Here is a 57290-nt window from a genome sequence, read left to right on the forward strand (position 1 = left end):
TGCGCACCCTTTGTATCAAAATATGAATTGCGTGAAATGCCAGCAGGACCGACAAACCTATGATGATGGCAGCTGTGCTTTTATGAATACCCAGCACCAGCCCTGCCGTAGCCATGAGCTTGATGTCCCCTCCCCCCATTCCGCCCCAGGCAAGAGCCGCCATCAAAAAGGGGAGTGCTGCAAGAATGCCCCACAGCTTTACTGGCTCAAAAGCCAGAAGCCCTGTCAGGGCAATGCACAGGCAAAGGCTGTCCGGAATGATTCGCTTCCGTATATCCCAAAAGCAGGCTGCCGCCAGCAGGGCAGCAAAAAAGCCGCCCTGCATGATGAGCGGCCAATTAATGCCCATAGTTAAACATATCCGTAATACGCTGCTTCAGGATCGGCAGGACAGTTTCACCAAACAAGGCATATAATCCGGCGAGGACAAGAGCACCGATCACGACAGCAATTAAAATCTTGATGGCGGTATCCACAAAGCCCTCTCCCTGCTGGGAACGGAGTACGGCCTGTGCCTTCAGGAGCTTCAAGGTCAGCTGGTTTTTCACTTTGCTTACGAGTTTTTTCATGGTTTTTTACCTCCAAATATAATTTTTTTTGCGATTGAATTTAAAAAAGGCGGGCTTAAAGTCCCGCCATCTGCATGCCGGAGCGCTGTTCCGGCGTTTGTTCAAAAGGGGAGGCATCCGCCGCCTTTTGCTGGTTCTGACTCTGAGTAAGGGCTTGCTGGTAGGCATCAATGACTGCCTGATTGAGCTGCTCCCGGAATTCCTTTGTAACCGGAAAGCAGATGTCCTTGTATTCGCCGTTACCCGCTTTGTAGCTTGGCATTGCAATAAACAGCCCTTTGGTGCTGTCCATTACCTTCACATTGCGGATAGCAAAGCAGTCATTGAGGTTGACGGATGCGTAGGCCCGGATACTGCCCTCCGGACGGATAGAGCTGATCTTCACATCCACCTTCATGGGCATAGGTTGTTCCGCTGCAGTCTGCAAAGCTTCCTTCGGGGCCTTGGTTGTGGCTTGAGCTTTACTCATGGGTTCTTTCCTCCTTCATATGTTTTGGATTAAAAAACAGCCTTTCGGCTGCTGGCAGAGTTACATATTCATTGCCGGTCCCTGGTGCAGCTCCTGCTCCGGAGGCTGAAAGGAAATCTCCTTAAAGCCTCGGTGGTCCACATAGTGGAAGGTGCTGCCGCCTTCATCGTACAGCTCCACTATATCCGACATGGAAAGGCTGTGCCCTTCATATCCGGGCGGGTCGTCCAGGTTGAATTTTGCAAAGAGCTCCTCCAGGTCATTGGTTTCCACCTCGCCATCGTACACAATCCGGTAGTTAGCAGGGTCAGGCTCACCGAACTGCTCTGTCAGCTCATCGTATCCGATAAACCTCATCATGATGTCCGTATTGGGCTTGAGCTGATGGATTCGACACCGTTTCAGCACCTGCAGGTTGCCTTCCGTATCCAGCTTGCCCTCCGCCAAACACGAGAAGGTTCCGTTCCGCCACTCCAGCTCCAGTCCTTTGTTCTCTGTAAGATAGGCCGATAACTCCTTATTCTGAAACATGGGGTCCACGATGGCTCTGCCTTTATCAATGTATCCTGCGGTATTGCCATAATACAGAATGAGGTTGTTCTTGATCTGAATACCATTCATGAGGCATCCTCCTTTCCCGGCAAGGTTGCCGTACTACTGAAAATAGAAAGTTACGGAATAGGTAATGTTGCTCTTGTTATACATGCAGTCGTGGTTTGTGTAATAGTACATTTCCAACTTGCTGTAGAGCCCTGGTGAAAGGGAACGGCTGAAGGTAATGCCGTTGGTGGTGGTGCCGTAGTCCAGCTGATCCCACTGTCCGGTCAGTATGTTGTAGCCTCGGACACGACCATAGTCATTTCCGGAATGGCCTGAAACAGGAGGCACCGTAAAGGTATAATTGGTGATGGTCGCTCCTTCAATACCCTGCTCCAGAATCACCGATTCCGGTCCGGTCAGCGTCATGCCGCCTCCCTTGTTTGGATCGGCAACAAAGAATACAATAGCTGCCCAAGGCGATTCTGCTCCTGTTGAGTCCACCGCTTTCACACGAACCACGTTTTTACCTAATGGGTAGGCGGTGCTGGTCTGTGCCGGTCTGCCCTCCCATACATAGGTGATTGCATCACCGTCCAGATCGCTGCTGGAGGCAGTGATGGTGATTGCTACACCCGGCGCTATGCTGTTGCCGTCCGGTGTTCGGGTAATGACGGGAGTGGTTGGCACTGAGTTTGCCACCGTAAAGGTAATGTCCGTCCAGTCGGAATACAGCCCCCAGGCATCCTTTGCCCTGACCTTCACCGTATGTGTGCCCACAGCGTAGTAACTGTCAGGGGTGCTGCCGGAGTATTCCAAGGTCACACTATCGCCGTCCGGATCGGTGGCATAGGCTGAAAGGTTGACCAGCAGCTTGCCATCCTTTGCGGTACGGGTTACCGATACACTTCCGACAGGCTTGTTCGCTGCGTTGTTGGTAACGGTAATGCCTTGAGCATAGCTGAAGGTTCTTCCTGCACTATCGGTGGTGCTGGCAGTCAGGACATAGCTGCCAGTGCTTTGAATGGATATGGTTCCTCCGCTGTTGCTTAGACTTCCAGTGTAGCTGGCAGCATTGCCGTTTTGCGTGAGCTTCCAGATGAGGGTTCTGCCTTCCAATCCGGACACAGTGGGCATGGATACGTTAAAGCCGGAGCCGATATGAATGGTAGACGGGATGCTAAAGGGAAAGACTGCGACGGGCTTAACGGTTCCTGTATTGGAGGTAAAGGTGAAGCTTCTGCCCTTTGTATCCGTTGCCACGGCCAACAGTTTCACTGAGATGGTTTTGTCCGTGTTAATCTTCAGGCTGCCTCCGCTGGTTCCGACAGTGCCTGTGGCATATTGTCCATAGGGCTTCGCTTCTCCGCCATCCACTGAAAGGAGCCAATTGATAGACACTCCGTCCAGTTCGGTACCGGATGCAGTGAGCGCAATTGGTTCATTGCTGTAGCTGAGCGCCTGCATGCCGAGGGTCAGCTGAGGAATAGGAAAAACACTGAGGCTTTTGCTTCGGGTAAAGGTACGGCCTGTAGAGTCTGTCATGGTTAGGTTCAGCTCATATTGTCCCTTTGCTACAAAGGTCAGACTTCCGCCTACCTTGGTGAGGGTGCCGGAGGTATAAGCCGAGTAATGCTCTGCACCTCCACCATCCTTGACAACAGTCCACTCCGCAGTGAGGTTTTCCAAATCTGTGCCGCTGACACTGACAGCTCCAGCTTCGCCGGTATACCATACCTGCGGTCCACTAAGAGTTATCATTGGAACCGGACAGACGGTAGTGGATGCCGAATAAGAGAATATTCTCCCCAGGGCATCGGTCATGGAGGCCGTAAGGATGTATGTTCCTGAATCCTTAAATCGGATATCTCCGCCGAAGGCGTTGAGAGTCCCATCGATGGCAGACGCAAGCTCAACAGGCTCTCCATCCTTGGTGAGATTCCATTTCACCGGCAGCACATTGTTGTTGCCGCGGGTTCGGAGCTCAATGGTGCGGTCTGTGTGGGTAGCTTCCGGAAGCTCAAAGGAAATGCTCAGGACCGGGAGGACCTCAATTTTACCGCCGTTCTCATAAAGAAATACACGCCCGGTTTCATCGGTGATTCTGGCAATCAGCTCATAGGTCCCGGCATGTTTGAAGCGGATGGTACCTCCGCTGTTATCCAGGGTTCCGTCGATATATGTCTTAAAATCTTGGAATCCAAAGCCGTTCTCACACAGCCATTCCACCTTTAAGCTGCCTAATTCCAAGATTTCTGGAATCACCTCCACTAAGGTGTCGGTATATGCGGTTTCCGGCAGCCTATAAGAGATGCCGGGAATAGGATAAACCTTGACGGGTGAGGTGTAGCTGTAGCTTCTGCCGGCGGGGTCACTGAAGGCTGCCTTCAGGACATACTCGCCTTTTTCCTTGAAGCGAATAGTGCCGCCGGAGTTGTTGAGCTGGCCTTCCACCACACTATATAAGTCAACAGCCTCGCCGTTTTTCGTCAGCAACCACTGGATTGTAGCATCTCCAAGGTTTTCAAATCGGCTCTCCACGCGAACTGCAGTATCCGTATGGGTGATTTCAGGCACATAAAAGCCGATAGAGCCTACTGGGTATATGGTGATACTTTTAGATGCGGAAAAGCTTTTTCCGGTTTCATCGGTAAGCGATCCGGTAAGCATATATACACCTTTATCCTTGAACCGTATTTTTCCGCCTTCACTACTCAGAGTGCCTTCAACTGCATCTGTAAGAGCAACAGACTCGCTATTTTGGGTGAGGCTCCAGCTTACATCCAGGCTATCCGCCTCTATTAGAGTTGTGGAGACCTCCAGCACAGTGTCGGTATGTGAGGCGGCAGGCAGCTCAAAGGCTATGTCGGCCACCGGATAGACGACAGTACTTTCGCTATGAGTGAATATTCGACCAGTTTCATCGGTTATGGATGCTGACAGTGTACATTTACCCTTGTTCCTGAACACAAAGGTGCCGCCTTCATTGGACAGCTGGCCCTCCAGCAGATCGGAAAGCTGTGCAGCTTCTTCGTCTTTCACTGCCGACCACACAATATCATGGCCATAGAGCTGCTCCAAAGGGAAGGTAAGAGTCACCGATTTATCCGTGTGGATCGTTTCCGGCAGGTCAAAGCCCAACTCAATAACCGGATAGACCGTTACCGTTCTGGACAGTGCCGTTTCTTTATCTCTGGAGTTCTTAGCTGTAGCTGTCAGAGTATACTGCCCTTTCTCCTTAAATTGAATGGTGCCGCCCTCCAACCCCAAGCTGCCGGTAAGGGCATCCTCCAGCTCTACCGCCTGCTGTGAACCGTCTACTGCGGTTTTGGTCAGCGACCAGGTGAAGCTTTTCATGTATTTCCACACAGGCATTACCTGAATTTCGGTGTCTGTGTGGACTGCTTCAGGAAGCTCAAACCGTATTTGTGCATCCGGCACACTGTGGGAGCCTCCACTCGAACCACTGCCAGTGTACGGTGTTGAGGATGGCGTTGGCTGACTCTGTTGCGGTGGAGCAGGTGTCGGTATAGCTTCTTCATCCTCCGGATTCGTTGGGATCGGTGTCGGCATATCCGGATTCTGTGAAGGAGGGATCGGCGCTGGTACTGCCGGCTCCGGTTTGCTCCTGTCGATCAAATCATCAGCTTCCCCCTTGGTTACAGGATCATTGGGATGGATTTTATTATCCTTGGTATCTCCTATGATGCCAGTTTCCTTACCAACGATGACATGTCCCTTGTCCTCATCCTTAATATCTGTCTGATCCTCATAGCCGCTGTGTCCCTGGGTATTTTTTGCTTCCTCATCCTGTCCCTTTATCCGCACCATCATTTTGATGATCTCTGCACGGGTGATGGGATCGTCGGGATGGAAGCCATCCGGATAATCGGCAGTGTCAAGGATGCCTGCGTCAATCAATGCCTCAATGTACTTCTCCGACCAGTGTCCGTCGATGTCGGAAAAGCTTGGTGAGCTTTTCTCCATATCAGCAGCTTCCAGCTTCAGTTCTTTTGCCAGCATGGCAGCAAATTCTCCACGGGTGATGATGTCATTCTTCCCTATGAAATTTTCCGGATGCAGATGGTATACGGTATAGATACCTCCGCATACCAGAAGCACCAAGAGAAAAGCAAGAAATAGGACACCTTTCTTTTTAGTTTTTAAGTTCATAAATGCTTCATTCCTCTCTTTCCTTTTATATTTGACTATGATAAAGCCGGAATCATATCTCTGACTCCGGCTTCAAGTCCCGATTGGTTTCATAGCTTCAGCTCCATGCCTTCCGGCGTTTGTCCGCCGCCATGTGCCTCCAGCATTTCCTGTGTGGGATAGATGAGCTTTCCGTCCACCATTTCAAATACGCAGAGGTCATCCCTGTCACAGATCATAATTTTATGCTGGTACTCCTTCTGCATTTCAATATAGTCCTGCATCTCCTTATCACTGCAAAGCCACACGTCGGAGGCATAGCGTCCGTCTGGCAGAAAGCAATATCCACTGTACTTCGGCTCATGGCTTTTCAAATCCAGCGCACCGCTTGGACGGATTTGCGACAGCTGCAGCCTTGCCTGCTCGGAAAGAAGCTCAGGCTTTGCAATGCCAAGGACATCTCTTCGGTTCCATCGGACCTGTTCACCGTCTGCCAGGGAAACTGTGAAAATGGAACGGCCTATAGGATTGGGACGGCTGCCGTTGCCTCCTGTGCAAAAATACAACTGCTGCTTTGCAGAGCGGCAATCCTCCGGCAATGCAGAAGACCGGAGGACGATAACCTTGCCTTCAATAGATATGTCATATCCGGTCTGCAGGCAATCCTGCTGTTCAAACAATGCCTTTTCAGTCATGACGCTGCCCCTTTCTCTGCTCAATGAGTTCCAGCAGCTTGGCGGCGATAGAAATCTGTTTTTCCTCCGGCATCTCCCGGATGGCGGCATGGACAAAGGCTTCCACTGCTCCAGGTGATTGATCACCTACCTCAATAAGATCGACCTTCTTCACACTGACAGTTCCCTGGTTGATATTCAGCCTTACAATATCTCCGTAATCCATTCCCGATGCAGTACGAAGCTCTTTTGGGATCAAGACACGGCCTTTGCCGTCCACTATTTTGTAAATGGGCTTTGCTTTCATAGATAATATCCTTCCTTTCTCATAACCTCCCGGACAGTACCGGGGTCAATGCCAAGCTCATCAAACAGTCCTCTGAGCTCATGGGGCAGGTTGTTCAGAATATCTGAGACTGTGATAATGATAGCTCCCGTTGTGCACAGCACCTCCAGATCACTGCCCACAGGAATTTCTGCTGCTTCCAGCAATTCATTGGACAATGTCAGGTCGGCTTCGTCCTCGTCATCCGGCATGCCGGGCAGCTGTAACGCAATGCCGACACCATGAGGGGTAATAATAAGCTGCGGACACAGGCTTTCCATTCCTTCCTGCTCCACAGCTAGGTTGACGCTTACCCCATCACCGGGCTTTAAACCCACAGCAGCCAGCGGCTCCCTGGGCAGGACGAGGCACCCCTGCTCGTCAACGGATATACACATTCCAATAAGTTTCATAAAAATAAATCCTCCTTCACTTTTTTTATTTTTTATTCCATGCCGTCAAAATCGGCTAGGTCAAAAATCCCCAGCTGAGTCGGCATATCTCTCAGTCGCTCACCGGTATCGTAATTGGAGATCAGGACTTCTGCATATTCACAGCCGTTGTCATAGCGCTGAGCCAGATTGTTCAAGCGGCTGACCGCTTCTATCTGATAGCCCGCATAAAGCTCACGGATAAAGGCACAGTCGTTGTAGCTGACCAGCCATTTTCCCTGACAGGCCGCCAGGGTATCCCGCAGCCTTGTATGATCCTCCTTTTTAAATTCCACCGCGTAATGCCCTTCTGTTTGATAATATGGAGGGTCACAGTAGATGAACGCATTCTCCCTGTCGTATTGCTTGATGAGTTCTTCAAAGTCCTTGTTCTCTATAACGGTGTTCTTGAGCCTCTGGCTGCCTTTCCAGAGCAGATGAAAGGTTTTTCTGATATCGAAGGGCTGGCAGCCATAGCTGGTGCAGCCGCTTCCGTAGCTTAAACGAATGAGCCGATAAAAGGCAGCAGCTCGTTTCACATCATTCATCTGCGCATTTTCCGTAAGGATGGACCTGATTTCTTCAAGCTGAGGTTCTGTGAGATACCTCTCTGCGATCTCCAGTTCTTCATACAGGTATGCGCTTGTGAATTCTTCCTTCTCCAGATATCTTTTCAGTACGTTAAATTCGTCCCGCCCATTCAGCGGGAGGAATTTCAGCTCATTTAAAAGAGCAAGGGGCCTGTCACGGACACAACGGAACAAATTGGCAAGGTCGGAATTAAAATCATTGTAGACCTCCATCGCGGTGTCGGGAGTACGCCCGAACAGCACCCAGCCTCCGCCGCCGAATACTTCAATGTATCGTCCGAATTCTTTTGGCATCCTTTTATATATCAGCTCCCGCAACGCTTTTTTGCCGCCCACCCAGCTGATGATGCTGTTCATACCATCACCCGCCTTTCTTTTGGCGGTGGATTCTATTTATGTCGGTTTTCATGCAGGAGCCGTCAGTGCTCCAACAGATGAAGCCGGCACCCGGATAGGGGCAGCCCACACAGCGGGTGAGGTGATCCTCCGGTAGTGGCACTGCAAACTTTTTTGGGGGGCCGGTGACTCCCATATGTGTTTTTTCTTTCGTTATTTCATCACGATTCATAGCTTAAGCTCCTTTCAGGCAACAAAAAAAGGCGCTGCCTTTTTGTTGCCTGGCAGCGCCTTCATGTTACTTCACTTTATTTTATTATTCTGCTACAGCATCTGCTGTCCGAGCTGAGGCTCGGAGTATTCCAGAGTCATCTCCCGATCGTTGCGCCGGATGATACCATAGGGTGTAGTGCAGGCACTTGCTGTCTGCATCAGTTCTGAGTCACAGCGAGAGAAGTGAATATACTTCAGGATAGGTTCATCCTTCGGAATGTTATAGCGTTTCAAGAATTCCTGCCTTGCATATTCCTCTGGAGTAGATAGTTCCGGATAAAAGTCAAAGCAGTCAAGGTTTTGCGTCAAGTCCAATGTCTGTTCGATATCGGTGTAATCCATCAGCTCAATCGCAGCTTTGAGCTTCGCTTCCTGACCTTGGCATCGGAGTTCATTAATTTTTTTAGCCAGCAGCTTTATCATTTTGATATCTTCATAAGTTGAAAACACACCACTTAATTTAGGGATAGAGCTTTTGTTGGTATATACAACGCAGCCATCAAAGCTTTTTATGTTCTGTTCCTCTAGCACCTCTGCCAGTTCCTTCTGTGTAGCTGGCAGTTTAAGCATAGTACACTCGTCAATATCTGATGGATAGAATGTACCGTCACATACCATGAGTTCAAAAACATAGTCCTCTGAAAAATATTGTTCCGGCAGATGAACGCCGTCATAGACTTGCTCCCATCTCCCTGAGCCATTCACCACATAAAAACCGTTGCAATAGATTCCTCCTTCAGTTTCCCGCTGCTCACATCCAATCTTTTCGTAGTCCAGCAGCTCCAGCAGTTCTTTTTGATATTCTTGCGGTACATGATTGACTGCGTCGATGAAGTCATTCTCTACATAAAATTTCCCTAGCTCCCTATCATTCTTTGTGGGAACCACATGGACGTTGGCTAAGTTGTAGGTCTGGTTGATGAGGTCCCGCATTCCCAGGCTTCCTTCGCCCATTGCAGCACATCCAGTGAAGGCCATACGCTCTTGTTCGGTTAATTCACTGATACGGTATGCCAAAAAATTCAGTTCGTCAAGAGCAGGTTCTTCGGGTATGTAGTCAAGCTCCACGCCCTCCATGTTCATGCACTCAACAATTTTGTAAGGCTGGCCCTCCGTAATCCTGGCGCGGTGCAGTGCATCCTGTATCTCTCCCTTGTTTGCCGGAAGAGTTAGGTATGCACCAGTATACCCCGGCGCATCGTATAGGTCTGTCCGCATCAGCGTTACGGTCATCACTTTTTCTTTTTCTGACATTTGATCATCTCCTTTTCTGAAATAAAAAAGCGCCTTTTCAGTTTGAATTAAAACGAAAAGGCGCTGGTTGGTATAATTTAGTTTACTGAGACTGGTTCGTTTCAAAACCAGATTGAATAAAGATCGGAAAGAAGTATGAAACCATAACTTAATATTGATTTATGGTCAGAGTTTCACACACTCAACGGTTTTGATGTTGGCAAATTTTAAGTTTTCATTGCTTGTACCCCCTTTCATTTATTATAATTACAATCAAGAACTGGTAAATTTTATCTTGTCGTAAAGGAGAATAAAATGTGGTCAGAACAAAAAATTCAAAGTAAAAAAGATTATTTTGCAAAACAAAGAAAAGAACCTACGGGTTATTTTACAGAGTATGTCGTGCGAACCTATTATTCCATTTACGAAGGCTGTTCTCTACATAAAAGCCATTCTTGTCCTGCAAGAGAAGTGAGTAATTATAAAATAAAGGATACTGTTTACGCAGGCTTCTATAATAATCAGCCGGATCATGATTATAATAGTGTCATCAATGATTGTAAAAACCATTTAATAAATATGGGATACATACATTTAGAGCAAAAAGATGGGAACGAATTTGTTTTTATAGATAAGCCTTTGGATTTTCTTGTCCCCGGTGAACATGAGTCCTATTTAAGGAGATATGGTATTCTGGACCGGGAATTTTCAGAATTTAAAAGTCGTTCAGATATACAAATCAATCCTATACAAAATCAAAACGAGCTGACGGCATTGCTTAATCATATGATAGATCCAGAGCATCATCTTGATCCTTTCGATGGAATGCATATATCTGACACTGATTCCTCTAAGGGTTTTTCCTGTGAATTATGTGACGGGCATTATGTAATACGAAGTGGCATACACGGTACTTTCTTTGGCTGCAGCAATTATCCCAAATGCAAAAGTACCAAAACCATCGAAGACAAAACATATTCCTGGTTAGAGACTCACGGAATTCATATTTATGAGGTTGAACAGCCATGTTGGAAATGCGGAAAATCTATAAAACTCAGGAGCTACTTCACCCACATTGATCTTATTTCAGATCAGCCTGAACTGGCTAAAAAATTAGACTTGGCCATCATAAGACTTGGCATGATTGAGACATTGGATAAATATCTTTCTTCTAAATACGAAGAAATTTATATGAGATTCAGTAAACAGTTTAATGGTGAGTATATGGCAAATAATTGCCCTCATTGCCGTAGCTTGCAGGGAAGCACAATGTCCCTTGAATCTATGTATCATTTTTTGGCAGATGCCGTTAGAAAACAGCAAGCACTTACAAGCCACATTTCAGAAACCATTGCAGTAAATGAGACTTTTTTATCCAAGAAAGAATGGAAGGATATTGTTACCGAAGTTTTAAAATTTCAAAAATAAAGAACTAAGCTGCAAAAGAACCACACTCTTTTGTATAATAAGTCTTTTGCAGCTTCTTCATTCTGTTTTATCAAGTGTCCATTCTCTTTGTAATAACGTATTAAGGGCAGTCCACAATTACCATCGATATGATTTCCTTGGGAAGCGTAGACTGGAAATTCCGGCCTCTTGACACATAGAAGAGAGAAGTTTGAGAAGTTCTTCTCTCGTTAAGTCAAACCATTTCTCAATCTCCCGGTCATAAAAGCAATACATAACTTCACCCTTACCGTATGTTGAGTACAAGTTTTCAGCTTTTGCAATTTTTAATCGTTTCCTTAGAGCGACCAGTATATCTGTAATCGTGTCCAGCTTTTCTCTCCATGCCTCATTGACGATGGCTGACTTGCCCTCTGATTGCTTTATTATCATACCATCTCGTGTGCGAAGAACGCCGGTATTCATTGCGATAATTGTATCTTCTATTGCCTGATCGAAATCTTCCATTCGGCCTTCCTGATTAATTGGGTCTTGAAAAGCAGGTCTATCAAAGCATTGCACAAAAAAACGAAGTAGTTCTTTGTCTTTATTATCTGTGCTGACTGGGGAGGCGAATTGTAGCTCTGCTATAGCAAGCCGTTCAGCATTTTCTTTCCATATGCGAAGGAGTTCAATATTATATCTGACAACATCGTCGTCAATTAATTTAGAGCAAGACTGACATAGCCATATTCCATTCTCTGATGACTTGCGTTCATCCGATAACATTTGCGAATCGTATCGGGGACCTCCGGCTGCTGCAGCACAAATATGAGCTGCAACCCCGATATTTGTTATTTCTTGAGGATTGTCATTTGCTCCACGGGTTGGCTTTCTACAATCAGGATTACTGCACCGCCATCCAACTCGATTCCCAAGTAGATCTTTTATTTTCTGTGGGAAATCATCTCTATTGTTAGCCATACGTTCAACCTCCTTTTAGTTGGTGGCTCCAATCTATTCTGTATATCGTACAACATCTTGAACATCACGTATATCAAGCCAGTTCAGAAGCCTCAGCAGGTAATGCCCATCTGGTGTGGTTTCTCCATTTTCCCATTTTTGATATGTGCGGACAGTAGCCCCAATTGCGTCCGCTACATCTTGTTGAGTATATTTGAGACGTTTTCTGCTACTCTTTAGAATTTCATAATCAAACTCCATAGTTTGCGGTCCTGCATAAATTTGATACCAGCAATCCTCATCATCCTTGTTGTTATAACAGTTAAGTGCATGAATTGTAGTGTATGGAGTGAGTTCCACGAGTAACCGTCCGCGACTGGATTTATCTTGGGAGCAAGTAACATTCTTTGCGTTTTTAACTCTCAGACCAATCCACTTCATAATAGGCTGACCATTATGATCGCATGGAAAAGTACCTTCAAACTCAATATGTGATCCTGTCCGCCAACTTACTTCGCCTATCCCTATCTCACCTATTTCATAAATGATAGGTGGAAGCCCTTCCTTCTCTAGTGCTTCATTATAGCTTGTTATAAAGCAGTTTGGTAGATAATCATTGCTTCCTAATTCGTCGCACAATTGTAGATAATGTTTCCATTGAAAAAACATCTCCGCATCACTTACATGATGTGTCTGGCTCACTATGTAGCAGAATATATCTGTCAATAAAAGTTTCTTCTCATAAAGCATGTATTCCAGTGATTGATATAGCTTCTCTAAAGCATTTTCATCTTTATCCTCTCGAATAATCCCTGAAATAAGACAATGTAAATCGCCCACATGATTATTCGAATAGTCATTTACATAGAAATAGAAAGGTATTCTACGAATAAAGCTTGCAACAGACAAGGGTTTATACCCATATTTATCATCTAGCCAATTTGAATAAGAAGTAGAACCATCACGTCCAATTCTTTTATCGCAGTATGAAAAAATTTCGCTTCCTACGATAGAGTGCATATTGAGATATTTAATTAGATTACCTTTATCAAAATATTTTTCATGGACATACTGCTCAATAATATCTATGTCTGAACTTATTAGCATATAAAGCACCTCCTTCATGCATCTATCATAATACGAATTTTTTGGGTAATCAAGACGTCGATTTATTCGTAAAATTAAGCCACAAAATAAGATGTGATAGTCGATTCCTTCTGTATACCCAAAATATTAAGGAAATCTTTACATATCAATTCGTATTATTTCAGTCAGCACTGCCTTTCGATATAAAAAGGGCATAAAAAAAGGGCACATCTTCGTGTTAGAAAATGCACCCGCCATTTTTTGCTGTCCTGATGCTTTTGGATTTTCCTCTATGAAATTTATGTTTTTGGAGTGTCATCTATGAAAATCTAAAATGTCATCTATGAAATACCCCAAAAAAACGGGTCAAAATATGCACTTTTTTACCCCAATTTTTGCTCATTTTACGCTTTAAAACTACTATATGTTGTGGTTAAACCGTCTTATTTATCCTTTTGACCACAATACGTCATCATTATTATACATTCCACGTGCCTTGAGGAGATAAAAAAGATGCCCGTTAATCCTGGTACCCCCTTGGCGTCAGGGTATATTTCCGAAAAAATCGCCTGTGAACGCAGATTTTTCAGTCTCCACTATCCGTCTGTTGCAAATTTAGTGCTGCATGTTTCCATTGTTTTCATAGTAATTCGGCACCTACTTTTTGCTTAACAATTCGAGTAAAATTGTAAGCAATAAAACCCTCAAAATCGAGTTGATCTTGAAGGCTTTATTCAATACAATTTCATTAAGCTATAGAACACAAAAGTGTTTCGTTGTAATTCGTTGCATAGTTTTCTAATCATCAATTACCCTAACCTTGGGATAATCAATTTTAAGGCTTCTAACTTTTATAATATCTGCATGAGGCACATTATAGTCTCTTTTAAGCATAATAATTGGATTGTAAAAATCCTTATTGCGCTTACCCGCTTTTAAATAGTGCGCCATAGCATTTATACTATATTTAACCAGCAAATCACTTTTCTGCCTCTTACCGATGAAAGTGTCTGTACTTTCAATGTCAGCCATATCTAGTGGGACTTTGAATGACACGAAATAATTTCTGCATTTCTCAGCATAATCGTCTGCTATACTAAACTCTCCATAAGCATTTGCAATGCTCTTCAATATTTCTGGCGATCCTAACCAACCCCTACAATGGTCTAGAATAAAGTCTGCAACGAAAAGGTATCCATTAACATTGAAATCATTAAGACTCTTTGGACCCCCGAATCTCACAAATAAATTTGACTGTTTCAATTTACTCCAATCAATAACATCACCATTTCGTTTAGCAATAATCTGATTATCTACAAATATAAACTCAAACTTCTTTTCTTTTAAATACCTTGATAATGCTGTATTGGTAGTCAATGCTTTAGGTAGTGTCATAATATCTTCGGACATCAAAAGTTCTTGATTTTCTCTCGGTGCAACGTGATTTACAATTATTTCATCAATACACCGTAATTCGTTACACTTACAAAACTTCTTTATTAATTCTAAATCAAGATAACCAATGGTGTATTCGTTATAATTTTCATTAATGATCTCTATTGCATATTGCTGGAAGTAATTCAAAACATCCTTTTCATCAGTTGAGAAGATATTTGCAAGTGACTGTGTTAACTCCAGGAAGTTTACCGTATTTAATAACATGAATTTACCTCCATTCTTCAATCGGAATATACTCAATGATCTGTTCAGGAAGAATGTCCACCACAGGTTTCATATATGCATATATATCAGAATAGAGATTTGAAAAACTACAATCAATAGCATATGAGAACATCCATTTTTTTAACTGCATCCATTCCATTTGCGAATCATCCAAATAATCATTAGCATCATGGTAAAAAGTATAATGTTCAAATTGGCTTAGCTTGGCCTTGTATTTAATAACATAACCTTTTCTGCTTTCACTCCATTTATCACCCAGATAGTCGAAAGGCGAATTAAGTGACGATAAAGTAAGCAAAAATTCAGGTCGTTTATCAATCCCTGTTCCATATTTGAAAATGTCTCTACTAAAGAAAAATCCATTAACCTGGTGATCAAAATATATTTTTCGAGCTATGTTTTTCAGCTTTTCTTCTTGAAAAGTCAATGCTTCTTTTCTATTTTTATAGCTCTCATAATCAATGTTATATACTTTATCTTCGCTAATCATTCTCTTGTTTTGAATATCAAATTTAAAGCCCAGGCTATCTAAAAACAGATTAAGTTCACTTGGCTCCGCCAATACTTTCTGCAAATTTCTTATTCCATGTCGTTTTATTTCAGCGCACTGATTTGAATTTGAAGTTACATGACAAACAGCAAACTCAATATTATTTATATCTATTGCTTTGATTGTATCTAGATGTCTATCTATAAAGCAGTCCAAATCCTTATGGCATTTAAGAATGTAGTCATCTATTATATCTTCACCTGTAATACCCAGAATTTCTTGTAACCATTCATAGGTCAAATCAGGAGTAGTAATATCAAACATCATAAATACTCCTTTCTTACAATCTGATAGTTTGATAATTCCTTTCCTTTTACTCTGCAACATGGAATCATTCCATAGTTAACTTCTATAAATAAAAGCGTCTCTTTATCATTTAATAATTTTATTGTACCGACTCGATTTTAAAAAGTTTACTATCTTGTGAAAGTTCTACTGCTATATGAGAATTACTCATAATACCCTCAGGAAGTTTGTCTTTTAATATAGATACAACCAACTGTATATTTTTATCTCGAACAAATTTAGCAACATTAATCAACTGATTGTCATGCATTAATTCTTTTTTATCATTTAGTAAAAAATGCATACAAGGAATATTCTCTTGATCAGCAAAAAGAATATACGCCAAATCAAAGCATAAGATTTCTCCTTGCTTCTTACCAGAACTCATATTTGCATTAAAAGAACTAAATTTATATATCTGCTGCTTGTTTTTATTTATTACCTTATCATGTTTTATTGCATATTTTTCACCATACAATTCTTGCGATATAGCTGAAAAAAATTTATTAAACTTTTTCTCCTGTACTTTTATTATCTCTTCGAAATCATTTGAAAATAAAAATTCATCAATACCTTTAATATCATCATTTAAATCATTGATATTGTTATCAACTTCATCCAACTGGGAAATAATGCTCTCATATTCACCTTTAGTACGATATTTTTCATTTAGGTCTACAATTATTTTTTCAAGTTCTTCAAAAGAATCACCTTTAGCTACCTTTTCCGAGAGTTCTTTTTCTTGTTTTAATAAGTCTGCTATTGTTTTTTCTTCTGCATTTATTTTAGTAATCAGAAAAGGTAAATCTGCAGCAATAAACTTTGACTTTTCTATCAACATATTATTATGATATCTCACCAAATCTGAGAAAGTTTTTTGTATGGAAGAAACATTCATTGTGGCTTCTGTATATAGAATTTCCAACTGTCTCAAATCAATTGAAGAAATACTATCATCCAATTCTTTCTTTGCCTCTTCAATAAGTTCTTTACGAATCTTCATTTTACTTATTGTAGAACTAGACCTATTAATTTTATATTTTATAGAATTTAGTGATTCTAAATCTTGTTCAAAATTTTCATTTAAATTAAAACTAGATTTTTTTATATCTAAAGCTGCGATTTCATCCTCAAGCATAGACAAGGCAATTTCATAAGCTGTCTTAGTTTGCTTCTTTTCAAGACGCTCTTTAAACGCTTCTTCTTGTTTAATTTTTGTAAGTAATGCTTGCCTTTTTGCGCCATCATCAAATGTACAACCTAATAGAAACAGATGTAGCGTTTCATATTCAACATCAGATGTATATCTGTCTAATGTTCTTAGTGTGTTATTTATATTTTCATCCTTATATCTAATATTATGAGAGATTATTTGCCTAAAAGTCGGTTTCTCGGCTTTCTGATTTGGAATCAGCTGCTTTAATAATTCTTCCTCAAAGTCCTTTTCTAACACATCTTTTCCATTTATACTTCTAACAGCCTTTTTCTTTGATAAAAAATTTCTTTTAATAACTACTTCTTTTGAATTAAGATTATTTAAGTCTTCTACCAAAGTTAAAGTAATTACAATTTCCTCATCTATCAAATAGTCTTTTACTAAATTATAGACTTCTTTTTTGTTTTCTGTGTCCGTATATATAATTGACGGCTTACCCCCTAAACAAAAGTCAACTAATTTTAAAACAGTTGTTTTTCCTACATTATTTCCTGTTAAATGGACTTCTGTTGTAGGAGTATTATCTATAATTAAGTTTAAGCCCGCTTTAAATTCAATCTCTCTAATTATTTCCTTGGGGCTAGCTATTGTTAAATATTTTATGAACACAGCTCAACACACCCCTTCTCATTTATTTTTGCAACATCAATAAGATATAGCCAATCCAAACTTAACATAAAAGTGGTAAAAGACATATCATTTATGCTTTTTACTCTCTGATATAAATCAAAGACTGGTTGCTCAGCCTTTAAATTCAATTCCTGAAGAACTAAAGAACCGTTATAATAAATACTAAGCTCCGGATGTATATTATCTGGTAATAACATGATTATAGCCCTCCGGATTCTTAAAAATTTTACACCTTACAAATGCATCTACAACTAAAATGTGCACACACATTTCTAATTCTTCATAGGGTATTTCTATGTAGTTTTTGCTATTTGTAATAATGTCTATTACGCTATTAACTATAGCAAAAAACAAATCACAGGACTCTTTACCTGCTACTAAAAATTTTGTATACTGACTTTTTATTACACGAAATACAGATAAGCTCTTATTTACTCCTTGCTTATCGAATTCCATGTATTTTTCATTTAATTTGCTATAATAGATTTTATATTCATCAATAGTATCTTGAACGGACATCAAGTTATTGAACTCAATTTTTTTATTGATTTCAAAGGAATTAATCTCCGGGGCCTCTATTGCATCAGTTAAATCTTCGTTTGCCAATATATTCAATATCGTTGCTAAGTTACTGTCAACTTTCACGACATCAATATCATTGCCTAGCTCTTTCTTTATGAACTCATAAAAATGTTTTTGTTTATCTATAGACATAGTTAATATTATGTTTAGTATAGAGGTAGTATCTATAATATCATCTTCTGGTACAAAAATGGCATTATGAGGATTAGCAAATGTTGATTCTCGCATTTTATCAGCATTCTTTGATATAGATATAAATTTAAAACGAAACCCTTTGTACTGTTCAAATATTTTTTTCTCTAAGGAAGCTTCAATCTTTTGCTTAGTGCACGTTGAGGACACTTGTGCTATAATCTCGTTATCGGTATCAACTAAATCTATACCCTCAACATTTTGCTTAATAATATTAAGGTTTCTTAATTGATATTCTAAAAGCATATTCAACATATCTGCAAAAAAAGTTTCGGAATAAATATTTAAATCTAATAAATTAATTTTACCTCTACTCTCAATGCGCCAAGCTAACCAATTAATTTTTCCTTCAATGTAGTTAAAATAATGGCTTCGATTCATGAATATGCCCCCCTTCTAATTATCGTTTAAACTCTTTTCATCGACAAATAATAAGTAAGTATCTATTTCCAAAGCATCAGCAATTTTTTGAACGTTATCTAATGCAATGCTTCTTTTCTCACGTTCTATCGCACTAATATAGGTTCTGTGCAAACCTGTTTTTTCCGCAAACGATTCTTGCGATAGCCCTTTTAAGGTCCTATATTTTTTTACGTTAGCAGCAAAAACTCTAATTATATCCATATTGCACATCACCTCAACGTAAATTTTACCAAAACCGCATACAATAAGTCAACATACAATAAGTCACAATCGTGTTTTTTAGTTGCAAGACTAAAGCCCTCAATGTACTGAGATCTTTAGTCTTAACAACTACTTGAGACAGAAACTACCTAGCAATTATTCCTATCTATTTCATATACACAGATTTCTTTGTATTACGATAGAATGGCAGGTGAGAGCCTACCGTTCTATCGTAATATCAATATCTTATTGAGCTACTCCATTTTCAATTCAGGCTGATCCGGATAACACACATTCAGCATGTCTGCTATTTTGTTCGGCACATTGTCAAAATCCACATGATGGTCACGCTCAATAGAAACGGTGTACCAGTAGTCATAAGGGATGTACACGGTCGACAGGTATTTGGATTCGGAAGGTTTCATTTTTTCTCCGCCCTGATCGATTACGCCCATTGGAGTCAAGAAGAATGTTCCCCAATGTTCTCCGGAGGACTCTAAGTCAAGTGTTACGATGCCAAGTCCGATATGGCTTGTATTGCGTCCCTGTATAACAGCAGGAAGGTCAACAAATTCATAATCGCTGTCTAGATAGTCTGTACCATAGACTTCGACAAATATGTCATGCATCTGCTTCAGTATTTCTTTGGCATAGTCATTCTCCGCTGAATTGCAGGACTGATCCAGTTTCTTGAAGTCCACCGTTGGAAGCATGGTGTTCAGGCGTTCAATATAAGCCTCCTGCAGATTCTTATTCTCCATATTCAAATTCACCCCTCATTCCATTTTCATGCCGAATTGTTCGGCTTCGTTTTCCGACTGCCCCTGCTGGTCTGACTCAGTGAAATTGACATATTCTCCGATGATGTTCAGTGCTTCCTCATAGCTGCCGGAAGCACTGGCTCTCTCAAACATCTCGTTAGCCTGCTTTCCCATGCCAGCTGCTTTCAATGTACGGGAGGCAATGCCCATCAGGTTGAATACATTTCCGTTGGCGCCGATCAGCGGCGCATCTGGTTTCTGTTTTTGTGCCTGTTCCGGCTCCGGTTGTGAGACAGCGGTAAAGCTATCCTCACCGGGAACGAGAGCAAGGGAACGGCCGTTATCCCATTTCATTTGCAGCTGGCCGATGTCATCCACAAAATCCACGGTTCCCATCAGTCCAGAAGGCATATCCGATTCTCCCGACATAGCTATTAACTGAATACGGGTTCCTTCGGGATACCTTTCTTTGAGACGCTCCACTTTTTTCTGGTCATATAACATCTTTCATTCCTCCTTTTTTAGAATAAAAAACGGCAGGAGCAGCTTTTTAAACCGCCCCTGCCAATGTGTTACTCATAAATCGTAATATAAAACCTGCTGTTTTATCATAATCCCGCACCTCTAGGAAGGGTATTATTGCAGCCTCATACCCTGCTGCATATCATTTCCTTCAAGGATGGACAGAGCCTGATCCCGGTTGTTGTAGCGGTAAACACTATCTGACAGATATTCCATATCGCCGACCGCTGTCTGGTTAACCGATTCCACTATCTCCTGTAATTCACTTATGTCCATGTCATCCTTTTGCCTCAATATTATGATTTCGTCAACGGAGGACGGTAAAACCAGAAAATCACCACCCATTCTTTCACTGACCCACTTTAAGACATCCGGACAACACAGGTAGGAAGCTCCATAGTATCCCTGGTTATTGGTCAGGACAAACATGTCACTTGCCCTCCATGCGGCTTCCGTTTCATGATAGGGGATTCCCATCATCTTTGATATATTATATTCAATCGGATGGAATTCCGGAGTGAATAAGCGGTCCATATTCCGCAATGCCTGTTCATGAAGAGTTTCCTCACTGATCCCCCATTCATCCAGCAGTTTGTTGTTAACCAATATCGAACCCGAATGATGATTGCTGCTGTGGATCAGGCACCGGTGCAAAACCGCCAAATCCTCTATCCTTTGATGCGGTACCGAATCCAGCATCTTTTGGTTTTTTTCAGCATTGACTACGCAAAGAAACAGTTTGTCTTTCATATTGTCATAAGAAAAATTCATATCCTTCTGGAACTTAACATTGTCCAGAGTAAGAAGATAATTTTTGCAGATTAAACGGAAACTATCCTCCATTGCCATACCACTTTGATGAAGTTCATAATAATCATCCAAGTAAATAAGCGGACAAATGTTTCTATCGGGACTTTTCAGTGACATTCCATGAAGGAGCATATCATTGTTTTTTCTCTGCTCTTGTATGATCAGCTCAGCATCTTGAAATTCTTCCGGTAAATACTCTTTTATATGGAGCCTTACCTGTTCTATGTAATCGTCCAATAACATCTTTCATTCCTCCTTTTTTGAATAAAAAACGGCAGGAACAGCTTTTTAAACCGATCCTGCCGTTGTATTAATTAGTCATAATAGGAAACCCGCTGTTTCATCACGATTCCGGATTTGAATTGGATTTCGATCAGTTCCTCGTTGATTACCCTGATGTTCTGCAGAAGCCTTCGGACTAAGTCGTTGTCAAATTCTCGTATCTCGCAGGTGGTTTTCTTCAGGCAGACATCCATGTCGGTGACCCTTTGTTGAAAGCTTTCCGCCTGTTTCCGTTCCCGCACCAGATCCAGCTTCTTCTGCTTTAAATTCTTGATCTGCTCTGCGATCCTCTGGTACTGTTCGTCAAAATCTTCTGTGAGGGAACCCTTCTTTGCGTTTTCCTCGATCAGGGCCAGCATCTCACCCTGAAGCTTTTCGATCTGCCCGTCATATTCGGTCGGTACATTTTTGGTGGAGTAGCTGCCGATGACCTGGATGACGTTTTCACGGAAGGCGCCGACAAACTCGCCGCGGTTTTCCACGACACTGTTTATGGCAGTCATAACTGCTTCCTGCAGGACTTCCTCTTTTAAGGTCGGGGAGTTTCTGCAGTTCTTGGTGCCGTTCTTCAGGCGATTCTCACACCGCCACACGGCGCTTTTCTGACCGTATTTCGACCAGATCTGTCTGCGGTAAGGCTGTCCGCATTCCTTGCATACCATGATGTCTGTCAGGGCATATTTGGAGCTGTATTTGCTTTTCTCCTTTTTTGCTTTTCTGGCGACTGCGGATTTGCTCAGGCTTGCCCGCCTGGTTTTTTCCTCCTGTACCCGGTAGTAAAGCTCTTTCGGGACAATGGCTTCATGGTCATCCTGGATATAATATTGGGGGACGATGCCGTTATTCTTAACGCGCTTTTTGGAGAGGAAATCAACCGTATAAGTTTTCTGCTGAAGGACATCTCCCATGTATTTCTCGTTGCTCAGCATTTTATCAATGACGCCGGGGCACCACTGGGTTAATCCGGTGACGGTGGTGATCCCTTCATCATCTAAAATCTTGCCGATTTGGACGATGCTGCTCCCTTCGAGGTAAAGCCGGAAAATCCGTCTGACCAGTTCTGCTTCCTCCGGTACGATGACCAGCTCACCGTTCTTGTCCTTGGTGTAGCCTAAAAACTTATTATGGTTGACCGAGACGATTCCGTTTTCAAAGCGTCTGACCAGACCCCACCGGGTGTTCTCACTTAAGTTCCGGCTTTCTTCCTGTGCCTGGCTGCTTAAAATGGTGATTAAAAGCTCGCCGGTGCCCTCCAGTGTATTCACACCCTCTTTTTCGAAGAAGACGGCGATATTCTTTTCCTTGAGTTTGCGGATATTCTGTAGGCTGTCTACCGTGTTTCTGGCGAAGCGGCTGACCGACTTGGTGATAACCATATCGATTTTCCCAGCCATGCAGTCTTCGATCATGGCGTTGAAGTCATCACGCTTTTTGGTGTTGGTTGCGCTTTTTCCATCGTCGGCATAAATACCGGCAAGCTTCCAGTTGGGGTTGCTCTTGATTTTTTCAGTGTAGTAGGAAACCTGGGCTTCATAACTGGTTTCCTGCTGTTCCAGTGTCGTGCTGACACGGCAGTATGCCGCTACCCGCAGGGTTTTAAACTGAGGCTTTATGCTCCGGTCATATTCCGGCTGGGATGGTATAACCGATATGTTTTTCTTTTTCGCTGTTGCTGTCTGCATTACATTCTTCTCCTTTCCAAACGCTTTCCGCCTTTTCCCCAAAATATTTCTGCTGTGCTTCAGGGCTTAACTGCTCCACGCTACCCACTCTCATATAAATCACAACTTTTAAAGGTTTTTCCTTTTTATTTTTGGCTTCCTGTTTATCCTTTTTCATGATTTCACCCTTTCCTATGTAGTTTTTTGAAGGAGTCAGTATTCGGCCTCGATGGTTAAACCGTTGATAAATTCAAACACCAGCGGCTGATCGGTATGGACGATGATTTGCCTGACCACCGTGGAAAACAGTTCCTCGTCAAAATCCCAGAGAGGTGGTCTGCCTGAAAATGCCTGTTTCATCTTTCCGGTGTTATAGTCGGTGTCATCAATCCGCGCCGTTTGATAAAAGGCTTTTGCCCGCTCATAAAGAAGAGCCGGAAGCTCTTTGGACGAATACCGCCCTTCTGCTTCCAGCTCTTTAATCTGCTGATCCAATTTATGAAATTCTCGGTTATATGGTACAGGCTCTTTCTTTGGCTTTCGGTCAAGGATTTGTATTCTGGTGAGAATCCGGTTGGCGACGTCAAGGAAGGCTTTTTCAATCTGTTTATCTGTGAGGAAGCCACAGCGGCAGTACACTCTGTTCCTGTAGATATATCTCTTGCATTTCCAGAGACTGCGTTCCGTAGCTTTGCCGCAGTGTTCGATGTATATGCGATAAACCTCGCCGCATTCTCCGCACCGGAGTTTTCCAGTGAAGGTGTATTGATGTTTCATGCAGTTAGGGTGAATGCCCCGCCCCAGCTGTTCACAGCGCTCTTTCCGGCGTTTCTGCACCTGCTCAAACAATCCGGCATCAATCATCTGCGGGTAGAATTCATCCCCCAGGTATTTGATATTCTCCAATATCTTGCCGATGGAGCCGTGATTCCATGAGGCTTTGTTGTTGGCGTTCAAAAACCCCATTTTGGTTAACTGCTTTGCTATCGCATGGGTGGCGGTTCCGGACAGATAATCTGCAAATACTTTTTTTACGACAGCCGCCTTGGGCTCGTCAAACTGTATTTTTCCTTCCACCAGCTTATAGCCGATGGGCATATGCCTCTGCATCATCTTCTGCCGCCTCCTTTCTGTAGGGCTCGGACAACTCCAGCCGGTTGATGAGCCGGAAGGTAATTTGTCCGTTTTCCTGTACGATGACCTTGTCTGTGGTCTGTAAAAATAAATCCTCACGATATGCTTCCATCACATCAGGATTGTTTCTGATCAGCTCCAGCAGAAGTTCCGTTCCGGCGATTTCCCGGTCAAAACCGTTATTGTCCAGAAGCTGGCTCCTTTTCTTTTTCGTCGCGGCAAGTTCCAGTATCAGTGCATTTTGCCGCTCTATAAAAACAACAGGGTCAATATACCCTTTCGACACCAGTCTGCTGAGTATATGACCTTGCTCTGTCAGTTCCATAATCCTGTTACTGCATTCACCGATTTCCTGTTCCTGCTGTTCATCTATCCGGAGTTTTTTGAGTGTATCCAGCAGGGGAATCAGCATTTCCGTATAGTTGCTTATGAGTTTGTTCCACATCACGGTGAAAGCCCACTTAATATCATCCTCCCGGACAGCCTTCTGGCTGCATCTGGTGCTGTCCTCGATATGCCTGTGACAGCTCCACTGGATTTTCTCATAGGGCTTGCCGATATAGATTTTCTGCCTTCTAAACGTACTGCCGCATTCCCCGCAGAGGATTTTACTGCTGAACGCATACCGGCTTTGGTACTTTTCCAAATCGTCCATCCCCATCTGCTTTCTGCGGTATTCAAAAATTTCCATGACCGCCTCCGCCTGTTCCCTTGTGATGAGGGGTTCGTGGTTGTCCTCAATCAGATACTGAGGAAGCTGGCCTTTGTTGGGTTTTCGCTTAAAGGGAATCACCTCCGTGGTCAATGTTTTCTGATGGAGCAGATCTCCGGTATAAACAGGATTCTGGAGAATTTCCTTGACTACCCCGTCCTGCCATTTTTCAGCCGAACGGATGGTGGGGATTCCTGCTTCCGATAAATCTTTGGCAATCACATAGGTGCCTTTGCCATTTAAGTATTCTCGGAAGATGTGGCGGACCACCGCAGCTTCTTCCTCCTGCAGGATCAGCTCCCCGTTCTCATCCTTGGTATAGCCGTATGCGGGAGTGCCAAGGATGAAGGTGCCGTCCTGAAAGCGTTTCACGGCGGCCCATTTGTTGTTGGTTGAGATACTTTCGGATTCACCCTGCGCCAGAGAGCTTAAGATAGTCAGCATCTGTTCTCTTTTCTCCGACAGGCTGTTGATGTGTTCCTTTTCAAAAAAGACCGCGATGCCAAGCTCCTTCAATCTCCGGATTGCTTGGATGCTGTCCACGGTGTTCCTGGCGAATCTGGTCACGGATTTCGTGATGACCATATCGATCTTACCATCTTCGCAGTCCTTCATCATCCTTAAAAAGTCATCTCTTTTTTGCAGCTTCGTTCCGCTTCTTGCTTCATCGGCATAAATTCCGGCGAACTGCCAATCCTCCTGATCTTCGATCAGGGTTTTGTAATACTTAAGCTGTGCAGAAAAGGAATTCTGCTGTTCGCGGGAGTCGGTGCTTACCCTGCAATAGGCGCAAACCCGCTTTTTCGGCTGTAATTGCTGGGTAATCTGTTGCTTTACAGGATCAATTTTTGTTATCTTTTTTGCCATGTTTTTCTCTCCTTCCTTTTTATTTGACCTCTGTTAGCAACACACATTACCACAACATTTCAGATATAGCTAGTGTTATTACGCATATACTTTTGAAAGTTCGGGCGTGAAAGTTTGACGGTTCAAATCATCTATTTTTTGGTATTCAGAAGGGGTGATAATGCCGTTTCGGAGCATGATATCCAGCAGTTTTACCGCCACCTTGTAATTCACTTCGTTGGCTTCTTCGGTTCTTGACATACTGAGACACCTCCCATCCTAATTGAAAAAAACAGCCAGGTTTTGATGCTCCGTCTGAATTTCTCCCTCCAGCGGGGAATAGAGCCGGATACCCAACTGCTCCAGACCCTGGAGAAACTCCTGCGTTTCCTGCGTGTCCCGCCCCAGGCGGTCAAACCTTTTCACCAGAAGCACATCCATTTTCCCATCCCCAGCGGCTTGTATGACCTCCCCCAGACCGGCGCGGTTATATTCCAGGCCGCTTCCGAGATCTTCGGAACAGCCGGCCACTTCAAAGCCCATCTGCTCCGCATAGTCATAAAGTTCTTTCTTCTGATTTTTTATGCTGCCATGGGTATCTTCCGGAGCATCGATCCGGCAGTAAATCCAGGCACGTTTCTGTTCCTTCATACATAATCCTCCGTTTCTGTTTTTCGGAAAGGAACAGGCAGCGGGAGTCTTGCATCCTGCCGCCTGTTCAGGCCGATCTTCCTATTCGTTTGATTTTACTGATCATAGCAGGCGCTACAGCATCCGCATCTCGGCTTCCGTGGCCTGCCGGTCTTCCTCGTCTAAAAAGGCTCGATACTCCGCTTCATCCGCGATCAGGATGCTGTCCGGCTCTTTCTCGCCCAGCTGCATGGGAACCAGGTCTTTCAGGATTTCCTGCAGCAGCTTCTGATCTGGGCATTGGTTGATGAATTCCCCGAACGTATTCAGGATCAGCCGGTCTGCCAAATCCGTTAAAATCATTTTGTCCGTATTTTCCTTGTGCAGCATGATGAAGCTGGCGATGTTGGACGGAGAATTCTCAAAGTAATATTCCTTCCGGCTCCCATCATAGCCATATACATATCCGGTTACCACGTCTTTACTTAACAGTTCAGCCACTTTTTCCATTACAATTCCTCCTTGTAAATTTATATTTGATCTTACAAGGATGCGGCAGGGCATGGTGGTCCTGCCGCATAGTTTCTAAGATCAAACGATCTGCTTGTTCTTCATTTAAATAACAGTTATCATGCTTCTATTCGACACAAACTTCCCGAAGCTAGGGCGGCAGCATAAACGGTTTGCCAGTTAAGCAAACACCATAGGAATTTCACCTCTCCGTGGTTCTCACCGAGCCGCCCCCATTGCGATGTCTGTGGCTGGGCGGAAGTAGCATTATCACTGTCCATTTCATTGCGAAACAGTCTACTACAGACTGTTTTATGACCGGGTGTTCTCGCTCGTCACCTTCGATGCCATCGGTTCGACGGATGTCTGTCACCCATCCGCAGGCAGTCTCGGCGCACCCGTCAATGTCGCTGCCGCTCATCACGGCTGGACAGCTCATGTATTTATGTTGCCGGATATATAATTTTCAAAGAACAGAAGAGAGAATAGAAAAACCCCCTCACTTACTTCCACGTTGAGTGAGGGGGTTGGACCAAATTATTTTTACTTTTCTAAAAGTTTTTTCAGCCGTACCAGTATCCGGTCCTTTCTGTTATGAATAGTCATGCGGGGAATCCCTGTTTCTGCTGACAATTGATGCTCACTCTTACCCTTAAAAAACAGCTCGGTGATCAGCTCCTGTTCTTCTGGAGTAAGCAGTTTAAGACAGGTCAGCATTTTTTCAATCATTACTGCCTTTACCGCGGCATCCTCCACGCTTTCGCTCTCGGCGGCAAACTGCCGGTTTTCCTCCAGCAGACGTTCATAGGAGTCCTCCCGGCTTGGGACGTATGTAACGGTCCGCTTGGTGCCGTCAATCTGGCATTGCTCTACCTTCAGGTCGTACTGCTGGTACTCCATCTTCCGGTCGCTTTTTTCCAGTACCTCTATCATTTCATCGTTCAAATCGGGGTATTTTCCCCGATAGTTTGTCCTCTTTCTGAATTTAGCCATAAGGCTTGTCCTCCATTTCATGATTTTTGAAATCTGAAAATGAAGAACAAGCGGAGGTGATCGGCAGCGTGCCTGATTCGACGGCTTTTTACAATAAAAGGAAAGTAATCGCTCGATATACTTCCCTAACGGTCGGAGTAGCAGTTTTCTTGTCGAAAAGAAAAAGCCAGCACTTTGCCTATGGCAAAATACTGGCTTAAAATTATATTGAGTAGGTGGTGGAGGGGCATATGTACGAAGTGCTCCGTCTTTATTTCGACCTCCAAAAAGGATAGAAGCAGGGAATAGTCATAAGGGTACCTCTTTCACCAGGAGCGTGGCAAAACCTTTGCATCTGATACCCCAAAATCATCCGTCAAAAGCCACAAATATGCAAAAGCCTGCCCTCGGAAAAAGGGCAGGCTATACGTGACTTCCGGCAGCCAGGCTATCATAACGCTTTTTGAAGCGTCTTAGACCCTACGGCTTTGCGTCCCCACCTTTAGGTGGGTTTGCCCTTGGCTTTGATATTCTATTTTTATTAATACTCACGATCCTTACTTATAGATTGATGCGGCTACGGCTAACTTCTCCTTCTTGCGCCGTTTTCATCCACTTCATTTGATATTAGTAGAAATAATATCAGTCATTTGCTCGCCATCCAATAATGACGAAATTGCCTTTAGTATGTTCATCCACCTTGATTTAAGGCCATTTCCGCTTTAGCAAGCTCCCTGCCAAGATAGGCGGCATGGTCAAGACGGGAAAGTAATCCACGCTTTATAACTGTATTTGCAATATCTTCGGCGCTTTCTCCTCTAATTACTTCGTTGATAAGCGAATCAACTTTGCAAAACCAAGTATTGCGCCCCCTTAAAGCCAATTTGCCTGAACGATTATCTATGCGTATCAACCACTTATCGCCACAATCCCGATAATTATTCCAAGCAATGTAAAGACCGTTGTTAATCGTGACTTAAGAATTGCGGCACCTTTCGGAAGTATTTCTTCAAAAATCATATACAGGATAATTCCCGCCACAGCCGAAGTAGTCAATGCCATTGCAACGTCTGACATATTCCCGACAAAGTAGCCGATTGCCGCGCCAAGAATGGTCGGCACGCCTGTTAGTGTTGACAGCAAAACCGCGTTACGCTTTTTTGCTCCACCCGCCAATAACAGAGCGGCAGTAGCCACACCCTCAGGGATATTATGCAGAGCAAGGGTAAGAGCCATTGTCGCCGCAAACCCGATATGGTGTTCCGCTCCCGCGCCGATTGCAAGTCCAGCGGGTAAATTATGAATACCAACAGCTACAAGCATAATATAGCCGGAGCGCAAAATCTCGTTTTTCACTTTCGCCTGTGGAATTTCAGCGTCTTTGCCGCTCGCCATTTTATCGGAAACCGTGTCGAATATCAGAATTACGGCAATCCCGATTCCAATTCCCAAAATTGTTAGAGGAACACTTGCAATCTCCAACACTTCGGGAACAAGGTCGAAAAACACAAGGCTCAACATAACCCCTGCGGCAAGTGACAGTAGATAATTGATGATTTTCGGAGAACGGTTTCCTGCCCAAACCGCTATCAGACTTCCGAGCAATGTTCCCAAAATTGTGGCAAGCAGACTGAATAAAACAGCTTGCATTATATACCCCCTCCGTTCATAGCTTTTTCGTATTAAGCGCGCGGAAAGAGTTCAGTACCGCGAGAACAGTCACGCCAACGTCTGCGAAAACCGCCATCCACATATCAGTAATACCGAGCGCGCTGAGGACGAGAACAACTGCCTTTATACCGAGTGCAAGCCAAGTGTTTTGCGTGGCAATGCCGAGCGTCTTTTTTGATATTCTGATAGCCGACGCAATCTTTGACGGTTCATCGGTCATAATCACAATATCGGCGGCTTCAATCGCTGCGTCCGAGCCTAAACCACCCATAGCTATCCCTATATCCGAACGAGCGAGAACAGGCGCGTCATTGATACCGTCGCCGACAAAAGCGAGTTTGCCTTTCGCGGATTTCGCGGCAAGCAGTTCTTCCAATTTGTCCACCTTATCACCGGGCAAAAGTTCCGTGTAAATCTTGTCTACACCGAGTTCGCGTCCGACCTTTTGACCGACCGCATTACTATCGCCAGTGAGCATGACCGTCTGCTTAATTCCCATCGCTTTAAGGCGGCGGATTGCTTCTGCGGAATCCTCTTTTACTTCGTCTGCAATAACGATATATCCGGCGTATTTGCTGTCAACGGCAACGTGGACAACCGTGCCGATTATTTCATCTTTACAGTAATCTACGCCGATTTTTTTCATCAGCCTTGTGTTCCCTGCAAAGACCTTTTTGCCAAACACCGTTACGCTGATACCGTGACCCGCAATGTCCTCCGTGTCGGTCACTTTGCTCTTGTCAATCTCCTTGCCATATGCGGTTTTTAGGGAGAGCGAAATCGGGTGATTGGAATAGCTTTCAGCGTATGCGGTCAACTCTAATAGTTCGTCTGCAGACACTTCAATAGGGTGGATTTCCTGTACCTTAAACACGCCTTTGGTAAGAGTTCCTGTCTTATCGAACACAACCATTTCAGTCTTTGCCAAAGCCTCAAGATAGTTGCTCCCCTTTACCAAAATACCGCTTCTTGAAGCCCCGCCAATACCACCAAAGAAACTAAGCGGGATAGACACAACGAGCGCACAAGGGCAGGACACCACAAGGAAAGTCAAGGCGCGAAGCGTCCACACGCTCCATTCACCTGTAATGAGCGAGGGAATAACGGCAAGCAAAACGGCGGCTCCCACGACAACAGGAGTATAAATCCGAGCAAACTTCGTAATGAAGTTTTCAGAATTGGATTTTTTACTGCTTGCGTTTTCAACAAGGTCAAGAATTTTTGAAACGGTTGATTCGCCAAATTCCTTTTGCACTTCAATGGTTAGAACGCCGCTGACATTGATACAACCGCTTAACGCTTCGCCGCCTACGGAAACTTCGCGGGGAACGGATTCACCCGTCAAGGCTTTGGTGTCTACCATTGAGTTGCCCTCAATGATTATGCCGTCAAGCGGTATTTTCTCGCCCGGCTGTACGACGATAATATCGCCAATATTCACATCATAGGGATCAACCCTTTCTAAGCTGCCGTCACCGCGTTTTACATTAGCGTAATCGGGGCGAATATCCATAAGTCCGGCGATAGACTTCCTCGATTTAGAAACGGCGTAGCTTTGGAATAACTCGCCGACTTGATAAAACAGCATAACTGCAACGCCCTCCGGGTACTCCCCCGCGATGAGCGCGCCGACTGTGGCGATAGTCATTAAGAAGTTTTCGTCAAAGACTTCTCCGTGCGTAATATTCTTGACCGCCTTAAAAATAATTTCGTAGCCGACGACAACGTAAGCGGCAAGAAACAGAACTATCGAAAGCCACTCCGGGTCTTTCGGAACAAGCAGACCTGCCACGAAAATGACAGCCGCTATGATGATTTTGGTTAGACGCTTATTCACTTGAAATCCCTCCTCTATATTGGTTGAGAACTCACTCAACTGTTAGTGTAAAAAAATTCTATAGTCAGCGGCATTAAGCGATTGTATAGGGCGTTAATTGAGAGTATCGCCCTATACAATCTCGCCGTTCGCGATTGCCCACATCACGCCCGTTTCATTACGACTTCCGGTTCGTACTTGTGAACGATTTTTTCAGCTTCGGCAACGATATAATCAATGTCTGCGCCCTCGGCGGTTTCAAAGACGAGTTTCGTTGTCATATGGTTGACACTTGCGGTTGTCACACCGGAAAGCGCGCCGATGTCCTTTTCCATTTTCGCGGCGCAGTTGGCGCAGTCAAGTCCTTCGAGTCTGAATTGCTTTTTCATAGTGATTTCCTCCTTAAAATTATTATTCTGTGATATGGCTCAAACTTTGTTTTAGAATGATGTTCACGTGATCATCTACAAGAGAATAGTAGACCACTTTGCCGTCTTTTCGGAACTTTACCAAGTTGGCCGCTTTCAAAGTTCGCAATTGATGTGAGATTGCGGATTTTGTCATATTTAGCAAATATGCCAAATCGCACACGCACATTTCGCTGACACCCAAAGCCCAAAGCATCTTAACTCTTGTAGGGTCTCCGATTGCTTTTAGAAAATCAGAAGCGGCAATCATAGTTGTATCTGAAAGCATTTGTGACTTCACATTTGCAACGATTTCTTCGTGGATAACATCGCAATCGCACACGTCTCCTTTAACGGACATAGAAAACACCTCCTTGCATTTGATTGAGTGACTGTTCAACCATACCTGCATTATAGTTGAACAGTCACTCATTTGTCAAGGGGCTTTTGAAAATTTTTTATAGCATCTGCCCTTATCGTCTGCCACGTTCAGCGAATGCGTGCAATTAACACGACAATGGTGTATGTACATTGCATATTCGGCTTTTGGGACAAGTTGGAGTTTTTCCATTAAACAGGATAGTTTTGGGTTATTTCAACATTGTTAAAGAAAGGCTGTAAAACGATGAATATGTGAAAATTTCCACTACCGCTGAACGAGCAAAAGCAGGGCGGGTGCATCTTTTCACGATTTCCGTTCGGCTGGTACATTAATGCTCGTTAGGTATAAGATGGCAAGGACAAATTCTCTCTCAAAATCGCTTTGAAAAATCTCCTTGAACGAAAAAAAAAGCTGGTCTTTCAGGGTGCATCGGGCTTCTATTAAGCCCAATGTACAAATATAGCAGAGAAGAAGGACTCGAACTCTTAAAACCGTAGGTAATCAAAAAAGTCCATAACCGCGGCATTTTTGCCGTAGTTATGGGCTTTATATATTTGTCCTTAAATCACGTTGGCTACAGTATGATGGAGTGATGAATTAATCACCCACCATTTTGCCGCAATGCCTGCGCGCTTTAAATCTTCTTCAAGACGCAGTGCTTCATATACGGGTGTGGCTTCGACAAGAATTACTATAATGACTTCTGTTTCATTAGTATTGTGCAGTCGTGGTAACAATTTTTTTGCAGATTCTGGAATATCGTCTTGTGAGCGTTTGATCTCCTGATTATAGCTTTGTGTGGACTCAAGGAGCAAAAGCGTATGGCCCGTCGGTACGGTGTCAATGACAACTGTTTGATCTTCTGCTTTTTCCACAATCTTCTCAGCAAAGGCTCTGAACACTGCGCTTTCCTGCGTACAGGGAGAACGCAAATCTTCCTCCACATAGGCAATGTCCTCGTCGGAGATGGTTTTTCTTGCCTTAGAAAGCACTTCTTCTTGGTACTTCTTCAGCTCTACGTGTCCATCTATATGACTCATGCTGATGCCGCTGACCTCACTGATGACAAACTTTAGATGCGCTGCGGGATCGGTCGTAGCAAGGTGAACTTTTTCCCCTTTTGCGGATAATCCCAAAGCAATGGCCGCCGCAATGGTTGTTTTCCCAACGCCGCCCTTGCCCATCGTGAAAATAACCTTTGTGCCGGTTCTGTAAATGTCATCAACGACATCTCCAAGCTGCACAACGGTTTGCACATTTATCTTTTCATCACGAAGGATGTAGTTATCTGTTGTGAGCAATCTCCCGCTCTCGGATGTTTCCGGCAGAGACGAATCATCAGAAAAAATAAACGGGCACCCAGCTCTATTTTCTGATCGACATCTTTGTTTTCTCTCCGCTTCCATGACAGGAATCAAACACAGCCAATCCCATCATAAAAACTTCATGCAGTCTATGTTTTTTCTCTGTTGTTAAATATTCTTAGAGTGAGAAGTTCCCCTTGATGGTCCAACATGAACCCTCCCTTGGTCCATGAATAGAACAGACCTCCCCTTGGCGGGAAGGTCATATTTTTTCGGGCTCAGTCGGGATTTCTCTGCGCCAGATAAAACAGATTGCTGCTCTTACCGCCGTTTTCCCTCCACCTTTGCTCCTTACGGATACGACCGCTCTTTTCCAGGTCGGCAAGGGCACGTTTGACAGTACTTCGGGACAGTTTCAGTTCTCTTGCGATGGTACCCAATCGCCGGGTAACATTTACCGTCCTTATCACAGCGGTCATATAGGTACATATATACTGCCACAGCTCGGTGCGGCAGCTTCGAGAAATACAGGGATGTATAATAGCCCACAGCTTCACCTCCTTATCCTGCCATTTTCAGCGGTACGCTGTATGCCGGAGTGCCAAGGATGAAAGTGCCGTCCTGAAATCGTTTCATGGCAGCCCATTTGTTGTTGGTGGAGATGCTTTCGGATTCTCCCTGAACCAGGGAGCTTAAGATGGTTAGCATCTGTTCGCTTTTCTTAAAATGTAAGAATGCTTAAACTAATAACTCTTTGAGCTTATCACCTTTGATTTCATCAGGACTCCAGCCGATGACAGCAAATTTACCATCTGTGTGATCATCCACCTTATTAATCCACTCAATTTCACTGCTTGCTTTTGCAGCCAGCATACGATTGGTTGTACCAGTATGATAGAGTGAAGAATTGATTACCCACCATTTTGCCGCAATACCCGCACGCTTTAGATCTTCTTCAAGGCGCATTGCTTCATATACCGGGGTAGCTTCCGCAAGGGTCACAATAATAACTTCTGTTTCGTCTATATTGTGTAGTCGCGGCAACAGCTTTTTTGCAGATTCTGGAATATCACCTTGTGATCGTTTGATTTCCTGATTATAGCTTTGTGTAGACTCAAGAAGCAAAAGCGTATGACCGGTCGGTGCGGTATCAATGACAACTACTTGATCTTCTGCCTTATCCACAATCTCCGCGAAAGCCCTGAACACTGCGATTTCCTGCGTACAGGGAGAACGCAAATCTTCCTCCACATAAGCAATATCCTCATCCGACATGGTTTCCCTTGCTTTAGAAAGCACTTCCTCTTGGTACTTCTTCAGCTCTGCCTGTTCATCAATACGACTCGTGGTGATGCCATTGCTTTCATCTATGACAAATTTTAGATGGGCTGCCGGGTCTGTAGTGGTAAGATGAACCTTTCTGCCCCTTGCGGACAATCCCATCGCAATCGCTGCCGCAACGGTAGTTTTTCCAACGCCGCCTTTTCCCATAGCGAAGATAACTTTTTTATTTGATTTGTACAGATCGTCAATTACATTTTTAAGCTCTGGGATTGTTTTAGCGTTTACCTTCTCGTCCCGGACAATGTATTGATCCTTGGTTAGTAATGCTCTTACATTGTCAAGTCCGGTGATATTATAGGCTCTAAGGGGGACTGTATAAATAGTCAGCTTTTTTAACCCTTCCGGCATATCTGCAAGTGCTTTTTGCTGCTTGTGATACAGACTTCCGGATATTTTGTCATCATAAGAAGTCAACACACCGTTCATGACAATTGCCTGATTGTTTACGCCGATGTCCGCAAGTTCTTTTGAAGCTCTTTTTGCCTCCTTTAGGGGAGCTGCTTCGGGTCGAGAAACAAGAATGAGTGTAGTCCGTTTGTCATCTGACAGAGTTTCAACAGCTTTTTTGTAAATTTCTTTTTTACTTTCCAAACCTGACAACTGTCCAAGACAGGATGCTCCATGTGTACTCTCGCTGATGAAATTACTCCATGCTGAAGGCAACTGCAGCATTCTAAGAGTATGACCGGTTGGTGCAGTATCGAATATAATATGGTCATACTCTTTCTGCACTTTTTCATCCGTAATAAAGTTTGAAAATTCATTGAATGCCGCAATCTCAACCGTGCAGGAACCGGAAAGCTGTTCTTCCATATTGTTTAGAACTGCATCAGGCAACTTGCCGCGATAGGGAGCAATCACACTTTCACGGTATTCCGCTGCCGCCTGTGTTGGGTCAAGGTTAGCTACCACAAGGTTTGGCACTTCTTTAATAGGAACCCCCTTATTGTTCAAATCAAGACCAAAAACATCCTGCAAATTGGATGCAGGATCGGTACTGATGAGCAGTACCTTTTTGCCACTGTCAGCAAGATTTACTGCGGTGGCGCAAGCGGTTGAAGTCTTTCCTACACCGCCTTTTCCCGTGTAAAACAAATATTTAGTAAGCGCAATTACTTGCGGATTAAAATTCTCCATATGGATACCTCCAGTTTTATTCAGGCATAAGGGACATATCTATAAGCAAATCGCACTCAATCCAATAAATGAGATATGTCCCTCGAAGTGGTTAATTTCGTTAGAAACCTAATTAGCAGCAATTACCGCCAGAACATCCACAACCATCTGATTTTTTTAGTTTTGCCTTTAAAGTTTTAGGATTTTCCCCCAAAGTGCTTGCCGGAATGCCAAGCAGACTTGAGAACTCATCGTTAGTAGGATATCTGCCAGTTATCACAATTTCTCCGTCCACAACGATGGCGGGTAATTCATCTACACCGTTTACATTGATAAATTCATTCACCGCTTTATTATTTATAAACTCTTGGGGTGAATTTGAGAGATTAAACCGTTCAACTACAACTCCCTTTTTCTCTAGTGTATTTAGTACAGTTGAAATCCTGAGGAGTTCGGAATCAACGCCAACTCCACAAAGTCCTGTAGAACAGCACATGGCTGGCTCATAGATAAACATTTTCTTCATAGAACACATCTCCTTATAAGTTGTTATTTGTTATCAGCCGTTGGCTGGGGGAACCAGTGCTTAGTCTTGTTTATGAACTTGACGAGCAGAAGCATGACAGGAACCTCGGTAAGCACTCCAACAGTGCAAGCAAGCACTACCGGGGATGTTGGGCCAAACAGTGCGATTGCCACTGCCACCGATAATTCAAAAAAATCAGAGGCGGCAATAAGAGCTGCCGGTGCCGCTATATTATGAGGCTGTTTCGTCCATTTACACATCATATACGTAAAAGTAGCTGAGATAACATTCTGGAGGATAAGCGGCACTGCTATCAATAGTACGAATAGCGGCTGCTCCAAAATAATATCGCCTTGGAAAGTAAAGATAATTATCAGAGTCAAGAGCAAGCCCAAAGTTGTTATGCCGTCAAATTTGGGGACAAATTTTTTGTTGAAAAATTCCTCGCCTTTTTTCTTTATCATGAAAGCCCGTGTAAGAAAACCACCAACCAATGGGACAACTACGAATAATATGATTGAAAATATAAGAGTATCCCATGGAATCTGAACATTGTTAACACCTAGCAGGAATTGAACTAATGGCACAAAAAGTATCAAAATAAGCAGGTCGTTCACCGAAACCTGTACTAAAGTATGTGCAGGATCTCCTTTTGTCAGATTGCTCCATACAAATACCATTGCAGTACATGGAGCCGTACCTAACAGAACTGCACCTGTAACAAAGTCTTGTGCTAAGTCGGCAGGGATTAGCGCTTTAAAGACCACCAGAAAGAATAGTGATGCAAGCCCAAACATGAGAAAAGGTTTGATTACCCAACTACTGCCGCTGGATATCACTATACCCAATGGATGCTTTCCTACGTTCTTTATAGATTGAAAATTAATCTTCATCATCATTGGATAAATCATGATCCATATGAGAACTGCGATTGGAATATTTTGCCCCGCAAACTGCATTTTATCTAAAATCGTAGGGATTACTGGCAAAAACTTCCCGATTAAAATTCCCGCTGCCATACAGAGAAGAACCCATATAGAAAGGTATTTCTCAAAAAATCCGATGCCCTGTGTTTTTTCTTTTTCCATTTTACTCACTCCTTTAATGAGGATTTTTATTGCAATTGCACAACCCCTGTACTTTACATTTCTGATATTCTTCAAAGTCCGAAAAATAGGACGGAAGCTCCTTTAGCCTGTGTTTCAGATATTCCCAAAGCTCTTTGTTTTCTTGAATGAAGTCATTGCTTATTCTGTAGTACGTCCATTGTGCATTTTTGTAGCTCTCCAAAATTCCACACTTCTTTAATGCCGTCAAATGGCGTGAGGCATTCGATTGTGTCATTCTCAGGCAAGCTTCAATCTCACAGACACACAGTTCACCTTCCGGCATTAGCGATAATATCCGCAGTCTGCTTTCCTCAGACAGAGCCTTAAAAATATCTACCATACCCATTCATCCTCTCATCTCCTTTATTCTTTCATGAGCATACACTCATATGATATTCCTTTAAATCGCCATTGGTTACAATGTCTTTCACATAAATTTCATTTTTTATTATGTGTCTTACTGTACTGCTTCTGTCCTCCGGAAAGGTTATATACTTTCTTTAGCCCTCTACCCAAAAGGATATTTTGCGCCGCATTTCCGGTCACACCCTTATTACAGTAGGTGACTGCAACTGCGTCTTTATCAAGCGATTCAACAACAGCTCGAAGTTTGGCATGGGGAATGCTCTTGGCCGTTTCAATATGATTTTTATCATACTGTGCTACAGCTCTCGCATCGATCAGCGTATACTTTTCACCAGAATCGATCAGAGCATCCAGCTCCTGCGCCGTCATCAACGGTCTGCCTTTATGAATGGCATTGTCTAGTATCATGCCGGTATACATCACCGGATCTTTCGTTGTTGAAAATGGCGGGGCATAGGCTAAATCCAGATGGAAAAGATCTTCAACCATTGCTTTGAAGGTAATTGCCGTCACAAATACATCGATTCTTTTATCGACGCCCTCAAATCCAATGATTTGCGCACCAAGAAGCCGGCCAGTTACATTATCGGCTATCCCCTTGATGACCATTTCCTTGCCACCCATGTATTCCGGTTTGTTTGGTTTGATGTTGTGGCATACCTCAACACCATATCCCAATTCGTGCGCCTCACGTTCGGAAAGACCGGTTTGTGCTACTGTCATATCAAAAATTTTGAAAATGCCCGTACCGAGAATGCCTCTGAATTCCAGATTGCCGCCTGTCATACTATCACCAGCAATCCTACCGGTTTTGTTTGCCGTAGAACCCAAAGGTCGATAGACCGGCTTACCCGTCACTACATGAAATTGTTCAATACAGTCACCACAGGCATAAATATCTTTTTGGCTGGTTTCCATTCTGCGGTTAACCTTAATCGCACCTGTAACACCCAGTTCAATTCCTGCAGACTTTGCAAGTTCGCTGTTCGGACGGACTCCTGTAGAGAGCAGTACCACGTCCGCGGCAACTTCCGTACTATCCGATAGAATAACAGCCTTTTCTGTAATCTCTTCGATAGAAGAACCTGTCACCACGGATACACCCTTGCTTTTCAGGTGTTCTTCAACATAAACAGCCATATCACTGTCCAGCCCCGGAGTCACCTGAGACAGTTTTTCAATCATAGTCACATTGATCCCAAGCTTCTGCAGGTTTTCACACACCTCAAGACCAATAAAACCTGTACCGACAATCACAGCAGATTGAGGGCGGTGGCTGTCTATAAAATTTTTAATTTGATTCATGTCATTGATATTGCGTAAGGTAAATACATGCTCAAAGTCAGTTCCTTTGATCGGTGGAATAACGGCTCTAGCGCCAGTGGCAAGTACCAACCGATCATAATAATCGGTGAACACCTCATCAGTTGAAAGGTTCCTGACAGATACTTTTTTCTCATCGGGAAGGATTGACACAACCTCATGCAACGTGTGAATATCTACATTATATTTGCTTTTGAAAAATGCTGGATCACGAGGAGTCAGCTCACCTGCACTTTCTACTTCTCCGCCAATGTAATAAGGCATACCACAACCGGAGTAAGATATAAAATTATCTTTTTCATAAATAACAATTTCTGAATCCTCACTGTTTCTTCTGGCTTTTGCGGCAGCGGATGTTCCGGCAGCTACCGCACCAATAATAACAATACGCATAATAGTTCCTCCTGTTTTATTCGCAGTCACATTCTCCATCTATGTCAAGGAGTACAGCTGCCTCCATTATTTCCTCCAGTAAACGGTGTGCATTTTCAAATCCTTTTTTACTAAGGGAATAGTTCATCCACTTTCCATCACGTCGGCAGTTAACCACACCTGACTCACATAACAATTTCATATGATGGGATAATGTTGATTGTGAGATATTCAATTCCTCTAAAAGATTACATGCACATTTCTCACCACTTTTCAGCAATTCAATAATCATCAAACGGTTAGGATCACAGAGTGCCTTAAAAGCTCGTGCGCTTTTCTCAAAGTTGTTTTCCAATTTTCTCACCTCATATCTACATTTATCGATATGTTTTATTATAAACTTCATATCGACGTATGTCAATATGTTTTTTTCAAAAAAAGACCGCTTCGAAAAGCGGCCTGGGATGTCCTGCTTTGGCTAATACCAAAGTCAATAACGTTTATATGTTCAGCAGTCTAAAGTTTACCGATAGCAGCAGGGCTTCCTTCTGCTCCAGCATTCATTCCGGCAATATTCTTCATATGCCGAATTGTTATTACCTGGGATTAAAGCAATAATAAAAAGTAAAAGTATACCTATTATGAAAATTAACATGTTCATACACCTCCGGTTTTTGCTTTATCAATTAGCCAACGAGTTTACTTCTTCGTTCAACTAATACTACATCATGCCACTTTCCGTTATCCATTTTGCCGAGTCTTTCTCTATAGCCAATTTCCCTGAAACCACACTTCTTATGTAGATTCAAGCTGGAGCTATTCTCTTTTATAATTCCTGATTGCAATGTCCAATACCCGTTTTCTTCTGAGAGTTCAATCAATTTTTCCAGAAGTATAGAGCCAACTTTTTGACCTTGATATTGCTCACCGATATAGATACTTACTTCTGCAACCCCGGCGTAAACACACCGGCTGGAAACGGGAGATAAAGCAGCCCAGCCCAAAATGATATCACCAGCCCTTGCTACTAAGCGGCAGGATTCGCAATGTCCTTTATTCCACTCTTCCCAGCTTGGTGCCTCACTTTGAAATGTAGCGATTTTGGTATTTATTCCTTCTGTATAAATCTTTGCAACTTGTGCCCAGTCGGATTCTTTCATCACTTCAACTTTATAATCCATAATTTTTCTCCCTATTTGTATGCCTTAACATGTGCGCCTGCAAAAGCTCCATCCAATGCGGTTTCATCCATTTTAGAGTAAATGTCACCTAGGTTTTTGGATTCTGCAATATCTTTAATTACATCCTTAGTGTAGATGTTTACAGGGGTGATCTCAATCTCTTTAAATCCAACCTTTTTCAGGATTCTTTTGTAATCCTCTACGGTTAATGCACCGGAAATACAGCCCACCCACATCTGAATACTCTCTCTTATTTCATCTGATACCTCTTTTAATTGAACGATATCCGCTATAGCAAGCCTTCCGCCCTTTTTCAATACCCGGTAAGCCTCTCCCAATGCATCTTCCTTGTTTTCGCTCAAATTAATTACGCAATTCGAAGTAACTACATCAACCGTTTCATCCTGCAAGGGAATATCCTCAATATACCCTTTGATGAATTCCACATTTTTCGCACCGCTTTTTTTCTTATTCTGATTTGCTAATTCCAGCATTTCATCCGTCATATCCAGCCCATAGACTTTTCCAGTTTCCCCTACATATTTTGAGGAAATCAGGACATCAATACCTCCACCGCTGCCTAAGTCAAGGACAGTTTCTCCTGGTTGTGAATTTGCAAGCACGAGGGGATTGGCGCACCCTAAAGAAGCATTAATCGCCTCAATGGGTATCCCCGCTGTGAAATCTTCAGAATAAAGAATGGACTCTTTTGCAGTATCGCCGCAGCAAGATGTTCCGCATCCGCAGGATGCCTTTGCATTTTCGCTTACCTTTTTCGCAATGGCACCATAATACGTTTTGATTTCATCCTGAATACTCTTTTCCATAAAAGATTACCTCCCTGTATTAGTTTTTCTAATAATTTGAATCTCTTAGCAACATTTGTTGCTTTCGACCGCATTTGTGAGAAGTTGTAAGCTCTCCATCACTTGGCTTCTTTTGTTTTCCGGAATTGAGTTGAAGATGCTCTTATAATACCCATTCATACTTTCTTCGATATTCTTGAATACGTTTCTGCCATTTTCAGTTAACTGAATAATTACATACCGTCTGTTTTCCGAATCTAAGTCCCGGAGAACCAAATCTGATTCCACCAGATTATTGATTGTCCGGCTCATTGTACTTTTATCCAATCCCAACAATCCAGCGAGATCAACTAATGAAATCTTTCCTTTTCGTCCAATTTCAACGACGGCATGGCACTGCGTAATTGTAACTCCACAACAAGAGGCATCGCTTTTTTCTAAAATGCCTAAATCTCTGACAAGTATCCGAATCAACTCTCGCAAGGTTTCACTTCCTTGGTTAATCATATCATCACCTCGGAATCATAATAACATACAACAGTTGCATTTTGCAACAGTTATTTTTTATTTTAGCAGACTATGAAAGAGAGGGTCTACCAACTCTTTCGTCATTTATTTTTCATATTTTTTTATTAACATCCCTAAACTTTTCTCAAAGGCTCTTTCAACACTTTTATGGTATCAGCAATAATCCGGATTTTATGCTCATTATAGTCCCTGATTATCTTCCAGCACATGGGAGGACTGTCGTTAATACTGTAAGCAGTACCTTCTTGACCACACTGGCTTTTTGATTGCAGTTTATGATGATACCATTACCTACTTGGAGCCAGCGGCACAGCTCATTGCATATGCCAGGAAAAAAGGGGAATCATCACGATCCATCCGGATACTGCGACAATTCCCCCATTACGATAAAAGTGGAACTCTGACGATCTATCCCCTATTATTCTTTTTCTGATGTTATTTTTTACTTAGAGTGAGAAGTTCCCCTTGATGGTCCACCATGACCCCTCCCTTGGACCATGAATAGAACAGACCTTCCCCTTGGCGGCAAGGTCATATTTTTTCTGGCTCAGTCGGAATTTCTCTGCGCCAGATAAAACATGTTGCTACTCTTACCGCCATTTTCCCTCCACCTTTGCTCCTTACGGATACGGCCGCTCTTTTCCAGGTCGGCAAGGGCACGTTTGACGGTACTTCGGGACAGTTTCATTTCTCTGGCGATGGTACCAATCGCCGGGTAGCATTTACCGTCCTTATCACAGCGGTCACGCAGATACATATATACCGCCACAGCCCGGTGCGGCAGCTCCGAGGAATACAGGGATGTATAATAGCCCATAGCTTCACCTCCTTATAGACTCCTGCTTTTGTTCAAACGGATCGAGATTGATCGCAGGCGCGGGCGTATGAAGCATCCCGCCTGATGGAGCCACCTCCCCCACAGCTTCCTCCGGAACATCCTCACAGGCGGCATTGCGGCGAATTATTTCTTCTTCCACTTTGCGCCGGTCGGCATATTGTACCTGCCGAGCAGACTGTTCGGCAATCTCATAGGGCTTGCCGAAGGTAATGCCCCAATCCAAAAACAGCTTTAAACGAGTACGCATGGGATAGGCTCCGGTCTTGGTGACGATAAAGTGGCCTTTGGGCATGGACTTGAGCTCATCCGCTGTCATTAGCGGGCGCTCGATCATCTGCAGACTCTGGCTGGGATCGTTTTTTCCCCGGCTGACAGAGCCGCTCATGATAGTCTTATTCCCCATGGCTTTCGACAAAATCTGCGCCGACTCACTGTTAGGTGCAAACCCGCCAAACACCGTGTCCTGGCAATTGTCGACTATAATGGCGGAACCCTCCCGACCATAGTTTTTTTCCAACTGAGCGAAGGATTGTATAATCGCCACTATGGACACCCGCCGCGAACGAGAGGCGCTGAACATCATCTCTGCAGACTCAATTTTTGGTATGGTTCCTATCTCATCTAAAAACATCATGACCCGGTTGGGGAGTTTCCCGCCGTGCTCGTCCGCCACTGACAGGATCTCTCTATAGAGCTGCTGGACGATCAGCGATATGATGAAATACTTCGTGTTATCTTCCTCCGGCATGACCAGGAAGATGGCGCTTTTTTTCGTGCAGAACTTCTCTGCGTCGATGGCCGTATCAAAACACATGATCTGTTCCAGTTCGGAATCCAGAAAAGCGTTGAGCCGGGACAGCGCCGTGGACAGAACACTCTGCATGGCCTGCTCTGCGGAATTGAGGGCCGCTCCTGCGAACCATTTGGTTTTATGATCATCCGGCAGGTGCGCCAAGAGCAGTTGGAACAGCGTCCGGCCCTTGACCCCGCTGGGCGCCAGCAGATCCTGAATGAGCTTGAATACCGATACGATATGGCGCTTCTGTGGCTCACAATATTCCGCAATGAGCAGGATGACGGACGTCAGGAGACCTTCTGCTGCATCGTAGAAGAAAGCATTCTGTCCTGCAGCCGCGGAATCAAAGCCGCCGGAGGTGATGATGGTCTTTGCGGTGATCTTGGCATATTTCTCTGCTCTGGCCTTGTAGGAGAGGTTCTGCGGATTGGCAAGATATAAGTCCATGTACCGGTTGACGAGATGAAGCAGGTTGTTTCCGTCCGAGCGGGTGGGGTTTCTCAGGTCGATGACGGCCACATCGTAGCCGTAGTGGTCTTTTGCGATGCCGGCGTAATTGCGGTAGAGGTCCCCCTTGGTGTCGGTCGTGACAAAGCTCATGCCGCAGGCGCAGGCGTATTCCAGATTGGGATAGAGAAAGTTGGCGGTCTTGCCGACGCCTGCGGCGCCAATCATCAGACAATGGATATCATCATCGTCTATCAGCGCGTAGCCGTGGGGAGCTGTTTTGTCAAACAGCGAGGCTCCCCGCCAGCCGACGATCAGTCCCTGGGCTTTTGGAAGGTTTTCTCCCTTGCGCCATTTCTCCGGCTCATAGCGTATTTCGGTATAAGTCTTTTGGATTTCTTTTTTTGTCGCCCATCGCGCCGTACCATGTTGACCGTCGCCCACGGTTTTGGACTTTATGCCGTTCAGCGTGTAGTAGTGCGCCAGAAGCGATAAAAAGCCGATGACGCCGAACATAGTCAGCGCCACCGCAATCAATGTGATTATTTGGGATGTTTGCAAAGAGATTCCTCCTTTACATGGTCATAGTAAAATTTTCGGCTTGCTCCTGTACCGGGCGCTGAGAGGGTGCTTCCAGTGCAAGGAACATCTGAGCCTTCACACAATCCAACGCAAGCTTCAAATAGGAATTCAGAAGTGCTTTTTGCTCGTCCAGCGTACGGATTCCGCTTGCCTGAGATTGCTGGGTTACCGCCTTTATATCTGTCCGGATATCCTCCGCTCTTGTGCGCATAAAACCCCGATCCTGATGTGGTTTGTATTCCGATTGGAGCCAGGTGACCACCTGTTCCATAAGAACCGGCCTCTCCATCTGCCTACAAAGTTTCTGTATGGAAAGCAGAACGCCAGCCGCTGTGAGCTGCAGCTGCAAGCTGATGTGCTCTGTGTTCTGAGCGGTCAGCTTTCCAGCTGCAAGCAGGGGCTTGAGCTTTTCGAATTGTTCCGTCAGCATGGCAGAGGCATCCTTTTGGGCCGAATTGAACTCACAGATATCTAGTAGCTGGGAACACATTTGTGGCAGCAGCTCCAGCTTCGGATGCTCCCCCGCAGGAATGGGTGTAATCCCATGCTTTGCCTTGAGATCCTCGTTCCAATCCTTAAATTCCGATTGTAAAACTTCGATTTCCATATAGGCAGGATCGTAGTATCCATGCTCACACAGAATGTCTTTTAATCTTCCGGTCGCTTCAATACCGGCCTCGTCATGGTCCAGGCACAAAACCGGGGTTTTGAGATGGGGATTCAGCTCCAGCTGACGGAGCATTGCGTGTTCCGACACACCGTCCAGCGTGACATAGCTGTGGTCTTTCCAGTCCTTCAAATGCAGGGTAATAAAAGACAGCATATCCACTGGTGCCTCAAACACATAGAGGGTGTCGCTTTTTCCGATCCAGTGGAAGCTGTATTTCGGGTCGCTGCCCTCCACGTTGCCCTTATAGGGTTCTCCCTTGGTGTAGGTACCACGCTTGTGGGCATGCCGTGGAACCCCGTTTTCATCCAGCCCTGTGAATACCGCATTGTGATATTCCTTATCCTCGTAGATCAGTTTTTCGTGCGCAAAGTGCGACAGCACCTCATGGCTGATAAACCGTTGCTTGATCAGATAGGCAAACACCCGGCGCATGTCCGGATTAGCCTCTGGCAGCGCAAAGGCTTTGCGGGGAGGCGGAGCGCTCTTGACAGTCTGATTCCACTCCACACCGGACTCGCCGCCGAGGAGAAACTGTACCGCCTCGGGGAAGCTGAGGTCATAGAACTGCTGCACAAAATCAATGGCGTGACCGCCTTCCTTTCTGGAATGCCGGAACCATTGGCTTCCGCGCACAGTCACACTGTCATACCGTTTCCACCGCCACTCCCGCCCGGCGCGGGTAAGCTGCTCACCCTGCCGCTGGAGGAAGTCCACCAGATCCACCGAGTTGGCCCGTTGTTTTTGCTCATCGGTAAAATGAATATACGCCATATAAAATCACCTCCTTTGTCAGCGCTTGCGTTTCCCGCAGCGCCGAAAAAAGGCCACCCGCTGATGAACGGATGGCCTGTACGACAGATGATTGAGTTTTGCGGAAAGCGGTTCTTTTTTCTGTAGCTGTTTTGTATATTGTTTCTGCATGGAAACCCTCCCTTTCGTTAATAGGTTTGCTTGAGTTCGTGATCGTCCGGGGCGTGACCCTGGGCAATCTTTTTCTGTCTGAGTTTGCGGCGCAGTTTGCTGTCCACCTGCATACCGGGACCTCCGGGGAGCTTTCGCTGTTCTTCATGAAAAATCCGGCTTAAGTGATGCAGAAGTCTTGTCGCCGCAAGAAAAAGAGACGGATCACGGAAGGAGTCCAGATGGTCGAGAAAAAACTGTGCATAGATGTTTCCCTGTTCTGCTGACAGGGTAAGCCACCGGATAGCTGCTTCCCGGTCATGGGGTACATCTCTGCCCATAAGGTACAATTTACCGGTGGCATATTGTGCGTACTGATTGCCTTGCTCCGCGGATGCGGTCAGCCATCGGATCGCAGATGCCACATCTTTGGGAACATCCTCTCCCGACAGATACAGCTTGCCAAGCCTATACTGCGCATACTGGTTGCCTTGCTCTGCGGATGCAGTCAGCCATTTCACAGCGGATGCCACATCCTTGGGGACATCCTCTCCCGACAGGTAGAGCTTGCTGAGCTGATACTGAGCGAATGAATTGTTCTGCACTGCTGCCTTCGTGAACAGTTCCACCGCCTTTGGAATGTTTTTCGGAATAACCTCACCGGAAAGATACAATTTTGCTAATGCATACTGTGCAAACTGATTTCTTAGGTCTGAGGAAAGCGTCAGCCATTTCATGGCGGACTCCACGTCTTTGGGGACAGCCTCATCCAGCAGGTAAATCTTGCCGAGAGCATATGCCGCATAGGAATTGTCCTGCTCCGCCGAGAGGGTGAACAAAGAAATAGCTTTCTGTATGTCTTTCTCAACATGGCTCCCGTCCCGGTAGAGCTTCCCGAGGGCGTATTGCGCCAGGTCATTGCCGTTTTCTGCGGCTTTCGTCAGCCATAGAATGGCTTGCTCTATATTCTCATGGCCGCTTTCCGTATCCAGATAGATTTTACCGAGCATGTACTGTGCATGAACGTTGCCGAGGCGGGCAGCCTTTTCAAAATACCCGATGGCTGCTTCCACATCTTTTTCCGTCCCTGTCCCGGTGTAGAGCATGTGTCCCAGGCGGTACTGGAGTTTATCATCGTGACTCTGTTCCTCCAGACTTTGAAAACCGTAAAAGGCTTCCTCGAAGTGCAGCTCCGCATCTTCTGCATTCTTTACGGTACCTACACCGTCCCGGTACATTTTCGCCAGCTCATAATCGGCATACGGCACACGCTGTCTGGCAGACCTGCGGTACAAATCGAAGGCGGTTTCAAAGCTCTGTTCCACGCCCTGTCCCCGGTAATACAATCCGGCAAGGGAGTATTGGGCATATTTGTGGTTTTGCGAGGCCGCCAGTTCAAACCAGCCGGCCGCTTCCTCGTAGTCCTGCGGTGTGCCAAGCCCCGCCGCGTACATTTTACCTATGCGATATTCCACATAGCGGTGCTTTTTCTCCGCTTCGATATCCTGAAATACGTTAAGAGCCTTGTGATACCAGCCGAATGCAGTATCGGCATCCATCTCCACACCGAGTCCATCTGCATACATCCTGCCGAGGTCATGCATGGCGAGGGCGTTGTTTGCTTCCGCTTCCTCCAAAAATAAGCGGAGGGCCTGCTCAAAGTCCGGCTCCGTGTCATCGCTACCATAGAGAAACGTGCGGGCCTCCTTGTAGCGGTCACTCCATTCGATATGGGGCTTGCCGGAAGCATTCTCATTGGATTCCGGGCGGGATGAATGCTCCGAAACAGAAGGCGGCATATCCTCGCCATCTTCCAACGGTTCCTCAATGGCCGGCGGTTGACTTTCCTCCGGCATCACGGAATCGGATTCTTCGTTTGCGGATTCCGCTTCTTCCTTTAATAATTGGTCTGCACTCTCATCGTCCTCAAAAGTAAAATGATGACTGCCGATGTTCATGGCTTCCGCGATCACCATATTTTTGAGGTTCTTAAACTCTTTCTGCTGTGAGAGAGGCAGCGGATCGGGGAGCTTATCCTTGTAGGTTCGAAGCACTTCATTGCGAAGCTCCTGCCACTTGGCGTAGGCTTCCGCTACCCGTGTATCCTTTGCCAACTCATCCACGATCTGATTGACGATGGCTTTTAAGGGTGCTTTAAGATAGCCGTACTGCTTTCTCCCAGCGGTGTGCTTCAGGCGCTCTGCAAGTTGTGACAGCAGATCCTCCACAGCAGTATTCTCACAGGCTCCCGACTGCATTTGCACCAGGATATCCTGCAGCGCATCCCGGCTCTGTTCGGTAAGCGCATTCCTTTGAACGGTCTGGTCGGAATAAATCTGAATGAGATCCTGCTGAAAGATTTCCCTTGCCAGGCCGCTCCGCATATTATCAATGGCAGACTTGCTGACATACCCTTTACGGGGATCGGCCGAATAAACAATCATATGGCAATGGGGATGATGCCCTTCGTTGTGAAAGGCCGCATACCAGCGCAGGTTTTCCGGAGCAATCTTCATTTGCTCGGCAAACACATTCCGCTGCTTGCGCAACAGTGCCATCCACGCAGCGGCGTTATCATAACCCAGCCGTGCGGCGTCCTCCCGCTGCAGAGAAATAATTGGCGTCCACACGTTTCCGGTGTGACTGCCGACTTCCTCTGCGACCTTTGACAGCACCAGCGGAGCATCCTCATCGGAAAACAGTCCGTGCGCTCCCAGCTTCTCCGCGCGGGGACGGGTGGCAATGTAATTGACATAAACCTCCTGATGGGCCAGCTGATCCAGGTTCTGATCCAATGCGGCGGTGATGAATTCCGAAGCGTTTTCCACGGTCGGCTGTTTCAGGTAATCTTCGTACTCAAATAAATCAGCCGTGTCGGGAAACTGCGAGAGAACGTTTGCCATGAGCTCCTTCTGCTTTTTTGAAGCGGGCAGTTTCCGGTTGCCCGGAGGGATTTTTTCCACGCCCTCCCGTGTCGCAATGTAGGTCACCAGATTTTCCAGATGCTCCGCGGCGTTTTTGATATACCTGCACTTGAAGATTATCCGCGGCATGGTTACTCACCCTTCTGGAATTTCGCCACATCCTCGAAGGTGACCGATCCAACGGATTTTTTCACATCCCCGATGCACTTGCCGCGTAAGCGCCGCAGGGTGTCCTCATCGAAATCCGCATTGGAGGCGAGGATGTTCATCATCATGGACATCTCCACAGTCAACTTGAAAATGAGACGCGCCATACGGTTTTCCAGGCTGTCCACCATGCCGGTCATGGCCGAGGTGATCGCAGCGGGGAGAAAACGCACACCTTCCTCCGCTGAGATATAGCCGCAGTAAAACTTGATTGCTTTTTCAATGAATTCACTCTGGCTCTGGCAATTGTCACGCTTGTACCAGTCCATCACAAGCTTTCGTGTTTCGGGGTACATCCATAAGGGAAATTTCTTTTTATTCTCGTTTTCTGTAGCCATCGAATTACCTTCCTTTCTGTTAAAAAGGGCTGCAACCCCTACTGCAGCTCTCCTTAAGTTCTTGATTTACGGTGCTTTCCAAGCGTTTCTCTGCACTTTGACCCCGAAGCCGACCCCAGGTGGTATAATCTGACCCCGGTGCAAAACGTTCCCCGCCCCGCATTGCGGGGCGGGGTGAGCCGGAGTGGGGGCGCTCTGCGACCCCGCTCCTTTAACCCGCATCGTTTTCGACCCCATGGTTCAGCCCTCTTTCGGTAGGGTTTTAGGTTTCTGCGAAGGGCGCTTTTTCTCTTTTCCCAAGCTCCTTCACAAAGCCCTTACACGGCGCATTGCCCGTCTTCAGGTGTTACGGTGCCACTCCTGCCGTCAAAAGCCGACACAGGGGCACACGGGCGGCAACAGCTGGCTGTCATTGCGGCAACTAAAATAAGCCCGGATATCTCCGGGTTGACAGTGTCATGTGGCCGGTTATGCCAGTCTTTTCGCGGCGGGCCGGTTGGAGTCGGCACCTTATTCCTCCAGTCCCAGGTATTCTGCCATAAACTGCTCACTTTGCAGGATTATTTGTTAGTACCCACAGCGCGAACAACAGAGATAAAAATACAATCGTATGCCGACTTTCTTAGCAACCTTTTTCTTTGCTTCACAGGTGCATTTCAGGAGCCTGAACAGGGTAGTCCTGAGAGGGCTCGCCTGTAAGCAGATACCAGTTCCCATCGATCTCATTGTAATTGCAGTTTTCGACAATCTGGTCCTTCAATTCCTCCCAGGGGATTGGAATTTCCGTACCCCGCACACCCGCATGAGCGGATAATTCGGTCAATGGTAGATTGGGTGAGATAGTAACATAACCGCCGGGTGACATTATCTGGATCATGTCGTGAGGATGTTCCTGCACAAACTGTTCCAGCGTAATCGGTTCTTTCATGAAGCATCGCCTCCTTTCTGGCTGTCGATATATTCTCGTACTTCGGCTGGAACATGTTTTTCATACAAAGCTTTGAGGGAAGCCTCCAGTCCGGCCTCTAGCGCTGTTTCATCGGGCATGCATTGCCGGAGAGCGCACAACTTCCCGGTATCATACTGAATTTGAATGGTTGACATTTTCAAGATAGGTTCACTCCTTTCTGCTTTTCTCAGAGGAAAGTGAGCCATGTTGGTGCATTTTCCGACCCTCCGTCATAGCGACGGCAGGAAAGTGAGCCAACATGGTTACAATTCCTCCAGCGCATGGATCAGGCTGCCGGGAAGATCGGACAACTGAACACCGGTATCCGTTTTCCCCGGCAGCGTGGTTGGCGATGGCAACTTGGCACTTTGCAGTTCATCCCGGACTGCCTGCCGGACGATCTGTTCCAGGTTCTCCGTCTGATGTGCCGTCAGGATACTGTTGACCACATACTCGGTGCGCTGCCGGCTGGCCTGCTGCGCAAACAGCGCTTCCGCTTCCCGATGCCTTGGGCTGTCCATATCGAAGGAAAGATAATATCGTTTTCGCTCGGCCATAGGCTCACCCCATCAGGAGCTTGTAGCCATCTGCGTTGGCGAACCGGTTCAGCACCGCCACCGTATTCAGGCCGCTCCCGTGCAACATGGGTTCAAGCAGTTCAGCGCCGCCGCCCGCGAACACCGTGGGGAGCCTCAGATCCAGTCCGCGCTCCCGCAGGGCGTTGAACAGTTCCTTGCAGTAAACTGCCACAGCCTGCTCCACCACAGTTTCAATCAATTTGCTGTCGGCATGTTGGATCTCCCCGCGGATGGCATCGGTGATGAGTTCATCCGACAGGAGGATGTCACTGCGCTGGAGCGTATCCTGAATCCGGCTGTACAGGGTGATGGTACCCATGCGCAGGCTGGCACAGCTCGACCTGTCCAGACGGAAGTCATGGAGCGTGAGGATATCCACCGTATAGCCGCCGATGTCCACCAGAGTGATGCTCCGGTAATCCTTCAGCTGCGGGTAATAGCGGCACAGCGCCGCATGCCCCTGGGCGAACACCTTGCACTCTTCAATATGGCAGCGGTAGAATGTTCCCTCGAACCGAAACGAGATATTGTCACGCAGGAAATACCTACGGAATGCTTCCTTCTGCATACCGTAACTGTCAATGGGCAGTCCCACGCCAAGGACGATTTCCGCGTTGGTGGTTCCTGCTTTTTTCATGGCATCCGCGATAGCCGGCAGTGTCAAAAGAAAAGCGTCCGGCTCCCTGGTCTTATCCTGTTGGAAGCGCATACGGCGTTCCCCGATGGCATAATATCTGCCCTCAAAAAAGAGCTGCATCTCCGGCGTGATGAATTCCTTGTCGCTTGCCGCATAGCCGGAGGCATAAAGCATCCCCTCCGAGGATTTGGTGTTGTAATTTCCGTTATCTATACCAAGTCGAATCATTTTCAGCACCTCCTTTTTCTTTTCTGCGATTTACATGCTCATAGTCATGCCCGGAGTTTCTTCTTCGCCGGGGCCTTCTGCTTCGGTCTGCGCTTCCGGAGAAGGAGGTATTTCAGGCGCAGCCTGCTCCCGCTGACGGCGGGTCTGACGCGCTGGACGTTCTCTGGAGGCAGGAGTCTGTTCAGCCTCCGATGCCTGCTCCTGTGCAGGAGTCTGTTCCATGCGGCTCTCCACGTACTCTCTTACTTGAGTGGGAACTACCTTCTCATAGGTCTTGTCGAGGTAATCCTTCAACTCCTGCTCAATGGTCTGTTCCTTTTTCTCCATGAAAAAACGGAGGGCATCCAGCCGCTCCGAAGGGAAAAGGACTTTTAATTCAGTCGTACTCATATTTTTTCCTCCTTATAATTTCAGGGTCATACCGGGTTCATCCGGCTCCGGTCTAACCCAGGTTTCATAATCTTCATTGGGGCAATCCCCAGCCAACATCAGAGAAAAATCAGCGAGACGCTGGGGATCTACTCCTGCGCATTCCGCCTGAATACCATAAATACCATGAAACACACGCACCACCTGTGTATTCAAAACATCGCCCCATTCCTGTTTTCCGGCATCGGTTAGGGTGTCGGAAGCCAGGTATACGATGGTGGCCGGCTCCATGTCCACCTCATGATGAACAAGGTGGAAATCCTCAATAGGTACCCTGATTAAATCTTTTAAGCGAAACACATCGTCGGGAATTCCGGAGGAGAGCTTTTCTTTCTCGTCGAGATTCGGACAGTAATCGAGATAGAAGGTCATGTCATAGCCATCCTCCATCGGTTCCACTTCCGCCATCTCCGGTCTTGCTTCCATGATGGAAAGCAGCATAGCACCGATACCGTTGTCAAAGTTAAGGGTGGCATCGTACTGCTCTTTGATCTCATCAAAATAAACAGCCCATGTGCCATTGGAGGTATTCTGTGTACCATCCCTGATGATCTGGTCTGCGAGCTTACCCAACCGAACCGTGATAAAATCTCTTGCCCCCGGCAGGAGGCTGGCATACCTGGCATAGTCATATCCTTCACTCTGAATAAGAACACCCTCGGAATTATTTTTTTCCAACACCAGTAAACAATGATTCAGGCCGTTTCCATCCATCAGCATGAAGTCCGCACTCTCTGCAATAAAGCCGGTATCCCGGAGCAGATTGTTTTTGAACTGCCGGTATTCTTCTTCCGACAATTCCACAATTTTTTCAATCACACAGTCCCTTACGGGGAATTCATTGGTCTTTCTTTCAAAGACTGCCTGTAAATTCAGCATATTGTTCTCCTTCCTTTTCCTGCCTATGGCAGATAGTTTCTTGGATTTTTTGCTGTACCGTTTACTCTCACCTCAAAGTGCAGGTGGTTTCCGGTGCTCTTTCCGGTGGAACCCACCCTTGCGATGACATCTCCGGCCTTTACGGTCTGCCCCTCGCTGACCAGAATCTCTGAACAATGACCATATAGCGTGACCAGCCCGCCGCCGTTATCGATGGTCAGGTGATAACCATATCCTGTAGTTCCATAGCTCACGGTTTCCACTGTGCCGTCTTTAGCTGCCCGGATTGCCGTGCCCTTAGCAGCGCCAAGGTCAATACCGTCATGTCCGGCCCATTCTCCTGTGACGGGGTCAGTTCTGCCGCCGAATTCCGAAGTTACCATGGACCGCCAACCGCTCCCAAGCGGAGAGACAAATCCACTTGCGGATGCTGTTTTAGACGCTTCGGCATATGGCCTTGCGTACAGAACCTGTTTATCCGCATCGAACAGGCTACGGTATACTTACTTGCCACGGGAGGATGATGCGTCCACCACCATACCGTCCCCGGCGTAAATCCCCACATGCGTAATATTGAGATATCGTCCGTTTACCTTGTGGCTCCAGAACACGAGATCCCCCGGAGCCAGGTCTGATTTGGAGATGGTCAGGCCGTTATCCACGCAATATTTGCCCTGCGCAGCGGCGGTGCCGGGGAGCTTGACTCCCAGCTGGCGGTACACCGATTGCACCAGATAGCTGCAATCGGTGTAATCGCCAGAACCTCGAAGCTCCTGGGAATACGGATCTCCCAGACGGTCCAGGGCAATCTGAACAGCCTCAGAGCCTGTTTCGCCCACCGGCAGGTCGTAGAACAGATCCGCCAGCTGCTCCGGTGTCCAATCCGACCACTGGTCAAAACTATCGCCTTCTCCCGGCGCTCCTGTTCCATACAGCGCCCTATAGTAGATTTCTGAGGCGTTGGCCTTATTCTCATAGGTAATCTCCCGGCCAAGGGTACTTTCAAGATTTGCATAGATTTCAGGCAGGGAGTCAATCGGAACAGCCACGGTATACGTTTCTTCGGTTTCATTACCGTCTGCATCCGTCACGGTGCGGGTGCGTTTCTCATAGCGGACGAAGCAATCGGCAATCCCCCGGTAATCCATGCCACGCAGAGATTCGACGCCGAAATACAGAGAATAAAAAACGGCCTTGACCTGTGTGGGGTCAAGGCTTCCGTCCTCAATCATGGGCGTGATGTCCGCGATGGCAGCGTCCAATTCCGTAAAGCCGGACCGCATATCCTCAATGTACTGGCGGTAATCTTCTGGTACCTGCCCGGAGATCACGCCGCCGTGAAAGGAAAGCTGAACAGCCATGTTGTTGTGGTCAGTAGTGCCGGAGAGAAGGCTGGTAATCATCACAATGATGAGGATAAAAGGTGTTAAAATGGCAGCGATGATAACGCCGAGGGCCTTCCAGGTTCGCTTGTCGGTGGCGGCGGCAACAGCGGCTTTGACCGCCAGAGCGATGGTTGCGGGATCTGCCATGCATCATCACCACCATTTCTGGCCGAACAGATTGCCCTGCTCCGGTTCCTGCTCCTGCTGTTCCTGTGCCAGCTGGACGGATCTCTCCACGGCCTGTTCCAGAATTTCGGTATCAAAGCCTGCGGTTTTATAACCCTCCATAATGACATTTAGGTAGTAATCCGAGGGGGAACCGTAGGGATGGCCCTCATTCATGATATAGACCATGGCGGGAACCGTCCTGCCTTTCAGCTCCACATCGAGGATCTCCTTGCGGTAAAGATGGGGATATCCTTCATAGCGGTCGAGAGCCTGCAGATCCCTTTCCTTTAACGTCCACAGAAGAACAGGGACGGTGGAACCCTTAAGCGGCTCCACCGTTGCGACAGAGTTTCTCCGGCTGCCGCAGAACAGCAGCCCGTAATCCTTTATTTCGCTGGCGCCGACCACCTTGGCGGTAGGGCAGCGGAACGCCATCTGCGGCAGGTTTAGGTTGCTGCCGTAGGCAATGTACAGCATTTCTGATTTCATTTTTCATTCCTCCTTGTCCAGAATGGTTCATGAGTATTTACATGCTCATAGAAAGACCGGGGCTTTCTTCTTCAGCCCCGGTCTGTTCCTGTTCGTTTTCAATTGTTTGCTCCTGCTGTTGCGATGCTGCTTGTGCCGCTTCGGCCAGCTCTTTTTCTTTTTTCTGTCTTAATCGTTCCTTTTGCTGGAGTGCCTGCGCTGGGTCCTTCCACGCAATACAGCCGTCCAGATGCTCCAGCAGGTGAAGCCGGGCGGTTTTGTATTCATCACCGATGAGCCCCAGCCGCAGGAGCCATGTGCGGAAGGTGTATTTTTCATTCGAACTCTTTGTCTTTTGACGGCTGGCACATCGTTGGTTGAGGGCCTGTGCGGAGATCGCAAGGCAGAGCTGAATGTATGCCTTGATCTTGCCGGCGTGAGTAGTGCTGTTAAACAGCCTGAATTCAATGGTACCTTTCTGGAAAACCGAGTGAAGGTTTAAACAGTGGTACCGGCTGTCGTGGTAGTGCTCAGAGCGACCGTCGCGGCCGTTGTACCAGATGCGGCTTACCTCGTCCAGCGTGTGGGGCTTTTTCCGGTTGATCTCGTCGAGAAAACTCTGCTCCACCTTCCTGCAATACTGCCGCTCTCTTGCTACCTCCACCTGCATGGCCTTGTAAATCAGATCCTCCTTGGAAGCCATGATGTTGGTGATGTTTCTAAGTGTACCCGCGTTATACGGAGAAGCGTCAATATGGATGTGGATGCCGCACTTATTATTTACAATTGCGCCTGCCGCACGGAGCTTTCTTACCAGCTCCTGAATGGTTTCTATGTCCTCATACCGGCAAATGGGGGTGACCATCTCTGTTTTATACTCATCCGAGGCCTCGGTTATCGTTCTTCCAACCTTCCGCTGGGCAGTGATACTGCTGTCGTAGGTAAATTTCCACTTGCGGTTCTGTTCATCCAGCGCGGAATATGTTGCGTAAAAAGTACCGTCATAATGGGAAACTGTTCCGAAATGGGATGCAGCTATTTCAGCGGCCTCTTTCCTCGTTATACCGGTCATTTCAACTTCAACCCCGAAGCGCTGCTCTTTCATGTCCATGCTTGTTTCACCCCCTCGCTACAACATCTGCATTCCGCCCATGCTGTTTTTGATCTCCAGTGCCTCCTGAATGGAAGCTTCGCAAGCCTCACTCATCCAGTTGTAGATTTCATCCCGCCGCCAGGAATCCAGAAGGTGATTGCCTGTTTTCTCATCCAGCATACTGATTTCAGACCACGCTTTGTCAGCGAGGGCTTTAGCCGGAGGCAGATGTCCTTCTGCGCAGCCCTCGGTCAAGCCGTCAATAAATCGGTCCATGACAGCAGCCAGCTCATCAATTTCCTTTTGGGAGTAAAAGGGTTCCCAGGCTTCAGGCCGGTCATAAGGTTGGCCAGTAATACACTTTGCCAGTTCCTCTAACAGCTCCGCCTTGTCCACACCACCCAGCTCATCGTTCAGATAGGAACGCATAAAGCTGTAAATATCAGCTTCCCGGTTGTCAGCCGGCGTAATGCTGCCGAGGGCATCTTCGAGGATATACTGCTTATTTTCCTTGAATTCTTCCAGCCTGCCCATTACCTGCCACCTGCCTTTCCAAACAGCGCCGCTTTATATTCCGGGGCCTGAACCATGAGGTTGTATCGTTCGTTGCCGCATTTATAGAGGCAGGTGCCCCGCTGCGGATACCGGATCAGATTGTATTCCGATTCCTCCAACTGCAGGGTATCCATATAGAACCGCTTGTCGATATTGCCGGCATTGAACAGAAATGCGTGCGCCGGAATAGAGAACAGCGGCTTGGTGTACTCCCGGATGCCCTCCAGATTGAAATCCTCCAAATTCTGACTTGAAAGAATTACTGCCGAGTCCTTTTTCCTTACACGCTTCATAAAATTACGGACATATTCGACGGCGGTCAGGTTGGAAAGGAACAGATAG

60 protein-coding genes, 3 pseudogenes and 1 riboswitch (2 of these 64 only partly in view) are annotated in these 57290 nt (G+C 45.6%); of the genes and pseudogenes, 1 reads left to right on the top strand and 62 read right to left on the bottom strand.

Annotated elements, in window-relative coordinates; genetic code table 11:
- The 10 genes from CLO1100_RS16660 to CLO1100_RS16710 all read right to left on the bottom strand — a co-directional run.
- Nucleotides 1-349, bottom strand: the 5' portion of a protein-coding gene (locus CLO1100_RS16660; RefSeq protein ID WP_014314941.1) for an A24 family peptidase. The gene continues 77 nt to the left of window position 1, outside the view; only the first 349 of its 426 coding nucleotides appear in the window; the start codon lies at nucleotides 347-349; its stop codon lies off the left edge, out of view.
- Nucleotides 339-569 carry a DUF6133 family protein gene (locus tag CLO1100_RS16665; RefSeq protein WP_014314942.1) on the bottom strand — a complete coding sequence of 77 codons (231 nt, stop codon included), beginning with the start codon at nucleotides 567-569 and terminating at the stop codon, nucleotides 339-341. Before CLO1100_RS16665 ends, CLO1100_RS16660 begins: the two co-directional genes overlap by 11 nt.
- 55 nt (nucleotides 570-624) lie before the next feature.
- Nucleotides 625-1038 carry a SpoVG family protein gene (locus CLO1100_RS16670; RefSeq protein ID WP_014314943.1) on the bottom strand — a complete coding sequence of 138 codons (414 nt, stop codon included), beginning with the start codon at nucleotides 1036-1038 and terminating at the stop codon, nucleotides 625-627.
- A 60-nt stretch (nucleotides 1039-1098) separates the two neighbouring features.
- The gene (locus CLO1100_RS16675; RefSeq protein ID WP_014314944.1) at nucleotides 1099-1659 is read right to left on the bottom strand and encodes a YodL domain-containing protein; all 561 of its coding nucleotides are present in this window, start codon (nucleotides 1657-1659) and stop codon (nucleotides 1099-1101) included.
- Nucleotides 1660-1692: 33 nt separating this feature from the next.
- Nucleotides 1693-5748 carry an S-layer homology domain-containing protein gene (locus tag CLO1100_RS16680; protein ID WP_014314945.1) on the bottom strand — a complete coding sequence of 1352 codons (4056 nt, stop codon included), beginning with the start codon at nucleotides 5746-5748 and terminating at the stop codon, nucleotides 1693-1695.
- Between the two features lie 89 nt (nucleotides 5749-5837).
- Complete coding sequence (locus tag CLO1100_RS16685) at nucleotides 5838-6422, bottom strand: hypothetical protein (protein WP_014314946.1); 585 nt, start codon at nucleotides 6420-6422, stop codon at nucleotides 5838-5840.
- Nucleotides 6415-6708, bottom strand: a complete 294-nt coding sequence (locus CLO1100_RS16690) for an AbrB family transcriptional regulator (protein WP_014314947.1) — start codon at nucleotides 6706-6708, stop codon at nucleotides 6415-6417. Before CLO1100_RS16690 ends, CLO1100_RS16685 begins: the two co-directional genes overlap by 8 nt.
- Entirely contained in the window at nucleotides 6705-7064 is a 360-nt protein-coding gene (locus tag CLO1100_RS16695; protein ID WP_242836606.1) for a hypothetical protein, read from the bottom strand. The genes CLO1100_RS16690 and CLO1100_RS16695 overlap by 4 nt, the downstream gene beginning before the upstream one ends.
- Nucleotides 7065-7171: 107 nt before the next feature.
- On the bottom strand, nucleotides 7172-8104 hold the full coding sequence (locus CLO1100_RS16700; protein WP_014314949.1) for a DNA adenine methylase: 933 nt from the start codon (nucleotides 8102-8104) through the stop codon (nucleotides 7172-7174).
- A gap of 303 nt (nucleotides 8105-8407) precedes the next feature.
- The gene (locus tag CLO1100_RS16710; RefSeq protein WP_014314951.1) at nucleotides 8408-9610 is read right to left on the bottom strand and encodes an antirestriction protein ArdA; all 1203 of its coding nucleotides are present in this window, start codon (nucleotides 9608-9610) and stop codon (nucleotides 8408-8410) included.
- 294 nt (nucleotides 9611-9904) lie between these two features.
- Between CLO1100_RS16710 and CLO1100_RS16715 the strand changes: the two genes are divergently transcribed.
- Nucleotides 9905-11017 carry a topoisomerase DNA-binding C4 zinc finger domain-containing protein gene (locus CLO1100_RS16715; protein WP_014314952.1) on the top strand — a complete coding sequence of 371 codons (1113 nt, stop codon included), beginning with the start codon at nucleotides 9905-9907 and terminating at the stop codon, nucleotides 11015-11017.
- 117 nt (nucleotides 11018-11134) lie between these two features.
- Here the strand turns inward: CLO1100_RS16715 and CLO1100_RS16720 are convergent, their stop codons facing one another.
- From CLO1100_RS16720 to CLO1100_RS16975, 52 genes and pseudogenes are all read right to left on the bottom strand, one after another.
- Entirely contained in the window at nucleotides 11135-11959 is an 825-nt protein-coding gene (locus tag CLO1100_RS16720) for a hypothetical protein (protein ID WP_014314953.1), read from the bottom strand.
- Nucleotides 11960-11992: 33 nt separating this feature from the next.
- Nucleotides 11993-13045 carry a helix-turn-helix transcriptional regulator gene (locus tag CLO1100_RS16725; protein WP_014314954.1) on the bottom strand — a complete coding sequence of 351 codons (1053 nt, stop codon included), beginning with the start codon at nucleotides 13043-13045 and terminating at the stop codon, nucleotides 11993-11995.
- Between the two features lie 777 nt (nucleotides 13046-13822).
- Nucleotides 13823-14686, bottom strand: a complete 864-nt coding sequence (locus CLO1100_RS16730; RefSeq protein ID WP_014314955.1) for a hypothetical protein — start codon at nucleotides 14684-14686, stop codon at nucleotides 13823-13825.
- A 4-nt stretch (nucleotides 14687-14690) separates the two neighbouring features.
- Nucleotides 14691-15524, bottom strand: a complete 834-nt coding sequence (locus CLO1100_RS16735; RefSeq protein WP_014314956.1) for a hypothetical protein — start codon at nucleotides 15522-15524, stop codon at nucleotides 14691-14693.
- A 118-nt stretch (nucleotides 15525-15642) separates the two neighbouring features.
- Nucleotides 15643-17367, bottom strand: a complete 1725-nt coding sequence (locus CLO1100_RS16740; protein ID WP_014314957.1) for a DUF2326 domain-containing protein — start codon at nucleotides 17365-17367, stop codon at nucleotides 15643-15645.
- On the bottom strand, nucleotides 17358-17585 hold the full coding sequence (locus CLO1100_RS16745) for an ABC-three component system middle component 6 (protein WP_014314958.1): 228 nt from the start codon (nucleotides 17583-17585) through the stop codon (nucleotides 17358-17360). The genes CLO1100_RS16740 and CLO1100_RS16745 overlap by 10 nt, the downstream gene beginning before the upstream one ends.
- Nucleotides 17569-18543 (bottom strand): ABC-three component system protein, encoded by a 975-nt coding sequence (locus CLO1100_RS16750; protein ID WP_014314959.1) that lies wholly within the window; start codon nucleotides 18541-18543, stop codon nucleotides 17569-17571. The genes CLO1100_RS16745 and CLO1100_RS16750 overlap by 17 nt, the downstream gene beginning before the upstream one ends.
- A 15-nt stretch (nucleotides 18544-18558) precedes the next feature.
- Nucleotides 18559-18786: a helix-turn-helix transcriptional regulator gene (locus tag CLO1100_RS16755; protein WP_014314960.1), complete on the bottom strand. Its 228-nt coding sequence runs from the start codon at nucleotides 18784-18786 to the stop codon at nucleotides 18559-18561.
- Nucleotides 18787-19040: 254 nt separating this feature from the next.
- Nucleotides 19041-19547, bottom strand: coding sequence for a hypothetical protein (locus tag CLO1100_RS16760; protein ID WP_041700499.1), 507 nt, complete (start codon nucleotides 19545-19547; stop codon nucleotides 19041-19043).
- Nucleotides 19548-19562: 15 nt separating this feature from the next.
- Nucleotides 19563-20051, bottom strand: a complete 489-nt coding sequence (locus tag CLO1100_RS16765) for a DUF4314 domain-containing protein (RefSeq protein ID WP_014314962.1) — start codon at nucleotides 20049-20051, stop codon at nucleotides 19563-19565.
- Between the two features lie 132 nt (nucleotides 20052-20183).
- Nucleotides 20184-21122: a DUF5688 family protein gene (locus tag CLO1100_RS16770; protein WP_014314963.1), complete on the bottom strand. Its 939-nt coding sequence runs from the start codon at nucleotides 21120-21122 to the stop codon at nucleotides 20184-20186.
- 71 nt (nucleotides 21123-21193) lie between these two features.
- Nucleotides 21194-22843 carry a recombinase family protein gene (locus CLO1100_RS16775; RefSeq protein ID WP_014314964.1) on the bottom strand — a complete coding sequence of 550 codons (1650 nt, stop codon included), beginning with the start codon at nucleotides 22841-22843 and terminating at the stop codon, nucleotides 21194-21196.
- Nucleotides 22782-23000, bottom strand: coding sequence for a hypothetical protein (locus tag CLO1100_RS16780; protein WP_014314965.1), 219 nt, complete (start codon nucleotides 22998-23000; stop codon nucleotides 22782-22784). Before CLO1100_RS16780 ends, CLO1100_RS16775 begins: the two co-directional genes overlap by 62 nt.
- A 35-nt stretch (nucleotides 23001-23035) precedes the next feature.
- On the bottom strand, nucleotides 23036-23935 hold the full coding sequence (locus tag CLO1100_RS16785; protein ID WP_014314966.1) for a recombinase family protein: 900 nt from the start codon (nucleotides 23933-23935) through the stop codon (nucleotides 23036-23038).
- Nucleotides 23904-25535 (bottom strand): recombinase family protein, encoded by a 1632-nt coding sequence (locus tag CLO1100_RS16790; protein WP_014314967.1) that lies wholly within the window; start codon nucleotides 25533-25535, stop codon nucleotides 23904-23906. Before CLO1100_RS16790 ends, CLO1100_RS16785 begins: the two co-directional genes overlap by 32 nt.
- Nucleotides 25536-25613: 78 nt before the next feature.
- Nucleotides 25614-25775 (bottom strand): SHOCT domain-containing protein, encoded by a 162-nt coding sequence (locus CLO1100_RS20875; RefSeq protein ID WP_014314968.1) that lies wholly within the window; start codon nucleotides 25773-25775, stop codon nucleotides 25614-25616.
- 18 nt (nucleotides 25776-25793) lie between these two features.
- Nucleotides 25794-26165 (bottom strand): recombinase family protein, encoded by a 372-nt coding sequence (locus CLO1100_RS16795; protein ID WP_014314969.1) that lies wholly within the window; start codon nucleotides 26163-26165, stop codon nucleotides 25794-25796.
- 114 nt (nucleotides 26166-26279) lie between these two features.
- Nucleotides 26280-26654, bottom strand: a complete 375-nt coding sequence (locus CLO1100_RS16800; protein WP_014314970.1) for a hypothetical protein — start codon at nucleotides 26652-26654, stop codon at nucleotides 26280-26282.
- Nucleotides 26655-27197: 543 nt separating this feature from the next.
- Complete coding sequence (locus tag CLO1100_RS16805; RefSeq protein ID WP_014314971.1) at nucleotides 27198-27647, bottom strand: sigma-70 family RNA polymerase sigma factor; 450 nt, start codon at nucleotides 27645-27647, stop codon at nucleotides 27198-27200.
- 414 nt (nucleotides 27648-28061) lie between these two features.
- A riboswitch (cyclic di-GMP riboswitch) is annotated at nucleotides 28062-28153 on the bottom strand.
- 164 nt (nucleotides 28154-28317) lie between these two features.
- On the bottom strand, nucleotides 28318-28539 hold the full coding sequence (locus CLO1100_RS16810) for a DUF4346 domain-containing protein (RefSeq protein ID WP_041700323.1): 222 nt from the start codon (nucleotides 28537-28539) through the stop codon (nucleotides 28318-28320).
- Entirely contained in the window at nucleotides 28536-29276 is a 741-nt protein-coding gene (locus CLO1100_RS16815; RefSeq protein WP_014314972.1) for a ZIP family metal transporter, read from the bottom strand. Before CLO1100_RS16815 ends, CLO1100_RS16810 begins: the two co-directional genes overlap by 4 nt.
- A gap of 16 nt (nucleotides 29277-29292) precedes the next feature.
- Entirely contained in the window at nucleotides 29293-31134 is a 1842-nt protein-coding gene (locus CLO1100_RS16820) for a heavy metal translocating P-type ATPase (protein ID WP_014314973.1), read from the bottom strand.
- Nucleotides 31135-31277: 143 nt separating this feature from the next.
- Nucleotides 31278-31502: a cation transporter gene (locus tag CLO1100_RS16825; RefSeq protein ID WP_014314974.1), complete on the bottom strand. Its 225-nt coding sequence runs from the start codon at nucleotides 31500-31502 to the stop codon at nucleotides 31278-31280.
- A 22-nt stretch (nucleotides 31503-31524) separates the two neighbouring features.
- On the bottom strand, nucleotides 31525-31881 hold the full coding sequence (locus CLO1100_RS16830; protein WP_014314975.1) for a metalloregulator ArsR/SmtB family transcription factor: 357 nt from the start codon (nucleotides 31879-31881) through the stop codon (nucleotides 31525-31527).
- Nucleotides 31882-32486: 605 nt separating this feature from the next.
- Nucleotides 32487-33173: pseudogene (locus tag CLO1100_RS16835) on the bottom strand (ArsA-related P-loop ATPase); the annotation flags it as partial.
- Between the two features lie 311 nt (nucleotides 33174-33484).
- A pseudogene (locus CLO1100_RS16840) lies at nucleotides 33485-33755 on the bottom strand (helix-turn-helix domain-containing protein).
- A gap of 189 nt (nucleotides 33756-33944) precedes the next feature.
- Nucleotides 33945-35687: an arsenical pump-driving ATPase gene (gene arsA, locus CLO1100_RS16845; RefSeq protein ID WP_014314976.1), complete on the bottom strand. Its 1743-nt coding sequence runs from the start codon at nucleotides 35685-35687 to the stop codon at nucleotides 33945-33947.
- Nucleotides 35688-35799: 112 nt separating this feature from the next.
- Complete coding sequence (arsD, locus tag CLO1100_RS16850) at nucleotides 35800-36192, bottom strand: arsenite efflux transporter metallochaperone ArsD (RefSeq protein WP_014314977.1); 393 nt, start codon at nucleotides 36190-36192, stop codon at nucleotides 35800-35802.
- Nucleotides 36193-36215: 23 nt separating this feature from the next.
- The gene (gene arsB / locus CLO1100_RS16855) at nucleotides 36216-37280 is read right to left on the bottom strand and encodes an ACR3 family arsenite efflux transporter (protein ID WP_014314978.1); all 1065 of its coding nucleotides are present in this window, start codon (nucleotides 37278-37280) and stop codon (nucleotides 36216-36218) included.
- Between the two features lie 13 nt (nucleotides 37281-37293).
- Nucleotides 37294-37641, bottom strand: coding sequence for a metalloregulator ArsR/SmtB family transcription factor (locus CLO1100_RS16860; protein ID WP_187288896.1), 348 nt, complete (start codon nucleotides 37639-37641; stop codon nucleotides 37294-37296).
- 98 nt (nucleotides 37642-37739) lie between these two features.
- A complete protein-coding gene (locus CLO1100_RS16865; protein ID WP_014314980.1) occupies nucleotides 37740-39383 on the bottom strand; it encodes an FAD-dependent oxidoreductase in 1644 nt (547 codons plus the stop codon).
- A gap of 16 nt (nucleotides 39384-39399) precedes the next feature.
- Nucleotides 39400-39717, bottom strand: a complete 318-nt coding sequence (locus tag CLO1100_RS16870; protein WP_014314981.1) for a metalloregulator ArsR/SmtB family transcription factor — start codon at nucleotides 39715-39717, stop codon at nucleotides 39400-39402.
- Nucleotides 39718-40048: 331 nt separating this feature from the next.
- The gene (locus CLO1100_RS16875) at nucleotides 40049-40543 is read right to left on the bottom strand and encodes a GNAT family N-acetyltransferase (RefSeq protein WP_014314982.1); all 495 of its coding nucleotides are present in this window, start codon (nucleotides 40541-40543) and stop codon (nucleotides 40049-40051) included.
- Between the two features lie 11 nt (nucleotides 40544-40554).
- Nucleotides 40555-41370 (bottom strand): arsenite methyltransferase, encoded by an 816-nt coding sequence (arsM, locus tag CLO1100_RS16880; RefSeq protein WP_014314983.1) that lies wholly within the window; start codon nucleotides 41368-41370, stop codon nucleotides 40555-40557.
- 45 nt (nucleotides 41371-41415) lie between these two features.
- Nucleotides 41416-41856, bottom strand: a complete 441-nt coding sequence (locus tag CLO1100_RS16885) for a MarR family transcriptional regulator (RefSeq protein ID WP_014314984.1) — start codon at nucleotides 41854-41856, stop codon at nucleotides 41416-41418.
- Nucleotides 41857-42424: 568 nt separating this feature from the next.
- Entirely contained in the window at nucleotides 42425-42694 is a 270-nt protein-coding gene (locus tag CLO1100_RS16890; RefSeq protein ID WP_014314985.1) for a helix-turn-helix domain-containing protein, read from the bottom strand.
- Between the two features lie 4 nt (nucleotides 42695-42698).
- Nucleotides 42699-44519: a VirD4-like conjugal transfer protein, CD1115 family gene (locus CLO1100_RS16895; protein ID WP_014314986.1), complete on the bottom strand. Its 1821-nt coding sequence runs from the start codon at nucleotides 44517-44519 to the stop codon at nucleotides 42699-42701.
- A gap of 13 nt (nucleotides 44520-44532) precedes the next feature.
- Nucleotides 44533-45981: a DUF3991 domain-containing protein gene (locus tag CLO1100_RS16900; protein WP_014314987.1), complete on the bottom strand. Its 1449-nt coding sequence runs from the start codon at nucleotides 45979-45981 to the stop codon at nucleotides 44533-44535.
- Between the two features lie 167 nt (nucleotides 45982-46148).
- Nucleotides 46149-49163, bottom strand: coding sequence for a MobP3 family relaxase (gene mobP3, locus CLO1100_RS16905; RefSeq protein WP_014314988.1), 3015 nt, complete (start codon nucleotides 49161-49163; stop codon nucleotides 46149-46151).
- Nucleotides 49164-49165: 2 nt separating this feature from the next.
- Nucleotides 49166-49579: a hypothetical protein gene (locus CLO1100_RS16910; RefSeq protein ID WP_014314989.1), complete on the bottom strand. Its 414-nt coding sequence runs from the start codon at nucleotides 49577-49579 to the stop codon at nucleotides 49166-49168.
- Nucleotides 49580-50222: 643 nt separating this feature from the next.
- Nucleotides 50223-50507 (bottom strand): hypothetical protein, encoded by a 285-nt coding sequence (locus tag CLO1100_RS16920; RefSeq protein ID WP_014314990.1) that lies wholly within the window; start codon nucleotides 50505-50507, stop codon nucleotides 50223-50225.
- Nucleotides 50504-50734, bottom strand: coding sequence for a DUF6103 family protein (locus CLO1100_RS21150; protein ID WP_347455843.1), 231 nt, complete (start codon nucleotides 50732-50734; stop codon nucleotides 50504-50506). Before CLO1100_RS21150 ends, CLO1100_RS16920 begins: the two co-directional genes overlap by 4 nt.
- A gap of 57 nt (nucleotides 50735-50791) precedes the next feature.
- A complete protein-coding gene (locus CLO1100_RS16930; protein ID WP_041700325.1) occupies nucleotides 50792-51085 on the bottom strand; it encodes a hypothetical protein in 294 nt (97 codons plus the stop codon).
- 4 nt (nucleotides 51086-51089) lie between these two features.
- Nucleotides 51090-51971 carry a ParM/StbA family protein gene (locus CLO1100_RS16935; protein WP_014314992.1) on the bottom strand — a complete coding sequence of 294 codons (882 nt, stop codon included), beginning with the start codon at nucleotides 51969-51971 and terminating at the stop codon, nucleotides 51090-51092.
- A 30-nt stretch (nucleotides 51972-52001) separates the two neighbouring features.
- On the bottom strand, nucleotides 52002-52361 hold the full coding sequence (locus tag CLO1100_RS16940) for a DUF6103 family protein (RefSeq protein WP_014314993.1): 360 nt from the start codon (nucleotides 52359-52361) through the stop codon (nucleotides 52002-52004).
- A 12-nt stretch (nucleotides 52362-52373) separates the two neighbouring features.
- Entirely contained in the window at nucleotides 52374-53279 is a 906-nt protein-coding gene (locus CLO1100_RS21155; RefSeq protein WP_014314994.1) for a DUF6329 domain-containing protein, read from the bottom strand.
- Between the two features lie 23 nt (nucleotides 53280-53302).
- A pseudogene (locus CLO1100_RS21160) lies at nucleotides 53303-53704 on the bottom strand (M23 family metallopeptidase); the annotation flags it as partial.
- A gap of 78 nt (nucleotides 53705-53782) precedes the next feature.
- A complete protein-coding gene (locus CLO1100_RS16955) occupies nucleotides 53783-54811 on the bottom strand; it encodes a C40 family peptidase (RefSeq protein WP_014314995.1) in 1029 nt (342 codons plus the stop codon).
- Nucleotides 54812-54817: 6 nt separating this feature from the next.
- Nucleotides 54818-55321, bottom strand: coding sequence for a gamma-glutamylcyclotransferase family protein (locus tag CLO1100_RS16960; RefSeq protein ID WP_014314996.1), 504 nt, complete (start codon nucleotides 55319-55321; stop codon nucleotides 54818-54820).
- Nucleotides 55322-55358: 37 nt separating this feature from the next.
- The gene (locus CLO1100_RS16965) at nucleotides 55359-56411 is read right to left on the bottom strand and encodes an amidoligase family protein (RefSeq protein WP_014314997.1); all 1053 of its coding nucleotides are present in this window, start codon (nucleotides 56409-56411) and stop codon (nucleotides 55359-55361) included.
- 18 nt (nucleotides 56412-56429) lie between these two features.
- The gene (locus CLO1100_RS16970; protein WP_014314998.1) at nucleotides 56430-56927 is read right to left on the bottom strand and encodes a hypothetical protein; all 498 of its coding nucleotides are present in this window, start codon (nucleotides 56925-56927) and stop codon (nucleotides 56430-56432) included.
- Nucleotides 56927-57290, bottom strand: the 3' portion of a protein-coding gene (locus tag CLO1100_RS16975) for a DUF87 domain-containing protein (protein ID WP_014314999.1). The gene runs 1469 nt beyond the window's last position; only the last 364 of its 1833 coding nucleotides appear in the window; its start codon lies off the right edge, out of view; it ends in the stop codon at nucleotides 56927-56929. The genes CLO1100_RS16970 and CLO1100_RS16975 overlap by 1 nt, the downstream gene beginning before the upstream one ends.

The organism is Clostridium sp. BNL1100 (assembly GCF_000244875.1).
Classification (GTDB): Bacteria; Bacillota; Clostridia; order Acetivibrionales; family DSM-1351; genus Ruminiclostridium.

Bases quoted from the DNA above. Each gene is read 5' to 3' on its own strand.
- CLO1100_RS16825 (WP_014314974.1), bottom strand. From the start codon at position 31,502: ATGAAAAAGCAATTCAGACTCGAAGGACTTGACTGCGCCAACTGCGCC.
- CLO1100_RS16805 (WP_014314971.1), bottom strand. From the start codon at position 27,647: ATGGCTAAATTCAGAAAGAGGACAAACTATCGGGGAAAATACCCCGAT.
- CLO1100_RS16940 (WP_014314993.1), bottom strand. From the start codon at position 52,361: ATGAGTACGACTGAATTAAAAGTCCTTTTCCCTTCGGAGCGGCTGGAT.
- CLO1100_RS16670 (WP_014314943.1), bottom strand. From the start codon at position 1,038: ATGAGTAAAGCTCAAGCCACAACCAAGGCCCCGAAGGAAGCTTTGCAG.
- CLO1100_RS16800 (WP_014314970.1), bottom strand. From the start codon at position 26,654: ATGGAAAAAGTGGCTGAACTGTTAAGTAAAGACGTGGTAACCGGATAT.
- mobP3 (WP_014314988.1), bottom strand. From the start codon at position 49,163: ATGCCGCGGATAATCTTCAAGTGCAGGTATATCAAAAACGCCGCGGAG.
- CLO1100_RS16685 (WP_014314946.1), bottom strand. From the start codon at position 6,422: ATGACTGAAAAGGCATTGTTTGAACAGCAGGATTGCCTGCAGACCGGA.
- CLO1100_RS16750 (WP_014314959.1), bottom strand. From the start codon at position 18,543: ATGAATCGAAGCCATTATTTTAACTACATTGAAGGAAAAATTAATTGG.
- CLO1100_RS16720 (WP_014314953.1), bottom strand. From the start codon at position 11,959: ATGGCTAACAATAGAGATGATTTCCCACAGAAAATAAAAGATCTACTT.
- arsB (WP_014314978.1), bottom strand. From the start codon at position 37,280: ATGGAAAAAGAAAAAACACAGGGCATCGGATTTTTTGAGAAATACCTT.
- CLO1100_RS16785 (WP_014314966.1), bottom strand. From the start codon at position 23,935: ATGATGCAGAGGCATATGCCCATCGGCTATAAGCTGGTGGAAGGAAAA.
- CLO1100_RS16815 (WP_014314972.1), bottom strand. From the start codon at position 29,276: ATGCAAGCTGTTTTATTCAGTCTGCTTGCCACAATTTTGGGAACATTG.
- arsD (WP_014314977.1), bottom strand. From the start codon at position 36,192: ATGAAGAAAATGTTTATCTATGAGCCAGCCATGTGCTGTTCTACAGGA.
- CLO1100_RS16865 (WP_014314980.1), bottom strand. From the start codon at position 39,383: ATGCGTATTGTTATTATTGGTGCGGTAGCTGCCGGAACATCCGCTGCC.
- CLO1100_RS16965 (WP_014314997.1), bottom strand. From the start codon at position 56,411: ATGGACATGAAAGAGCAGCGCTTCGGGGTTGAAGTTGAAATGACCGGT.
- CLO1100_RS16745 (WP_014314958.1), bottom strand. From the start codon at position 17,585: ATGTTATTACCAGATAATATACATCCGGAGCTTAGTATTTATTATAAC.
- CLO1100_RS16765 (WP_014314962.1), bottom strand. From the start codon at position 20,051: ATGTTATATGACCAGAAAAAAGTGGAGCGTCTCAAAGAAAGGTATCCC.
- CLO1100_RS16680 (WP_014314945.1), bottom strand. From the start codon at position 5,748: ATGAACTTAAAAACTAAAAAGAAAGGTGTCCTATTTCTTGCTTTTCTC.
- CLO1100_RS21155 (WP_014314994.1), bottom strand. From the start codon at position 53,279: ATGCTGAATTTACAGGCAGTCTTTGAAAGAAAGACCAATGAATTCCCC.
- CLO1100_RS21150 (WP_347455843.1), bottom strand. From the start codon at position 50,734: ATGGCTCACTTTCCTCTGAGAAAAGCAGAAAGGAGTGAACCTATCTTG.
- CLO1100_RS16735 (WP_014314956.1), bottom strand. From the start codon at position 15,524: ATGATGTTTGATATTACTACTCCTGATTTGACCTATGAATGGTTACAA.
- CLO1100_RS16725 (WP_014314954.1), bottom strand. From the start codon at position 13,045: ATGCTAATAAGTTCAGACATAGATATTATTGAGCAGTATGTCCATGAA.
- CLO1100_RS16930 (WP_041700325.1), bottom strand. From the start codon at position 51,085: ATGGCCGAGCGAAAACGATATTATCTTTCCTTCGATATGGACAGCCCA.
- CLO1100_RS16920 (WP_014314990.1), bottom strand. From the start codon at position 50,507: ATGAAAGAACCGATTACGCTGGAACAGTTTGTGCAGGAACATCCTCAC.
- CLO1100_RS20875 (WP_014314968.1), bottom strand. From the start codon at position 25,775: ATGTCAAGAACCGAAGAAGCCAACGAAGTGAATTACAAGGTGGCGGTA.
- CLO1100_RS16700 (WP_014314949.1), bottom strand. From the start codon at position 8,104: ATGAACAGCATCATCAGCTGGGTGGGCGGCAAAAAAGCGTTGCGGGAG.
- CLO1100_RS16775 (WP_014314964.1), bottom strand. From the start codon at position 22,843: ATGCAGACAGCAACAGCGAAAAAGAAAAACATATCGGTTATACCATCC.
- CLO1100_RS16860 (WP_187288896.1), bottom strand. From the start codon at position 37,641: ATGGTAGATATTTTTAAGGCTCTGTCTGAGGAAAGCAGACTGCGGATA.
- CLO1100_RS16715 (WP_014314952.1), top strand. From the start codon at position 9,905: ATGTGGTCAGAACAAAAAATTCAAAGTAAAAAAGATTATTTTGCAAAA.
- CLO1100_RS16710 (WP_014314951.1), bottom strand. From the start codon at position 9,610: ATGTCAGAAAAAGAAAAAGTGATGACCGTAACGCTGATGCGGACAGAC.
- CLO1100_RS16910 (WP_014314989.1), bottom strand. From the start codon at position 49,579: ATGGCTACAGAAAACGAGAATAAAAAGAAATTTCCCTTATGGATGTAC.
- arsM (WP_014314983.1), bottom strand. From the start codon at position 41,370: ATGGAAAAGAGTATTCAGGATGAAATCAAAACGTATTATGGTGCCATT.
- CLO1100_RS16900 (WP_014314987.1), bottom strand. From the start codon at position 45,981: ATGGCGTATATTCATTTTACCGATGAGCAAAAACAACGGGCCAACTCG.
- CLO1100_RS16955 (WP_014314995.1), bottom strand. From the start codon at position 54,811: ATGGCAGATCCCGCAACCATCGCTCTGGCGGTCAAAGCCGCTGTTGCC.
- CLO1100_RS16755 (WP_014314960.1), bottom strand. From the start codon at position 18,786: ATGGATATAATTAGAGTTTTTGCTGCTAACGTAAAAAAATATAGGACC.
- arsA (WP_014314976.1), bottom strand. From the start codon at position 35,687: ATGGAGAATTTTAATCCGCAAGTAATTGCGCTTACTAAATATTTGTTT.
- CLO1100_RS16960 (WP_014314996.1), bottom strand. From the start codon at position 55,321: ATGAAATCAGAAATGCTGTACATTGCCTACGGCAGCAACCTAAACCTG.
- CLO1100_RS16690 (WP_014314947.1), bottom strand. From the start codon at position 6,708: ATGAAAGCAAAGCCCATTTACAAAATAGTGGACGGCAAAGGCCGTGTC.
- CLO1100_RS16830 (WP_014314975.1), bottom strand. From the start codon at position 31,881: ATGTCCGTTAAAGGAGACGTGTGCGATTGCGATGTTATCCACGAAGAA.
- CLO1100_RS16875 (WP_014314982.1), bottom strand. From the start codon at position 40,543: ATGGATTATAAAGTTGAAGTGATGAAAGAATCCGACTGGGCACAAGTT.
- CLO1100_RS16885 (WP_014314984.1), bottom strand. From the start codon at position 41,856: ATGATTAACCAAGGAAGTGAAACCTTGCGAGAGTTGATTCGGATACTT.
- CLO1100_RS16935 (WP_014314992.1), bottom strand. From the start codon at position 51,971: ATGATTCGACTTGGTATAGATAACGGAAATTACAACACCAAATCCTCG.
- CLO1100_RS16675 (WP_014314944.1), bottom strand. From the start codon at position 1,659: ATGAATGGTATTCAGATCAAGAACAACCTCATTCTGTATTATGGCAAT.
- CLO1100_RS16730 (WP_014314955.1), bottom strand. From the start codon at position 14,686: ATGTTATTAAATACGGTAAACTTCCTGGAGTTAACACAGTCACTTGCA.
- CLO1100_RS16780 (WP_014314965.1), bottom strand. From the start codon at position 23,000: ATGAAAAAGGATAAACAGGAAGCCAAAAATAAAAAGGAAAAACCTTTA.
- CLO1100_RS16970 (WP_014314998.1), bottom strand. From the start codon at position 56,927: ATGGGCAGGCTGGAAGAATTCAAGGAAAATAAGCAGTATATCCTCGAA.
- CLO1100_RS16760 (WP_041700499.1), bottom strand. From the start codon at position 19,547: ATGGAGAATAAGAATCTGCAGGAGGCTTATATTGAACGCCTGAACACC.
- CLO1100_RS16890 (WP_014314985.1), bottom strand. From the start codon at position 42,694: ATGGGCTATTATACATCCCTGTATTCCTCGGAGCTGCCGCACCGGGCT.
- CLO1100_RS16770 (WP_014314963.1), bottom strand. From the start codon at position 21,122: ATGTTATTGGACGATTACATAGAACAGGTAAGGCTCCATATAAAAGAG.
- CLO1100_RS16795 (WP_014314969.1), bottom strand. From the start codon at position 26,165: ATGAAGGAACAGAAACGTGCCTGGATTTACTGCCGGATCGATGCTCCG.
- CLO1100_RS16665 (WP_014314942.1), bottom strand. From the start codon at position 569: ATGAAAAAACTCGTAAGCAAAGTGAAAAACCAGCTGACCTTGAAGCTC.
- CLO1100_RS16790 (WP_014314967.1), bottom strand. From the start codon at position 25,535: ATGGCAAAAAAGATAACAAAAATTGATCCTGTAAAGCAACAGATTACC.